This is a genomic window from Citrobacter amalonaticus (genome assembly GCF_018252635.1).
Classification (GTDB): Bacteria; Pseudomonadota; Gammaproteobacteria; order Enterobacterales; family Enterobacteriaceae; genus Citrobacter_A; species Citrobacter_A amalonaticus_E.
In genome coordinates this window covers 346,029-401,107 of record NZ_JAGTXM010000003.1, presented here as the reverse complement: position 1 = coordinate 401,107, position 55,079 = coordinate 346,029, and the positions used below count along the sequence as shown (strand labels likewise).

Below are 55,079 nucleotides of genomic sequence, written 5' to 3'. Positions count from 1 at the left end.
AACCGTCTACGGCGCTGATCGTCTGCATGCAGTACCTGCATCATTTACGGCTGGCCGATAACGACAATTGGCCCTCAGCGTTACGTCAGCAGGTTACAGAAAGTGCCAGGGAAGAAGGGGCGCTGATTAACAGCCTGCGCGTCGAGCCAGAACTGGGTTCGCCCGCTCGCGGCGGTTTGCCGCAGACGGTAGCGACCCGCACGCCGCATGGTTGGCGAATCAACGGTCATAAAATCTACACTACTGGCATCGAAGGGCTGAGCTGGCTGGCGCTGTGGGCGCGCAGTGACGATCCCACGCCGCAGGTTGGCGTCTGGCTGGTGCCGCGGGAGAGCGAGGGGATTCGCGTGGTGAAAAGCTGGGATCACGTTGGTATGCGGGCCAGTGGTAGCCACGAGGTGATCCTGACCGATGTGTGGGTTCCGCTGGAAAATGCCGTTGACACCTTTGCCTTCGACCAGCCGCCCGCGGCAAACGCTGAGCAGACGCGCCTGTTTGCCAATCGTCACACCGCACTGCTGGCGGCGATTTATGACGGCATTGCGCGTGCGGCCACGCAGTGGCTGATCGGCTGGCTGCGCCATCGCGTACCGGGCAGTCTCGGTCATCCGTTAGCGACATTACCTCGCGTGCAGGAGGCCGTGGGTCAAATCGACGAGTGGCTGCTGGTAAATCAGAGCCTGCTGCGTCAGGCCGCGACGCTGGCGTTAACCACGGAACAGGCCAATCTGGCTAAGGTCACTATCACGCAACATGCCGTACAGGTGGTGGAAAAAGCGTTGTTGCTCACCGGCAACCACGGACTAACGCGTGATAACCCGTTGGAGCGCCATTATCGCAATGTCCTTTGCGGCAGAGTGCATACCCCCCAACAAGACAGCGCCTGGATTGCTGCCGGTCGTCAGTCACTGACTCAACAGGAATATCATGAAAAAACGTTATAAATCTTGGTTTATCAGCGCGTTATTGCTGGCTTTTAGCTCGCAGGCGTGGGCAGCGGAACGCATTACATTGCGCATTGCCGATCAGAAAGGCGGTATGCGTTCGCAGCTTGAGGCAGCAAATGGCTTGCAGAACCTCACTTATGACATCAAATGGGCTGAATTCCCGGCGGCGGCTCCGCTCGCAGAAGCGCTTAATGCCGGGGCGGTGGATGTCGGTATCATCGGCGATGCGCCGCTGTTGTTTGCGCTTGCGAACGGCGCGCCGGTAAAAGCGGTAGCGGTGGATAAAAGTAATCCGGCAGGGACGGCGGTGCTGGTGGCAGACGGAGCAACGCTGGAAACAGCACAGGACCTGAAAGGTAAACGTATCGCCACCGGTAAAGGCTCGATTGGACATTTTGTCGCGTTGAAAGCGTTGCAACAGGCCGGATTAAAACCGGAGGATGTGCAGTGGGTTTTCCTCGGACCGGTGGATGCCAAAATTGCACTGGTCAGCGGCTCCGTGGACGCCTGGGCCACCTGGGAACCGTACACCACGCAAATGGTGAAAACAGCGCAGGGTAAAATACTGGTCAGCGGCGAAGGTCTGCTGCCGGGGAATACATTCCTCGCGGCCACGGACACCACGCTTGCCGATCCGGCAAAACGTGTGGCGTTGCAGGATTACCTCAACCGACTGGCGAAGGCAGAACGTTGGGCCTATGCCAACCTCGACAGTTACGGCAAAACGCTGGGAGAGATTATTAAATTTCCTCCTGAGATCGCCCGTGCACAGTTTGCCAATCGCCAGTCGCGCTGGCAGGTCGTCGATACGAAGACCGTCAGTCAGCAGCAGGCCACGGCAGATTTTTATCAGGCAAACGGATTAATTCGCCAGAAGCTGGACGTGCAGCCGACCTTTTATCATGACTTCACCGTACCGCCCGCCACGGAGACCTTCCCATGAGCCTGACCTCTCTTTTTTCACGCCGCCAGTTTTTACGCCTGAGCGGTAGTGCGCTGGCGCTGCCTGCGCTCGGTGGGTTTTCTCCGACGCTGTGGGCGCACGATCATATTCCGCCGTCTTCGCAGAATTTGGCCCTGCGTCTGCCGGAGCCGGTCAAAATCAAGCTTGCTGTGAATAAGAGTGCGGTCTGTCTGGCGCCTGTCACGGTGGCGGAGCAGCAAAAATTCTTCAGTAAATACAATCTGGATGTCGAGCTGGTGAACTTCGGCAACTCCACCGACGTCCTGCTGGAAGCCATCGCCACCGGTAAAGCTGATGCGGGAGTGGGGATGGCGTTGCGCTGGCTGAAGGCGCTGGAGCAAGGTTTCGATGTGAAGCTGACGGCAGGAACTCACGGTGGCTGCCTGAATCTGTTAACCGCGAAACAGTCTCCTTTCACCCAACTGGAGAAACTGAAAGGCCAGACCATCGGCGTGACGGACATGGCCGGGCCGGATAGAAACTTCTTCGCCATTTTGCTTAAGCGTCACGGTATCGATCCGATTGCTGACGTGCAGTGGAAAGTCTATCCCGCTGATCTGCTCAGCGTGGCGCTGGATAAGCAGGAGATCGCGGCGATCAGCGGCAGCGAGCCGTTCAGCTACCGTCTGCTGGAGACGGGTAAATACCAACTGCTCGCCAGCAACATGACCGGTGAATATGCCAATCTGAGCTGCTGTGTGCTTGGCGTTAGTGGTTCGCTCGCTCGGGATCATAAACCGGCTGCGGCGGCATTAACTCAGGCGATTCTGGAGGCGCACAGCTATGCCGCGCAGCATCCGGAAAGTGTGGCGGATGCCTTTATGGCTCATGCGTTAAACACTAACGTGGCGGAAGTTCAGGGCATTCTGCACGGGCAGGGGCATGGGCATCATGCGGTTGGCGAAGCGTTTGTTAACGAGATAGCCCAGTACGTGACGGATCTGAAGTTAGTCCAGGTGATTAAGCCGACCACCGATCCTCATCAGTTTGCGGAGAGTATTTATGTCGACGTATTTTCCTGAAACCGCACTGTCCACATCATCACCGCGACGCGTACTGTTCTGGCGTAACGGCCTGCTCGCCGCGCTGAGCTGGCTGGCGACGGCGGCTGTGACGTTCTGGTGGCCTAATCTGAACCGGGAATGGCCGTTCAGCCTGAGTTGGGCGGGGATCCAACTGGCACTGAGTGGTACGTTGTTGCTCTCTGCGCTGACTTTTCGCTACTGGTCTTCGCGGTCGCCACGGTTACAAAATGCCGGGAAATGGCTGGTGGTGCTGCCGCTGTTGTTCAGCGTCTGGGAACTGCTGACGGTTAAAACCGGTACGCTACCGGTGCCTTTTTTTGCGCCGCCGCAGGCGCTGATTGAAGTGCTGCATGATGACTGGCAGCGTCTGCTGGAAAGCCTCGCGCATTCCCTGTCGTTGCTGGGGCTGGGAGTGATCGTCGGTACCTCGCTGGGTTTTGTCACCGGCATTGCCATCGGCTGGTCACAGCGTATAGGTTACTGGATGCATCCGGTGCTGCGTCTGTTAGGGCCGGTTCCTTCGACGGCGCTGCTGCCGTTATGTATGTTTATTTTTCCCAGCAGTTTTGGCGCCAGTGTGTTTCTGATTGCCCTGAGTACCTGGTTTCCGGTGACGGTGCTTACCTGGTCCGGCGTCGCCAGTATCGACAAAGTCTGGTACGACGTGGCGCGTACGCTCGGCGCCAGCCAGCGTTTTCTCATCCTGCGGGTGGCGATTCCGGCGGCCTTGCCATATGTTTTTGTCGGCGTGTTTATGGGGCTTGGCGCGTCATTTTCGGTGCTGATTGTCGCTGAGATGGTAGGGGTAAAATCAGGGATCGGCTTTTATCTGCAATGGGCGCAGGGCTGGGCGGCCTATCCCAATATGTACGCCGCACTGCTGGTGATGGCATTTCTGTGTTCCGGTTTGATTAGCGGCCTGTTTCTGATCCGCGATCGTCTGTTGAGCTGGCAAAAAGGAGCGGTGCAATGGTGACGTCGGCTGCAAAATTCGACACGACGACGCACGGCCTGACGATTGATATTCAACATCTCAGCCACGCTTTTCACCTCGGTAAAAAGACGCTGCCAGTGCTGGATAATCTCTCACTGACCATTCTGCCAGGCGAAAGCGTTTCGTTGCTGGGGCCTTCTGGCTGCGGTAAATCGACATTGCTGCGTCTGTTGGCGGGGCTTGATCCGGTGCAGAGTGGTCAACTCCTTGCCGATGGGCGTACGATTCAGCAACCCGAACCCGAACGGATTCTGGTGTTTCAGGATCCGACGCTCTATCCATGGCGAACTGTTCGACAAAACGTTCTGCTTGGCCCGCAGGCGCAGGGAAAGTCGGGGCTGGGTGCGGCAGCGGATGCGCTGATTGCGCGCATGGGGCTTGGGGAATTTACGCATGCGTATCCGAAACAGCTCTCCGGTGGCATGGCGCAACGCGCGGCCCTGGCGCGGGCGCTGCTGAATCAGCCGCGTCTGCTTTTACTGGATGAACCGCTGGGCAAACTCGACTCATTGACGCGGATGAGCATGCAGCGTGAGTTGATTACGCTCTGGCAGAGTCAGGGCTATACCAGCGTGCTGGTCACCCACGATATTGAAGAGGCGCTGCTGCTGAGTGACCGAGTTATTGTGATGTCGCCGCGACCGGCGAAGATCCTCGCTGAATTCACCGTACCGCTGAGTTACCCCCGGCATCGTGATGCTCCACTTTTGTTACAACATCGGCAGGATATTTTGACGTTGCTGGGGCAGGAGCAGGACTGGTGACCGGGAGAACGACGTATTACGCTGGAGAATATAATCACCCTAAAAGACTGAAAATGTGAGGTCTGCTGCTTTAGCTCTGATTAACGAAATTTAATGATTTCTTTGAGGCTGAAATCGGTTTAAGGTCATAGAGTAGTCTTGTGTTTTACATGGTAAATTTTAAGGATAAAAGTATGCCTGCAGTCATTGATAAAGCATTAGATTTCATCAACGGTATGAACACCTCGGCCTCATCTCCAGAACCTATGGATGAAAGCACGGCGAAAGGAATTTTGAAATATTTGAAAGAACTGGGCTGCCCGGCAAGCGCGTCGGATATCGTTGCGCGTGGGGAGCGGGAGGGGTGGAACCCTGGATTTACGCAAAAACTGGTTAAGTGGGCTGAGAAGTTTGAAGCCGGTGAACGGGTTTTGATTAGAGACCCTGAATATTTTTCATTGTACATGCGCGAGCAGCTTCAGGAACGGGTCGAAGTTGAGCGTGCGTGAAGCCAACAACCTGCCTTGATGCTCTTGCCTGCCAGGGAAGAGCATCCCTTTCTCTGTATTACCGCTCGAGAGTAACTCATTGAATTTGGTGGCCCCTGCTGGACTTGAACCAGCGACAAGGTGGTTATGAGTTTTGGTAATATAAATCACTATTTTTGCCTTGTGAGGAAAAACAAGCAGTTAAACTTCAAGAAACTTTCCCATTATGACCAACTTTTACAACAATGCAGTCTAGGCAGTCCATATAAACAATGGCATACAGCGCATCCAACTGCCGGTTTTGCCACTTAGTAATGTGCTCTTTTACCGCACCGGTGACCTTAGATATCAGCGTGGGTGACACTTCTGCATCGTACAGCTATTTGACGGTGGTGACGATTTCACGAGTGGTCATGCCTTTGGAACAGAGGGGTAAAATCTGGCTGTCCATCTGGATAATGCGTGACTGATACATCTTAATCAGCTGCTGTTCGACGGTATTTTCACGATCACGTGGCGCGTTCAGTTCGATCTCGCCGTCATCGCACTACACCGTTTTGGTGAGTAGCCATTACGGGGGTCTGGCCTGTTTTAGGTGCATTTTTCTCATGCCCGAGATGGTCTGTCAGTTCCGCATTGAGCGCCGCTTCGACGGTCAATTTCATCAGCATACGGGAAAATTGATTGAAGTCGGCTCCAGTTTTAAGCCCTTAAGTCTCAAAAAACGTTAGCATGGTGGTTCTTGCTTTCCGGAGAACTGACTGGGATATACGCGAATGTGCTAATATACCGTACCCCTTTCAGACCGTCGCCCTGTTAATTTTTTATATTTCTCGAAAACTCAACACGGGATACCGATTGCACTTTCCAGGCTCCATTTTCTATGATCATACAATCAATGACGATGTGATCTTGCTTTTTCCCGAAGGCGATATACACGTTAAAGCATATCGGATCTTTGTCTCCGGCTATTGCATTCACATTGTTGGGCCAGTCATCGCCAACATACTGCGCTTTTAAAAAAATATCTGCGTTGTAAAAAACTTCATCGGCATAACGAGGATCTTGTGTCCGGCGAAGTTTTTTCATGGTTGATTCAGTGACGTATTTATCAATTTCTTGGCTATCAGTAATTGGAAAGGCGTCATTGTTGATTTGGTTGACATACCATCTGTTGAATTTAACAGCTTGTTGTACAGGATCGCTCTGGTTAGCCAATGCGAAGCTCGCGTATAGCAATAAAAGGGATAGGGCTTTTTTCATATTAGTAGTGCCGATAAATTGTGATTTTTGGCTGTATTTGGCGATATGTCGGCCCGGGATAAAGTGTTCTTTGTTTAAAATCTGAATACCATGTTCCCGAGCCATCGTAGATGCAGGCGTGCCCGTGTTGATCTTCACCTGGTAATGCATCTATAACCGCCACATCGCCTTCAATGAGTGTTCCATAAACTTTGACGAAACCCGCGCTCTCAAGAGAACGCCAAAAATCTTTGGCATCGGCACCATTAATTTTCAAACCCCCTGCCCGGATGGCTGCTGCAACAGCCCGGGCGCAATAACCGGTACTTTGCTGGTGTGCGTGTCTTCTGGCATATGACACTGCCTCATGTTTATCCCATGACATAACACCTCCTTGTTAATAATTTGGATAATTTACAAAGAAACATTACACCGAAGTGCTATTCACTTTTGTAATAAATAGTGAATTCAGGTTAACCAGTATCAATTTATTTTATATATTTTTTAACAGTATTATTTATTGTTATTTTTATCTATGTTTCATATGGAAGAAAAAATGCCGCGCTCACAGGCAACGGCTATCGAAGTGTTATGCCTATGATGCGGGAATTGACGCCGCTACGGTAATAGCGGCTCAAGTTGAGCCACTAAATTACTAAAGGTACTCCGGGGTATCGCCCATCCACGAGGCGGCGCACGCACGGAAAACGACTGGTTTTTGCATTTCATTGGTATCATCATCATCGACTTAACTTATTGTTATTTAATGTGGTGAATTTTCAATGATGGTGAGTTGTTTATTTTTTTGTTCATCATCCGACGCGCCGCCAGCCCATCGAGTCAGCCTGCTTTTTTAATTTCGCGGGTGTGAAAATTTGATGGGGTGGCCATCTGCTATGCTGGCGCGCCTGGCGATTCCATGCCCCCTTAATAGATTGAGTGCAATTATTTATATGAATTATTCATAGTAATAATTTATCGAGGTTACTGGGCTTATAAAAAATTACATTTTGTCAAATTCAGTAGCTGTAAGGTTTGGTTTGTTTTTCAACTAAATCGAATTAATAAAATGGTTATGTCGGCTTATTTATGGCTTAAAGACGACGGCGGCGCGGATATTAAAGGCGGTGTTGATGTAAGGGATCGCGAGGGAAGCATAGAGGTGCTCGGGTTCGCTCACGGCTTGTTCCTGCCTACCGACAATAATACGGGCAAGATCACCGGAATGCGGGTACTTAGATCCCCGGAGTACCACTGGAAAAAGCCAGAGCCGCGCCGAAGATAGAGCACAAAAATTCGGACTGTTCTTGACGGAATAAGAGGTATATGGCGACCCCCCCTTTCCCTCAGTCTGAAGAAAAGCCCCAACTGGCGAAAACAAAAAGGCCGCGCTTCATCGGTGACTAACCTCGCCAATGGTGAGATTATGGTGATAAATACCAGTCTTTAGAACGGGAAACAGGTACGTATCCAAAGCGCGCTTTTTTCTGCATACTTTGTGCGGAAGAAATGGTGATGGAAAAAGTTGTTTGAGTTTGTAGCAGAAAGTGCGGCGTAACCTATGACCGGTCATAAATTAACCATTAATCACTATAGTTACCGTTTCAAAATATCCTGGAGGATTTGGGGCTGGCGATCGGCTTTCCGCCAGCCCTTGCTATATCTGGTGGCCCCTGCTGGACTTGAACCAGCGACCAAGCGATTATGAGTTAGAATGCAACTTCTTACCTTAAAGTACTTATCTATAATTTTCATTAACTTAATTGATATTAAAGTACTGTATAAATAACCAGAAATACTCTAAAATACTCCTTTGCGGTATCCTATAGGTATCCTAGAGCAAAACAAGCGATTTTCAGGATACCCCGATCGCTTGGTGTGGAGTGTTTGTGGAAACATTCAAATTTACGAAAACTAAGCTCGAAAACCTCCCACCTGCCGAACGTGGCCAGGTTGAGTACGGCGATACCATCGTTAATGGCCTGCGCATCCGTATTGGTACCAGTGGTGTGAAAAGCTTCTGTATCTCACGTAAGAGAAATGGAAAATTCATCCGGGCCACGCTGGGCCGTTTTCCGGATCTTACTATTGATAATGCCAGGGCAAAGGCACTCGAAATGTTGGGTGACGTAGCGACCACCGGGAAAAATCCTAATGTGGAAAAGCGTGTCAATGAGAAGGCATCTGTCACGCTTGCTGATGCGCTGGATGCCTATATTAAGAACCGTGGCCACCGCCTTAAACCCACAACCGAAAAGCAATATCGCGCTATCTTGCAAAATTACTCCGGCGACTGGATGAAACAGTCCCTCGCTACTATTTCGCGTGATCGTGTTGAGCATCGTCACAAAGCAGTAACTGATGGTTCAGTCTGGTTTGGCGCTGATAAAGAAACGCTCAGGGCTGGGGTAGGAAGCGGTAGCAAAGCTCAGGCTGACCTGTGGGCCAGAGCTCTACGCGCCGTATATCGTTTCGCACATGATCATTATCGTGATGAAGAAGGGAGAACGCTGTTACCTGACCCGCCAACATTGGTGCTGAGTACAAAGCGTCAGTGGCATGGCACGATCAGAAAGACAGAGCGCATCCGCACCCATGACTTTGCTCGTTGGTTAAATGCCGTCGCTGTAGTTCGTGATAAGGCCGAAGAAGGACGAGACGATGTAGCTGCCGCAATATGTGACGCTGTAGAAATGTCGATGTTCACCGGGCTGCGTAAATCTGAAATATTTGAACTAACCTGGAATCGGGTGAATATTGGCGGTCGTTATTTCTGGATAGATACCACCAAGAATGGCGATCCGCTCGAGCTGCCTATCACTGAAACTCTGCTGAATCTGTTCCGGCGCCGACTGAAAATGAAAAACGGAAATGAGGCTTTAGTGTTTCCTGGAGTTAAAGGAGTCATTAAAGAATATCGCCATGTAATTGATCGAATCAGTGCCGCCACAGTCCCAGACCCCAATCCTGATTTGCTCCAGCCAATCCCATTCAAATGGCACGATGCCCGCCGTACTTTCGGTACTGTCGCCGAGCTGGTGGGCGTTGGTAGTTATATCCTCAAACGACTGATGAACCACCGAACGATGCGTAGTGCAGATGTTACTCAGGGCTATCTTCATTTTGGTGCTGATGAACTACTCGAGCCAGCTACCCGAATTGAACGGGCCATCCTAGAACATGCCGGGCTTGTGAAAAGCAAGAAAGCCATCGATGCACAATTATTGTCTGCGTTAGGCAATTTGACTGATGATGAGAAGCGTAAGATGCTTTTTGAAATACTAAGCCAAAATCATATGCAGGTTAAGAAATGAGTTATTTAAAACGAGTGGATGCCGAGCATGTGGCCAGTATGCTTGCATTTCAAAAATTGGCAAAAAGCTATTCTTCGGAAAATGCAGATGAGCATGTAAAATTTATTGAAAAAGAATTAGCTGGAAAAACTATCAGAGAAAAAAAGTGGATAGCGAGTAGCCTTTCCGAAATGCAGATGGAAGAGAAAACCAGACCATTATCGGATGATGAAAATGTGTTGGTTAAGGCTGTGAATGTTTTGGCTGTACTTGGATATACAGACCTCGCCAAAGAGTTAGGCGCTTTGGCTGATAGGTTTGGGCGATGCGTAGCGTTATCGGATATTTATATTAATCACATTATTGACGGTGCTGTTAAAAAAAATAGAAGTGATGCAGCTTCAGGGCACCGGCATCATTTGCATGATGAAATTGTGGCGATTATGAAAGTTACCTGGGAGAGTAATCCCGCTTTATCTAAAAAGAAAATGATCGCAAAGTTGATGAACCGTTATGAGGGACGAGTTGATGAAGGAACGGTAGATAGCTGGATAAAAAAAGAAAAGTTATTACCTCCTAAACCTAAGAAATACATTAATTCTGATTTGGTTTTTCCACCGGATTACGCATAGCGCTAGATTACAAAATAGGGAGGGGGAATAGCTGATACCCCTCCCCATAAGTAGCTTTCCATCCTGAATATTTGCTTCTCACCTTATTGGCGAAAAATCAAAACATTAGAGTGAACCAATAATACACGGAGCTACTTATGCATTTGGTTGAATCGAATTATTCTAAAAGACTCACTCGTAATGAGGCCGCAGCTCATCTTGGTGTGAACCCACAGACGCTGGCAAACTGGGCGCATACTGGCAAGGTAAAAATTCCCTTTCATAAGGTCGGTCGGAAGGTCATTTACTTCAAGTCTGATCTGGATGCTTATCTGGATTCCACCCGCAGAACGCAGACGGTTTAAGGGGCTGGATATGGCAAATAAAACAAAGGCGGCCATGCCGGGCCGCCAGTGTAATCAAACGAAAATAAATCATGGACAGATTACCAGGCTTACTGCTGGTGGTCAAAATCAGCCTTTTGGTTCGATGCCCTGTCGGCGCAATTCCGCTCTACCTAACTCCTTCAGCCAGTTACTGGTACTGGTGTTCTCAGCTTGTGCTAGCTCATCAAATTGCTTGCGTAATTCAGCAGGAATGCGGATTGGTAGCATTGGTGACTTGCCGCCACCCTTAGGCTGTTTATCTCGAGATATTGACATGTATATGCCTATAGGTTTATGGTTAACTCAAATAGGCATATACACTAACATGTGTGAGTCTATAAAAACAACGCCCCGTAGTGCTAGGAACACATACAGGGCGTCTGACCACAAACCGTTAATTGGAGTAACGACTATGGCTGGAACACAGCATACCCAAACTCACCCCAAATTTACATGGCTATTCCTCGGTATACCGAAGGGCCAGACTTGCACACCCGTAGTGATCCGCATCGCCGCCGACACGGAGAAAGAAGCCAGAGAATGGTATTCCCGCTGGGATCTGACTTTTGCCGCAAAGATTCGCTCTGAATGCTCTCTGTTCCAGTACGCCAGCGGTGCTTATGAATTGAATGTGATGGGAGGGGTTCATGGATAGTCAAATTCCGATGCTGAACGTCTCACTGCATGTCTCCCCTAATTTTTCCGGTCGTATTTTGCTTTATGTTGAAAACGGCTTAGTTAAAGGAGATACGGTATTACGTCCGGATGAAATTATCGGTACACCAGTACTCTTTGATCACATTCTCGAACGCGCCGGTTATCGCGTAACGCCAGTCAAAAAGGACTAACGCCATGAAAAAGAAAATTAACAGCTTAACTGCTGGTGGCCAGACTCGGCCTGAAATCCTTCCGGGCGATATTTTCAAGGATAACCGGGGCGAACGGGTAAAGGTGAAAATGGTTACTGATAACCGGATTACGTATATCAGGGAGGGTTATTCCGGAGAGTGTGTTTTCCCGGTCGAACGATTTGAAAGGGAGTTCAGTCCGGTAAAACGGCAGACGTTCAGCGAATGGTACAAGTCGAATAACACAGCAGAAAAAATTCAGTATTTGCGGGCTTTAATTGCTGCTAAGAGAGCGGGCAAATGAAACGTGCTCCGAACTTAAAATTTTTGCCAAAGGAAAAATTTACAGAGGCAATCATTTTTGCCGGGGCTGATGCTTACGCTCATGCAAAGGGATGGGAAGAGGGCCTGGGTAAGCAAATTGCAGAAGATACCACGCCTCCTATCTATCTGGGGCCAAAGCAACTGGCTGAGCTGGACAACCTGCAAATTATTGATAAGGGGCGGCATAGTGCTCGTGTATATCTGGCAGGGAACATTGAACCGAGACTGATAAACGCCATTGGCGAGAAGCTGGCGCGGGCAGGAGTGCAAGATGCCAAGCTATACAAGGGGATTCCCGACCACCAGCCGGAGAACTGGAAAGAGTATCTTTCACGTTTGCGCGAACGGATTGAGGATTCTGTACTAGAGGATTCTATGCGTCATAGTTTGCCGCTGAGCGTTGGATCTGATGGATATGACCAAGAACAAGATTACACGCTAAAAAGTTATCTCCCTGCAAACAGCCTGAGCAGTATTTACGGTCCCAGTGGATCTTACAAAAGTTTTCTAGCTGTATCCTGGGCCTGCCATGTTGCGGGAGGATTTAAATGGGCTGGAAAATCTGTCTCACCAGGTGCTGTGATGTACGTTGTTGGAGAAGGGGGGATCGGTGTTCCACGCCGTATTAAAGCATGGGAGAAATTGCATCATGTGAAGCTGAATAATCTTTTTCTGGTCAATCGTCCCGTCTTCCCGGTGCGTCGTGAGGAAACAGAAGAGATGATAAAAGCTGCAAAGGATGTGAAATCCCGAACGGGACAGCCGGTACGCCTGATCGTCGTAGATACGCTGGCCCGTTGTTTTGGCGGTAATGATGAGAATGATGCCCGGGATATGGGGGCGTTTATTGAAGGCTGCGACGTTATAAAGCGTGAAACCGGAGCCACATTACTAGTGGTCCACCATTCTGGGAAGGATGATACAAAGGGAGCCCGGGGCTCCAGCGCATTCAGGGCTGCACTTGATGCAGAGTTTAACATTCGGCGTGAGGGGGAAGGTGGGGCAATAATTCTTACCTGCACCAAGATGAAAGATACAGAAGAACCCAAACAAGCTGCTTTCGATTTGCGTACGGTAGAACTGTTCACCGACCGCGATGGTGAAATAGTCTCGTCGCTGGTTGTTCGTGATATACCACGTGAAGCAAGAGAGTTGGACCCTGAACTGGCGGAGATTAAGAATCTGACGGGCAATCATGCAGCACTCTGGCAGAGTATTCGTAGCAGAAAAGCAAAAGGAGAAACATGCAACAAAGCTGTTTTGCGTGATGATATGGAGGCCATGATGGGAGAGAAAGCTAGAAAATCCTTTCACAAATGGCTGGAGAAACTGATCCGCGATGGGCTAATAGAGGTCGATTATCAAGGCGTGATTACAATACTCTCAGGTGAATAATTGCGGCAGCAAATGCGGTTGGTGCGCTAGTTGTTTTAAATCTGCGCTGTTGCCGCACTTATTTCATATATACCTGGAAAAAGTGCGGCGGCAAGTTGGTATGCTCTCAACTCCGCATGAATACTGGGTTTATACCATTTCAACCAATCTCGCTTGCCGCACTCATATGCGGCAAAAGAAAATGCGGCGTGAAATGCGCAAAGAGCGGCAAGGGTGATATGGATTTTAGAACTTAAGCGAGCAAAGGTACTGTGTACACTTTGATTCAACTTGTTCGTACTACAGCATCGCTATTCACTCCTCACCACTCCAATTCACAATACTATGCTAATCCTACAGATCTTTTAAAGATCTTGTGTGTTGTGATCTTGCGCAATGAGAAATGTTGTGCCATTATTCTTGCATGTTGAGCTCTATAAGCTTAAGGAGGTTAGAATTATGGACTTATCCAAGGCTAACTTTTACAGTTTTATCGACCAGTATGCTGACATCACTGGTGCGTCACCAAGCACTGCTGGTAACGTTCGTAGCGTTTGCTACTTAGTCAAAGCTTTTATTTCTGACCATGTGCCTGCAGATGAGTGGGATACGACCGGTATCATTAACACTTACGTTATGGCCAATGGTATTGCTGAGGATACGCAAAAATCCTACATCAGCCGCTTTAACGGAGCTGTCGCAAAATTTATTGCGTATGAGAAAGGCGAAGATGTGACCGTGAAGCAGCGTAGATCGCCTGTGAAAAACAACCAATCATCGCCGGTCAGTTTGCAGAATACTTTAGTAAAAACCTTTGAACTGCCGATTCCTCTTCGTGACGAACTTACCGTAATCATCGGTAATCTTCCTCGTGATTTGACCAAAGACGAGGCGAGAAGGATCAGTACCATTATTGAGTCCTTTGCGGTTTCACAGCCAGCAAGCGACTAAACAAAAAAGCCCTGCTGGGGAGCAGGGCTTTAGGGGGAAGAAAATGGATTTTCTTCCAGAGTGCAGATTAACTGCGTCTCTTTAAGTATCAGAACTTAAGAATAGCGGTTAACCTGCGTAGTTACAAGGCTGGATGGGATTACAGCTTGTACATAAAAACAGGTAATGTTTATGGCTAACGGAATCTGTCCAAAATGTGGTAACGCTTGTGAGGTCATCTTCAGACCCTACAAACGCAACCCTGACGGGACCCTGAGTTATCCTAAACGGGCGAAGGTATTTGCTATCCCCGTGTGCAACTGCTAAGCGTTAGTTGCTTTGAAATCAACCCGACTTCGGTCGGGTTTTTTGTATTCAAAACATCCTTCTATCCGATAAATTGTCTAGCGGTTCTACTTACCTAAATAATCAAACAGTTATCAGCAATTGATGTAATAGACAGTATCGTATACTTTAAAGTTTTCTTTGTTTTTTTAATGCATTGAATTTATTGGTTAATTTGCAACATCAGAAAGGCTAGATGTTTAAGGGGTATTTATTTAATTTTATAGGTCTGGAGTCGAGATATGCCAATCACCAATGAAGAACGTATGGAACATATGGAAAAGTTTAATCTAACCAGTTTGGACACAATGTCTACTGCTGATTACCGGGAGGCATTAGAGCAAGAAGCTTTTTTTTGGGACGATCCGCACGGTTTCATTATGCATACTCTTTCTGGGGAACGTATCGTCACAAATACAGAACAACTCGATGCCTTACTTGAGCATTTGGAAGGATACAGGGCTCTGTTACCAGACCCCCCGATGTGTATGAGCGAGAAGTAAACAAAGGCCTAGGTAAACTCTAGGCCATGTTAATCACTTTGGTGCCAGCTTTAATCTACCACTTGGCTGAGTGATTGCGGATCTTCCTGGTGGTATTGCTATGACTCGGCCATCAGTACCTTGTCTTGAAGTATATCCAGCAGGAATAGCGACTACTCTACCATCAGTACCCTGGCGGCTTGTTGCACCTGGCGGAATAGCCACAACTCTACCATCGGTTCCTTGGCGACTTGTTCCACCTGGTGGAATAGCTGTAACTCGTCCATCGGTGCCTTGTCTGGATGTCCATCCGGAGCGAATCTCAATTACTCGGCCATCAGTACCCTGCCGAGAAGTTGAACCTGGGCGTAAAGGTACTACCCTTCCATCTGTTCCCTGACGAGATGTCCAACCATCAGGAATTGTTATTTTCTTACCATCTGTTCCAGTACGGCTAGTTGGCATAAAAACTCCTTTAAACTTTTTTAAGTACGGCCCTGCGGTATTCAGACTACTCCTAATTGATGTTTTTTGTAAATTTTTATTACTTCTTTTTACCCACTGCTACCCCAATCTCTTACTGGGGTTTTCTTTATATTTTTCATGTATATCTTGAAGAGTGGCACTCAGACGTGAGCCGCCACTGTCCACCCGGTTCTTCCGGCAGATCCGCGATTTTCTCTCCGGGTGGACATCCCTTAAAGCGCTGGTTTCACGTCTTAACATTCATTGTTACGGAAACCACTCCATGAAGAAATTACTCGAATTACGCCAGCAGAAAGCTGAACTCAAAACGCAGATGCGTAACCTGCTTGAAAAAGCCGACAGCGAAAAACGCAGTCTCACCGACGAGGAGGGCACGCAGTTTGATGAACTCCGCTCCCGCGCCCAGACACTCGATACTGACATCAGCCGCTACGAAGCCATTGCCAGCGAAGAACGCAACCAGCCGGGTCACCCGGTGAACGATAACGGCGTAAGCAACGACGAACTACGCACCTACATTCTGACCGGGGAAGCCCGCAGCCTGTCTACCGGCATTCCGGAAGATGGCGGCTATACCGTTATTCCCGAACTTAACAAACAGATTATGCAGCAGCTCAACGATGAGTCTGTTATGCGCAAAATCTGCACCGTGAAAAAAATCGGCAGTAACGAGTTTAAACAGCTTGTCTCTGTGGGCGGAGCGGGGGTGAACCACGGCGAGGAAGGAAAAGCTCGTGGTGAGACAACTACGCCGAAACTGGAAGAAGTCAGTATCCGACTCTTCCCGGTTTACACCTATCCGAAGACTACACAGGAAATCATCGATTTTTCTGGTGTGGATATCATGGGCTGGCTGTCCTCTGAAATTGGCGATGCTTTCGTTGATACCGAAGAAACGGATCTGGGATCCGGCGACGGCGTGAAAAAAGCGAAAGGTTTTCTCTCTTATCCCCGCAGCCAGGACGGAGACAAAACCCGCCCGTTCGGTACGCTTCAGTCCGTTACAGGTGCTGCACTAAATGCCGACTTACTGATTGATCTGAAATTTAAACTCCGGGCGAAATACCGAAAAAATGCTGTATGGGTGATGAACTCCAATATGGCGGCCTCCGTTCAGAAACTGAAAAACGGTAACGGGGATTACATCTGGCGCGACCGTTTACAGGCAGGTGATCCGGATACGCTGCTGGGCCTCCCTGTTGAATATCTCGAAACCATGCCGGACAACCTGATCGGTATTGGCGACTTTAAACGTGGTTATTTCATCATTGACCATGAGACAGGCACCCGCACCCGCCCGTATAACATCACCGAACCAGGCTTTATCAAAATTCATACGGATAAATACCTGGGCGGTGGTGTGGTTGATTCTGGTGCCATCAAGCTGCTCGAAATCTCTGCTTCCTCCACCAAATAACTCACAGGGGCTTCGGCCCCTTTCTGGTCTTATGGAGTCCGTTATGGATACCGTTAATTTTGAAATTCGCACCTCAGAACTTATCGCCAAAGAGCGCAGGCTGGTGGGTTATGCGGTGTGCTGGAACAGCCTGTCAGAAATCATCTGGGACGAATTCCGCGAACAGTTTACGCCGGGGGCATTTTCCGGCTATCTCACTTCCGGTAATGATGTGCGCTGTTTATTTGAACATGACTATACGCAACTGCTGGGGCGTACCAAATCCGGCACGCTGATACTGACGGAAGATGATACGGGTCTGCGATTTGAACTAACACCACCCAATACACAGTTAGGTAATGATGTGCTGGAGCTGGTGGAACGGGGCGATATAGAAGGCATGTCGTTTGGATTCCGGGCGTTGAAAGAAAACTGGGATATTACCCAGTCACCTTATCTGCGTACCGTCACCGCTGCTGAACTGCGTGAAATTACGATCACTTCTCTGCCTGCTTACCCGGAGTCCGGTGTGGAAATTGCACACCGCTCGCTTTATTCCCAGTATCCGGAGTTACGCCGCGCTGGCGATAACCGCCGACGCTGGGCCGAACTTGTGGAGATCTGATATGTGGACTCTCTGGCCTTTCAGCCGTAAGGCAGAACAACGCAGCATGGCCATCGATGAATGGCTGGCGATGGCGGGTATACCTAATACCGGATCCGGTGAATATGTATCTGCGGGGACGGCGGAATCTCTGCCGGCTGTCATGAACGCCGTATCGGTCATCAGTGAAGCAGTGGCAACCATGCCCTGTTATCTCTACCGGGTTACGAATGATAAAGGGCGTGAGGCGCGGGAGTGGCTGAGTAATCACCCGGTTGATTATCTGCTGAATGAGCAGCCGAACGACTGTCAGACACCGTACCAGTTTAAACGCACGATGATGCGGCACTGTCTGCTGAACGGTAACGCTTATGCAGTGATCCGCTGGGGCCGTGACGGACAGCCTGGATCATTGCATCCATATGCACCGGGGGCCGTAGTACCGGAGCGTCTGTCCGGACACCGTTACAAATACACTATTACTGAACCCTTTAGCGGAATCACCCGTACTTATCTTCAGGAAGAGATTCTGCATCTGCGTTATGCCACGGACGATGGTTTTCTGGGGCGCTCACCGATAACCATCTGCCGGGAAGCGCTGGGCCTTGGACTGGCCCAGCAGCGCCACGGCGCTAACATCATGAAAGAGGGCATGATGGCGGCGGGCATTGTCAAAGCAAAAGACTGGCTTGACGGCGTGAACGGTAAAAAAGCCCTGGATGCACTGGAGCGGTACAAGGGTGCACGAAATGCCGGGAAAACGCCCATTCTTGAAGGAGGAATGGATTACGAAAAATTGGGCATGAGTAATCAGGATGCTGAATGGTTGGCTTCCCGGCGTTTTTCCATTGAAGACATTGCCCGTATGTTTAATGTTTCTCCGATCTTTCTTCAGGAATACAGCAACAGTACCTACAGCAACTTCAGCGAAGCGAGCCGCGCATTTCTCACAATGACCATGCGTCCCTGGCTGGCGAATTTCGAACAACAAATCAAATCCGCTTTGCTGGTGGCCCGTCCTGTATCCGGTACCCGTTACCAGGTTGAGTTCGATTCTGCTGACCTTCTCCGCGCTACACCAACCGAACGCTACGCCACTTACGAACGCGGTATTAAAAACGGAATTATGAATCCGAATGAAGCCCGCGAACGTGAGGGGATGCCACCGCGTGAAGGTGGGGACGAATTCAGCCAGGCATGGAAGCAGCAGATCGAAGTAAATAACAATAAAAGTAAGGAGGGTAGCGAATGAGAGCCGGAGGATTAAAACATCGTATAACGCTGCAGCGCTATGAGCAAAGTCAGGGGCCATTGGGGGAACCGATAAAACGCTGGGTGGACTACGCCACGATCTGGGCTGAGGTAAAAGGTATCTCTGGCCGGGAGCTTCTGGCTACCGATTCGTTGTCCTCTGAGGCCACAGTCAGAATATGGATACGCTATCGCAGTGATGTTAAGCAGGGACACAGGGTGAAATATCTGTCACCCGCAGTCAGTGGTGATATTTACGGTATAGAGGCGGCCCTCCCGGATAACAACCGCACAAGTCTTGAACTCCTTTGTAAAGGAGGCGTGGCCAATGGCTGAATTAATAACTCTGGAAGAAGTAAAACTGCATTGCCGCATCGACGGGGATGATGAGAACGCCCTGATAAACGGGTATATCGTCGCCGCGCTGGAGATTTGCCAGAAACATATCGGCAGGCGTTTTGATGACGGTCTCGAGTTTAATCCTGCGCTGAAGGTCGGATGTCTGCTACTGGTCGGTCACTGGTATGAGCACCGGGAGATAGCGGCAGAAAAAACGTCCGAGCTTCCCTTTAGCACTTCGTCATTGTGGAACTACTACCGGGAACCTGGAGTGTATTAAATGCCATGGCAACCTTTACGACGCTGTACAGAGCCCGGATGTAATAAACGGGTAAAGTCCGGCAAATGTGATGAACACAAACGGAATGCACAACGGCAGAGTGATAGCCGACGAGGCACACGCACAGAACGCGGTTACTCCAACCGATGGGGAGAATACCGGCTCCTCTTTCTGAAGACTAATCCGCTGTGCGCCCACTGCCATAGTGCTGGCGTCTATAAGCAGGCAACTATCGTCGATCACATCATACCTATTGAGGGCGAAGGTGATGTGTTGTTCTGGCCAGCCAGTAACCACCAGCCGTTATGTGCTGCCTGTCATGGTCGCAAGACAGCCGCGACGGACCCGCTAACTAAGCATCAGCGTAAAGCCGGGTTGTTCCGGGAACAGGAAGAAGCAGCGCAGCGCCGCAATGACTGGGTCTATGAGGTTACTCATGAGTGAACAGGAACACATGAGTCAGCGTGAACGGGGTGGGGGAGGTTTCAAAGACAACCCCCTCCCGGCGAGGAACCACCCGCTCCCTCAAATTTTTATGCACAGTGATTTTTTTGAAAATAAAACGACAAGGAAAATAGTGATTTATGCCAAGACCACCGAAACCGCCCGCTTACCTTGATGAAATCGCGGCGCAGCAGTGGAAAGCAAAGGCGAAGCAACTGGCGGAACGTGGTGATCTGACGCCTGCCGACTGGAACAACCTTGAGCTTTATTGCGTCAACTATTCGATGTACCGCAAAGCCGTGGAAGACCTTGCCACACGGGGATTCAGCATTGTGAACAGCCAGGGCGGTGAGAGCCGGAACCCGGCACTGAGCGCAAAGGCTGATGCCGAAAAAATTCTCATAAAAATGTCGTCGTTGCTGGGCTTTGATCCGGTGAGCCGTCGCCGTAACCCGCCTGAATCTGAAGAGGAAGACGAACTTGACCGTATGGAATGATTACGCCAGCGCTATTAAATCTGGCGAAATTCCGGCCTGTAAGCGGGTAAAACAGGCCGTCGAAAGGTACTTTTCAGACCTGAATGATCTCCGTTATGAGTTTGATACGGCGACAGTAGAGCGGTTTATCGCGTTTTCGCGACTTTGCCCTCACGTCAAAGGTCCGTTGCGCGGCCAGCCAATCGCGTTGGAACCGTGGCAGCAGTTCGCCTTCGCTAATCTGCTGGGCTTTAAGGTCAGGGAGACAGGTCGCAGAAAGTACAGCAGCGCCTTTATCGAAGTGCCGCGCAAGAATGCCAAATCCACTGTGGCCGCCATGCTGGCTAACTGGTTCCTGGTAATGGAAAAAGGCCAGCAGGATATTTACACGGCGGCGGTGAGCCGGGATCAGGCCCGTATTGTGTTCGACGATGCCCGCCAGATGTGCCTGCTGTCAAAACCGCTGAAAAAGCGCGTCAATATTCAGGCGCACAAGATCATTTTCCCGAAGAGCAACAGCCTGTTAAAACCGCTGGCGGCAAAAGCGGCCACTATCGAAGGGACTAACCCAAGCCTGGCGATTGTCGATGAGTACCACCTTCACCCTGATAACGGAGTTTATTCCGCGCTTGAGCTGGGTATGGGCGCACGTCCTGAGGCGATTTTGTTCGCCATCACTACTGCCGGGAGTAACGTCGTTTCCGCCTGTAAACAGCATTACGATTACTGCTGTCAGATTCTGGCAGGGGAAGAGAGCAACGATTCGCTGTTTGTCCTGATCTACGAGTTGGACGACGAAAGCGAGGTTGAACAGCCGGAAATGTGGATCAAGGCGAACCCCAACCTGCATGTGTCCGTTGACGCCGCGAAACTGGAATCCACCATCCAGAAAGCGCGGGGCATACCGTCGCAGTGGGTGGAAATGCTGACTAAACGTTTCAATATCTGGTGTCAGGGATCCACGCCGTGGATGGGGGCCGGGGCATGGGATGCCTGTGCACTTGATTATTCTGAAGAAGACCTGGCCGGAATGGAGTGTTACGCCGGGTTTGATCTGTCCTCAACCAGCGATATCACCAGTATAAGTTACGCTTTCCCGTTCGACAGGGAGATCCGACTTCTTACCCGTCATTATCTGCCGGAAGCGCAGCTGCTTAACGTTGCTAACAAAAACCGCGCCATCTACCGCCAGTGGGTGAACGCGGGCTGGATTCGCACCACGCCCGGCGACTGTATCGACTATGACCGCATCCGTGATGATATCCTGCGCGACGCTGAAAAATTCAGTATCCGGCTGGTGGGCTTCGATACGTGGAACGCGACGCATCTGCGTACACAGCTACAGGGAGCGGGCATCGATGTGGAGCCGTTCCAGCAAACCTATCTGCGGTTCAGCCCGGTTGCTAAATCCTTTGAGGTGTTCGTTAACCGTAAAGTAGTGCGCCATCGTGGCGATCCGGTTCTGTCCTGGGCTATTGGTAACGTGGTGATGGAGTCCGACGCTAACGCCAACATAAAGCCCAACAAAAAGAAATCCGGTAACAAGATAGATCCTGCGGTTGCAGCGTTGATGGCTTTCGGTACCTTCCAGGCAGAGCATGGAGATTTTGTTTTCAACATGAGTGCTGACTATCAAAAGCTTCTATCCGAGTTCGATGGAATATAAAACTCATGTTTTACATATAGTTATCTTTATTTAGGTTATATCGCATTATTTTTGCTTCAAAGTGAGTAACTTTCTTATTAAAGTTGTTTCATTAATAAACTCTTACACACTTTGTACGATTTGGTTTTGTTCTGGCAGTGGCAACTAGGCTTAAGACCTTTACTAAAAACCGCCCGTGCTATTGACAAAAAACGTGCTCAGTCTTAACTTTTAAGTTAACATAATGGCCCATTATTTGAAGATCAATCACGCAGCTCTGCAGCGTCCTGAACCAGATCCTCATCAAGTCACTAGTGCAAGTACGTTGTATGCTAGGTGTGATGAGGAGAATAGCGATACATGCTTTTTGCTACAGCAAATTGCTGAAATGGAGATCCGGGATCAGAAAGATGCATTGAGTGCACTGGTAAAAATGATTCAGGTAGCATCCTCAGGAAAACCATTTAAGAATTATTACGATGCAAAACAATGCCATGACTGCCATACCTTCACTCATGATGGCAAAGAACATACTATCTGGAGAGTATGGAAGGGAAAGGCAGTTCGCATAACTTTCTATTACGGAGAAGATCGAGTCGTCCTCTTAACCTCAGCTTTTGTAAAAAGAGAAGATAAGCTAACAAAAAAACAAAAGCTCGACTTAGAGGCTGAAGTAAAAAGTTACCTTAATGATATTAAAAACAAACAGTTAGAACTATTTGAGATTGAATAATATGAAAACGTCCGAAGCGAAAAGCGTAAAAAAACCGATTGACTTTTCTGCTGTATGGGACTCATCAGATGTGGATTTTCGTTTTGAAATCAAGGCGCAAGAACTGGCTGTAGATCTTGTCAATGCCCTGATTCACTCTGGAAAAACGCAAGCTGAACTGGCTGAGAAGTTGGATTGGAAACCTAGCCGTGTGAGTAAGCTGCTCAACGGTTCTTCCAACATCACAATCAAAACCCTTTTTGTGCTCTTGGATGCCCTTGATTTGGATTTCGATGTTGTATTTAGAAAACCTAATCAAGAAAAACCGCTACAACCGTGGCAAAAAAGTTCTTATGTAGAATATTCTTCTAAAATTATCAGGAATATTAATGAGTTACATGAGAGGGCGTGTACGAATTTGAGTAAGAGTGAAGTGATTTTACAGACGGCTGTGTCTTTGAATAGGAAAGCATGGTCTGATTTCATTGGCACTAAGCAACAAGTTACTAAGACTGAGAAGCCTCGTGCCAGTAAAGAAGTTGAATACTACTATATGTTGGCTAGCTAATCATGGAAGGTATGAAATCACCAATTGCTATTAAACATTATCACTTTACTGAAATTTCTGTTAAAGCTAGAAATGTTGAGTACGACGATATTGTAGTTGAAGGACCTTATCCTTCTTTCGAAAATGTTAATATTAATACTGTTGTAACGTTGGCAGAGGCGCAAGAAGGAGATAGTTTTCTTCTCACCATGGAAGTGGGATGTGCACCAGAGGATGCTTCAACGTTTCCTTATGCGTTTAGATTTATAGTTGAAGGTATTTTTGAATCTGATTTTTCTGATGTTGAGGAAGAGAAGCAGAAGCTGATTGTATGTAATGGTGCATCTATGCTTTATGGTTGTGTTAGAGAACAGTTGATTTCTCTTACCTCCCGCCAGAAGTATGGCCCCTTACTGTTGCCTGCCACTTCCTTCCAGGGATTAAGAAAATCTGATAAGGCGAAGCCCCCTGCAAAAAAAAGCAGGAGTAAAGTAAAAAAAGCCACGTAAGTGGCTTTTTTTATCTTCTAAGTACGAGGGAATAGGAACTGGTAGTAATAACTGCTAATACTTTTTTTGGGTATCCTATTGGTATCCTAGAAAAGACTACGGGCCTACATTTTTACGTAAGCCCTTGATATTTGGTGGCCCCTGCTGGACTTGAACCAGCGACCAAGCGATTATGAGTCGCCTGCTCTAACCACTGAGCTAAGGGGCCGTGGCGGTGAATTATAAAGTAACTCCCGCGCGCAATCCAGCCATAACCGTACGTATGCTGTTTTATTAAACAACGTATTTTCAATCCGTTATACTTTTCTCATGACGTAGCGTTGTGAGGTATTCATGGTAAACGACATTTTAGCACCGGGGCTGCGGGTCGTGTTCTGCGGCATCAATCCGGGGCTCTCTTCTGCCGGAACGGGGTTTCCGTTTGCGCATCCGGCAAACCGTTTCTGGAAAGTAATCCATCAGGCCGGTTTTACCGATCGTCAGCTTAAACCGCAAGAGGCCGAGCACTTGCTGGATTTTCGCTGTGGCGTGACCAAACTGGTCGACAGACCGACGGTGCAGGCTAATGAAGTTTCGCGTAAAGAACTGCATGATGGTGGGCGTCAACTGATTGCCAAAATCGAAGATTATCAACCGCAGGCCCTGGCGATTCTGGGTAAGCAGGCGTTTGAACAAGGCTTCAGCCAGCGCGGCGTACAGTGGGGAAAGCAGAGCATAACGATTGGCGAAACCCAGGTGTGGGTATTGCCGAATACCAGCGGATTAAGTCGTATTACGCTGGATAAGCTGGTGGAAGCCTTCAGGGAACTGGATGAGGCGCTGATCGTGCGCGGGATGTAAAAAAAACGCCACCGGGAAGGTGGCGTTTGCTGTTTATGCGACGAGATTAATCATCCAGGAAGCTACGCAGTACTTCAGAACGGCTAGGGTGACGCAGTTTACGCAGCGCCTTCGCTTCGATCTGACGGATACGTTCACGGGTAACGTCGAACTGTTTACCCACTTCTTCCAGCGTGTGGTCGGTATTCATATCAATACCGAAACGCATCCGCAGGACTTTTGCTTCACGCGCGGTCAAACCGGCCAGCACGTCGTGCGTTGCCGCACGCAGGCTTTCGGTGGTCGCAGAATCCAGCGGCAGCTCGAGGGTGGTATCCTCAATGAAATCACCCAGATGCGAATCTTCATCGTCACCGATCGGGGTTTCCATGGAGATCGGCTCTTTGGCGATCTTCAGCACTTTACGGATCTTGTCTTCCGGCATCAGCATGCGTTCAGCCAGCTCTTCCGGCGTCGGTTCACGACCCATCTCTTGCAGCATCTGGCGGGAGATACGGTTGAGTTTGTTGATCGTCTCAATCATATGCACCGGAATACGAATAGTGCGCGCCTGATCCGCGATAGAGCGGGTGATCGCCTGGCGGATCCACCAGGTTGCGTAGGTGGAGAACTTGTAACCGCGACGGTATTCGAACTTATCGACCGCTTTCATCAGACCGATGTTGCCTTCCTGAATCAGATCCAGGAACTGCAGACCACGGTTGGTGTATTTCTTGGCGATAGAAATAACCAGACGTAAGTTGGCTTCAACCATCTCTTTTTTCGCACGACGCGCTTTCGCTTCGCCGATGGACATACGACGGTTGATGTCTTTAACCTGCTCGATAGTCAGGCCGGTCTCTTCTTCAATCTGTTTCAGCTTTTGCAGACCGCGGTGAACATCATCGGCTACATCATGCAGCTTTTCAGACCACGGTTTGTTCATTGCGATAGCCGCGTTGAACCAGGTTTCGCTGGTTTCGTTGCCGGTGAACAGGGTGATGAAGTTCTTCTTCGGCATTTTGCACTGCTCAACGCAGAGCTTCATGATCAGACGTTCCTGGGTACGAACCCTGTCCATCATGACGCGCATGCTGTTCACCAGGTAGTCGAACTGCTTCGGCACCAGACGGAACTGCTTGAACACTTCAGACAGCTTCAGGATCTCAGCCTGAGCATCGGCGTGGCTACGACCTTTCGCTTTGATGGTGTCACGCGTGACTTCGTACTGCGTACGCAGTTCGCCAAACTTCTCGCGCGCCAGCTCAGGGTCGATGCTGTTGTCGTCATCGCTGCTGTCGTCGTCGCCATCTTCTTCGTCTTCGTCCTCGTCGTCATCCAGGTCTTCCTGAGACAGCTCAGAACCGACGTGAGTGGCGGTAGGCGCCATATCTTCTTCCGCGTTTGGATCGACAAAACCGGTGATCAGATCGGACAGACGGGCTTCTTCAGCTTCAACGCGATCGTACTGCTCAAGCAGATAGGTAATGGCTTCTGGATATTCGGCAACGGAGCACTGAACCTGGTTGATCCCGTCTTCGATGCGTTTCGCAATATCGATTTCGCCTTCGCGGGTCAACAGTTCAACGGTACCCATTTCACGCATATACATGCGAACCGGGTCAGTAGTACGACCGATTTCAGACTCTACGCTGGAGAGAACTTGCGCAGCCGCTTCTTCCGCGTCTTCGTCGGTACTGGTGGTGTTTTCAGCAAGCAGCAGATCATCGGCATCCGGTGCTTCTTCCATCACCTGAATACCCATGTCGTTGATCATTTGGATGATATCTTCAATCTGATCTGAATCGACGATATCTTCCGGCAGATGGTCATTGACCTCGGCATAGGTCAGATAGCCTTGCTCCTTACCACGGGTGACAAGAAGCTTCAGCTGTGACTGCGGGTTTTGCTCCATAAGACGGTATCCACACTTAATTCGTTTGATTAGCGTCAGCAAGCCGTTGCTGCCAACATTTAAAGCGAGGGCGTACTTATATTTGTGCCGCTGCCTCTCAGTGCGGCTGTCGGGGGCTTCCCGATCGCTATTCGGCACTTAAGCCGTTAAATACTTCATCCTTCAAGTTGTCTCTGCGCTAGCGGCGTTCTCTTGCTGCCTTGATACAACTCGAATGATTTTGTCTGTTTCAATTATTTCTTCGCCAGTTCCTGGTTCAGCGTCCAGAGCTCCCGGCGTTCTTCGCTGCTTAAACCATGTGTGCGCTCGCGGGCAATCAGCTCTTCCTGGCGCAGCTCAAGCATCGAATCAAACATATGGTTGAGTGAGTCGGTGAAGGTTTTTTCAGCAATATCCTTATCTGCTATATCGTCCCACATCGACAGTTTTTCAAGGGTGGCCGCATCATTTGTGCCACGATAGTGTTCTAAAAGCTGTCCGGTAGTTAGCCCTGGCTGGGACAAACAAGTGTTGACCAGTTCGGCGAATAAGCCAAGTCCGGGCAGTTTATTCTGGTCCAGACCGCTTAACGGCGGCACCAGCGGCGCCAGTTCCGGATTTTGCACCAACAGTCCTATCAGTATACGCATGGTCGTACGTTTTAGCTGCGGAGCGGGTCGGGAAGCACCACTTTCAGACAATTTAGGCATCAATCGTTCAAGCTGGCTGTCATCCAGAATGCCAAGCTTGTTGCCCAGTTCCTGTCGCAGATAAATGCGCAGCGTTTCACCCGGAACCTGCGTGATCAGCGGCAGCGCCAGCGTACTCAACTGCGCGCGCCCATCAGGGGTGCTCAGGTCCACCTGCGGCAGCAGGCTATTAAACAGAAACGCGGAGAGCGGCAGCGCTTGCTCCATCCGGGCTTCGAATGCCTCTTTCCCCTCTTTACGCACCAGCGTATCGGGGTCTTCGCCGTCAGGTAAAAACATAAAGCGTAGCTGACGACCATCGGTCATATAAGGTAAAGCCGTTTCCAGCGCACGCCAGGCGGCGTCTCGTCCTGCCCGGTCACCGTCATAACAGCAAATGACGTTGTTCGTGGCGCGGAACAGGAGCTGAATATGGTCGGCGGTGGTTGAAGTGCCCAGCGACGCCACAGCATAGTTAATGCCATACTGCGCCAGCGCCACCACATCCATATAGCCTTCCACCACTAACAGACGTTGCGGATCGGCGTTATCCTGCTGCGCTTCATAAAGGCCATACAGCTGGCGGCCCTTATGGAAAATATCGGTTTCCGGGGAGTTAAGGTACTTCGGCAGGGCATCACCCAGCACACGACCACCAAAACCTATCACCCGACCACGCTTGTCGCGGATGGGGAACATCACCCGTTCGCGGAAGCGATCGTAACTGCGTCCCTGATCGTTAGTGACCAACATGCCCGCATCTACCAGTGACTGACGATTTTCACTATTGCCGCCAAACCGTTTCAGGACGTTATCCCAACCGGGGGGCGCAAAGCCAATAGCAAAACGCGCGATCACTTCACTACTGAGTCCTCGCTTTTCCAGATACTGGCGCGCGGGGGTAGCGGCGGGTTGCATCAGAGATTGCTGATAAAACGTGTTCAGGCCATCCATCAGTTGATAAAGGCTTTGCCGTTGATGGCGCTCTATCTGGCTGGGGCCTGTGCCTGCTTCAAACGGGACTTCGAGGTTGTGCATGGCCGCCAGTTCTTCGACGGTTTCCACGAACTCGAGCTTGTCGTAGTTCATCAGGAAGTCGATAACGTTGCCGTGCGCGCCGCATCCGAAGCAGTGATAAAACTGTTTTTCACCGTTTACGGTGAAAGAAGGGGTTTTTTCGTTATGGAACGGACAGCACGCGTGATAATTCTTGCCCTGCTTTTTCAGCTTTACCCGCGCGTCAATGAGATCGACGATGTCGGTTCGTGCCAGCAGGTCATTGATAAATACGCGTGGGATTCGTCCAGCCATATGCCCCGTTTATTTTTTATGACTCATATACACAAAATCATTCAGGATGCATCAAGGCGGCAAGAGAGCGAATCCTCAGGAGCGTACATCAGTACGTGACTGGGGTGAACGAACACAGCCAACGCAGAGGCAGCTTGAATGATGACGTATATAAACGAAAATAAGCCGCGCATTCCTTCCGGAAGCACGGCCTTACAACTACAACTCGGTCTGAATCGAGAGCCTCAGCCCCCGACAGAGATTAGTACAGACGAGTGCGGCGTGCGTTTTCGCGAGCCAGTTTCTTCGCGTGACGTTTCACAGCAGAAGCTTTAGCGCGTTTACGTTCGGTAGTCGGTTTTTCATAGAACTCACGACGACGAACTTCCGCCAGAACGCCTGCTTTCTCGCAGGAACGCTTGAAGCGACGCAGTGCTACGTCGAACGGCTCGTTTTCACGTACTTTAATTACCGGCATGTAACTCTCACCTTTAATAAATTCGGTTTGCCGCTGGCATCAGCGCCAGCTTATTTCAAAATGGTGCGGAATTTTACTGCAATTGCTGCTGCTTTGTAAAGCACCGATGCGATTTTGAAAGGGACTTTTATAAGGGGGGAGAGTATACACGAAATCGGGAGTGAGGGTATACATCTCCCCGCATTCGACCTACACTGCGCGGTAATAACGTGAGGTAGAAACAAGTCATGCGTGTACTGGGAATTGAAACATCCTGCGATGAAACCGGCATCGCCATTTACGACGACGAACAAGGTCTGTTAGCCAACCAATTGTATAGTCAGGTGAAATTACATGCTGACTATGGCGGGGTCGTGCCAGAACTGGCCTCCCGCGATCATGTCCGCAAAACGGTGCCGCTGATTCAGGCGGCGCTGAAAGAGGCGGGACTGAGTGCGAAAGAGATTGATGCAGTGGCGTATACCGCAGGACCGGGTCTGGTCGGCGCGCTGCTGGTCGGCGCAACCGTCGGTCGTTCTCTGGCGTTTGCCTGGAATGTACCCGCCATCCCCGTACACCATATGGAAGGGCATCTGCTGGCGCCAATGCTGGAAGATAACCCGCCGGAATTCCCCTTCGTGGCGCTGTTGGTGTCGGGAGGACATACCCAGCTTATTAGTGTGACGGGCATCGGACAGTATGAACTGCTGGGTGAGTCGATTGATGATGCCGCCGGTGAAGCGTTCGATAAAACCGCCAAGCTGCTGGGGCTTGACTATCCAGGTGGCCCGATGCTGTCGAAAATGGCGTCACAGGGCACCGCCGGGCGTTTTGTTTTCCCACGGCCCATGACCGATCGTCCAGGACTGGATTTCAGTTTCTCCGGGCTGAAAACCTTTGCGGCGAATACCATCCGCAATAACGGCGACGATGAGCAAACCCGTGCCGATATTGCACGGGCATTTGAAGACGCGGTGGTGGATACGCTGATGATCAAGTGTAAACGCGCGCTTGATCAGACCGGCTTTAAGCGTCTGGTGATGGCGGGCGGTGTCAGCGCCAACCGCACGCTTCGCGCGAAGCTGGCGGAGATGATGCAAAAACGCCGGGGCGAGGTGTTCTATGCTCGCCCGGAATTTTGCACCGATAACGGGGCGATGATTGCCTATGCCGGTATGGTGCGCTTTAAAGCGGGCGCCATGGCGGATCTCGGCGTGACCGTGCGTCCACGCTGGCCGCTGGCGGAACTGCCCGCGGCTTAAGTGCTGTTTGTCCTGCCCGGTGGCGCTACGCTTACCGGGCTTACGAATCTATTCTCTGCGTTTACCGCGTCGACAAGACCGTAGGCCGGGTCAGGCGAAGCCGCCACCCGGCAATACACCGTACTACACCCGCAACATGCCTCTGTCTTCCAGAAACGCAATAATCGTCGCCAGACCGTCACCCGATTTCAAATTGGTAAACGTCCACGGGCGCTCGCCGCGCATGCGCAATGTGTCGCGCTCCATCACCTCAAGCGATGCGCCGACATAGGGAGCGAGATCGGTTTTGTTGATCACCAGGAAATCCGATTTGGTGATCCCAGGCCCGCCTTTGCGCGGGATCTTTTCCCCTTCGGCCACATCGATCACGTAGATCGTCAGATCCGCCAGTTCCGGGCTGAAGGTGGCGCTCAGGTTGTCGCCGCCGCTCTCGACAAAAATCAGATCCAGATTGCCGAATTTTTCGCTTAATGCTTCCACCGCTGCCAGATTCATCGAGGCGTCTTCGCGGATGGCGGTGTGCGGACAGCCGCCGGTTTCTACACCGACAATACGTTCCGGCGCCAGTGCACCTGCTTCAGTGAGAATCCGCTGATCTTCTTTGGTGTAGATGTCGTTGGTCACTACTGCCAGTTGATACGTGTCGCGCATGGCTTTGCATAGTGATTCAAGCAGGGCGGTTTTCCCGGAACCAACCGGGCCGCCTACGCCAACGCGCAGGGGATGTTTGTACTCACTCATTGTCTCTCCTCAGGAGCGAAATAAACGGCAATATTGGGTTTCATGACGGGCAGAGGCGATGGCGGCAAGCGGTGTCGCAGAACCGATATTTTCATCCGGGCATTCGAGTGCCTGTGCCATGCCCTGTGTGTAACGATCGCAAAGTGAAATAATCAGCCGTTGCGCGGCCTGTTGACCAAACGGTACCAGTTTGACTCCGGCCATCACGGCGCTCTCGATCCAACTGTAGCCGAGCGTCAACGCCAGGTCGTGCAGCGGAATGCGATACTGCACGCCGAGCCAGGCCATACCGCAGAGCTGACTGTCAGCAAAAAGCGTGCGCCATGACTGCGGGTACTCTGGCTGCCAGTCGATCACCAGTCGGGTGAACGCCACGCCACGGCTACGCTCTTCTTCCCGCAGTTCGCGGGTTTCCCGGCAGGCCAGCAGATACGCGGACCAGCGGCGTGCGGCCTCAATATCGTTCTGCTCGCAGGCGCGATACAGACGGGCGAACAGCGGCAGATCGACGGTAAAAAAATTATTTTCCATCTGTTGGGTTTGCCAGTGCGCGAACGTCTCCACGCTGTTCGACCAGCCGGTTTCGACCGCCCATTCCAGCCCCTGGGACCAGGTAAACGAACCCACCGGCAGGCTGCTGCTGGCGAGCTGCAACAGGCGTAACTGTTGTCGGGCGTCACGCATCAGTGCGCATGGCTGTGATGATGACCGTGCGATTCACTGGCATACGCTCCGGCCTCCGGTTCAAACGGCAGATGCGCAAACGTCACCTGCAAATCGAACTGGCGCAGCATCGTGTCCAGTACGTGATCGTGGTGATAGCGCAGTTCGTCCGGGAGAATTTGCAGCGGGACGTGACGATTACCGAGGTGATAGCAGGCTTTTGCGAGCAGGAAGAGATCGGCGCAGTGCACCACCGATACCGCTTCGCTGGCGGCGATAATTTCCACCACCTCAGCGCCGTCCTCAGTGCTCAGGCAATCACCGCCGCGCAACAGCAGACCGCGGGGCAGCATCAGCCCTGCCTCACGCCCGTCATTAAGTTGCACTTTCGCCCGGCTCTTCACGCGGATATCAATCGGTAATGTCAGCGTGGCGGTGACATACGCTGGGGGGTCAACGCGTTGGGTCAATAACAGCATCTCGGCTCCTCAAAATAAAAAGTAACGTTGCGCCATCGGCAGGACGTCAGCGGGTTCGCTGGTAATGAGTTCACCGTCAATGCGGACCTCATAGGTTTGGGCATCTACGGTGATATGGGGTTGCAGGCTGTTGTGGATCATGTCGGCTTTTTTCACCGTCCGGCAGCCTTTCACCACGGCGGTTTGGCTTTGCAAATTGAGCTGCTGTGCGACGTCGTTTTCCATTGCCGCTTGCGACAGAAAGGTTAGTCGTGAATGATGACGGGCCGCGCCGAGCGCGCCAAACATCATGCGGTAATGTACGGGCTGCGGCGTGGGGATGGAGGCGTTGATATCACCCATCGGCGCGCAGGCGATCATGCCGCCTTTCACGATCGTTGCAGGCTTCACGCCAAAAAAGGCCGGTGACCAGAGCACCAGGTCCGCCAGCTTTCCGGCTTCAATGGAACCCACTTCGTGCGCGATGCCGTGAGTCAGCGCCGGGTTAATGGTGTACTTGGCGATGTAGCGTTTCACGCGCAGATTGTCGTTATCCCCCGTCTCTTCCGCTAACGGACCGCGCTGGACTTTCATCCGGTGCGCCACCTGCCAGGTGCGCAGGATCACTTCCCCCACGCGCCCCATGGCCTGGGAATCCGATGAGGTTAGCGAAAACGCGCCAATATCATGCAACACGTCTTCGGCGGCGATAGTCTCCCGACGAATCCGCGATTCGGCAAACGCCACATCCTCGGCGATATCCGGGTCCAGATGGTGGCAGACCATCAGCATGTCGAGATGCTCATCAATGGTGTTGACGGTATAAGGCAGCGTCGGATTGGTGGAGGAGGGAAGAATATTGGCATGCGCGCAGGCGGTGATGATATCCGGCGCATGTCCGCCACCGGCTCCTTCGGTATGAAAGGTGTGGATGGTGCGATCGCCAATCGCCGCCAGCGTATCTTCGACAAAGCCCGACTCGTTTAACGTGTCGCTGTGCAGCGCCACCTGAATATCCATCTCATCGGCCACGGTCAGCGCGCAGTCGATCGCCGCAGGCGTCGCGCCCCAGTCTTCATGGATTTTCAGGCCGATGGCGCCGGCGGCAACCTGCTCGCGCAGCGCATCGGGATGGGAGCCATTGCCTTTGCCCAGCAGGCCGATATTGACGGGCAGCGTATCCGCCGCCTGTAGCATCCGGGCGATATACCACGGCCCCGGCGTGCAGGTGGTGGCGTTGGTGCCGGCAGCCGGTCCGGTACCGCCGCCAATCATTGTTGTCACGCCGGAGACCAGCGCCTCTTCCGCCTGCTGCGGGCAGATCCAGTGAATATGGGTATCCACGCCGCCTGCGGTCACGATCTTGCCTTCGCCGGCGATCGCTTCGGTGGCAACGCCGATCGGAATCGTCACGTCAGGCTGAATATCCGGATTTCCGGCCTTGCCGATGGCAAAAATCCTGCCGTCTTTAATGCCGATATCCGCTTTGACGATCCCCCAGTGATCGACGATTAGCGCATTGGTAATGACCAGATCCACGCATTCCTGAGACGGCATCTGTCCCTGGCCCATGCCATCACGGATCACCTTGCCACCGCCGAATTTCACCTCTTCTCCATAGGTGGTGAGATCGTTTTCTACTTCGATCCACAGATCCGTGTCCGCCAGACGCACTTTATCGCCAGTGGTCGGGCCGAACATGTCGGCGTAAGCCTGCCGGGAAATCTCAGCCATGTTTCACCTCCAGCGTCCCCATGACGTCGCCGCGAAAGCCAAAAATACGCTGTGCGCCCGCGACACGAACCAGTTCGACTTCCCGCTTTTGTCCCGGCTCAAAACGTACCGCTGTCCCCGCCGGAATATTCAGCCGAAAACCCAACGCAGATTCGCGGGCAAAACGAAGCGCCGGATTGACCTCGTAAAAGTGGTAGTGCGATCCCACCTGGATAGGGCGATCGCCATGGTTCTCCACCACGATCGTGCGCGTTTCACGACCTGCGTTGATCGGGATATTGCCTGCCGCGATCCGATATTCACCTGGAATCATGGTTGCTCCTTAGACGATCGGACTGTGGACGGTAACCAGCTTTGAACCGTCCGGAAAGGTCGCTTCTACCTGGATATCCGGGATCATCTCAGGAACGCCTTCCATCACCTGCTCACGGTTCAGAACATGGCGACCCTCTTCCATCAACGAGGCAACGCTTTTGCCGTCGCGCGCCCCTTCCATGATGAAGGCGCTGATGAGCGCCACCGATTCCGGGTAGTTTAGTTTCAGACCGCGGGCCAGCCGGCGTTCAGCGACCAGCGCGGCGGTAAAGAGCAACAGCTTGTCTTTTTCTCTGGGAGTCAGTTCCATAGGGAGTCTCTTAGGTTTGCCAGATGCGCGGTGGGTGCGGTGGCTTTTGGGTTAACAGCGGGCGCAAAAACTGCCAGATTTGGCGCATGACGCGCTGAACGATCAGGTTGTCGTCAGCCAGAAAACGAACCGTCAGCAGCGAGTCGACGAGTGTTGCCCCGGCATAATCACCGAGCGGAGCAAGGCGTTCCCGAGCACCGTCTAGCATCTGTTCCGTGGCCGGATAGCAGAGCAGGGTGCCGCACCACGGCTGGCTGGCAATGGCCGAGAGATCCCCATCCCTCAGCGTCAGGCGTTCAATGAGCAGCGGCTGCCCGTCGCGCCAGATCTCCAGACGGTTATGCAGCGTGCCGTGGCTGAACGTCTCTTGCATAACCGGTAGCCCGAGGCAGAGCAGATCCCAGCCCAGAAGACGGCTTTCAGTAGCAAGATGAAAAACGGAGCGCAGAGCGGCGTTAGCGCCAGGGAACAGGATCGTATCCTGCGGCAGCCATTCCAGCGTCGCATTTGGAGCCAGCGTGAACGTCTGATGCAGACGCGCCTGTGGGCCTGCGCTACGATAAAACTTACCCGCACCGGGCATGGTGATTAATACGTGACTGTTTTCGTCCAGCGTGACGGAAATTTGAAGCTCATCGCCGCCGACAATCCCGCCGGGAGGATGGAGCAAATAGAGGTGGCAAACATCGTCGTGCGGATAAAATGGCCGTTGAACCGTCAGGGGACCGACGTGGTGTGCGCGGGTGAGCACTGTTTTATGCGCGGTATGGCTAAACCGCAGATCGAGTTCGGCCTGCCAGCCCCGTGTTGGTGTCTTGTGCGCAACGGTATTCAGAGCGTTTCCCTTCTCAGCGTGAGGGTGTTTGCATGGCAAAAAGTATGCCTCAGCGCGGCGGGAAAACGGTCATATGAGACGCTTATGGAAAAAAGGGGCGACAGCCCTGCCGCCCCAACGGGGTTAAAGCAAAACGAGAGGCATCCAGATAAGCCCGGTCGCCAGCAGCAGCACCAGGAAAATCAGGCCGAAAATTGCCCCCAGCCGCCAGTAATCGACGGTCGGCAGATAACCGCTGCCATAGTAGATAGGGCTTGGACCGGTCGCATACGGGGTGAGAATGCTGCCCAGACCAATAGCCGCACCCACCATCAGGCAGAATACCGGTAAGGGAATTTCTGGCATTGCCAGCGCAGCAGCGATCATCATCGGTGCCAGCGCGGACGTATACGCCGTAGCGCTGGCAAAGAAGTAACGCAACAGCCAGAACACCACGATCAGCGCGATCATCACCATTACCGGTGGGTAGCCGCTCAACCCGCTGGCCAGAAGTTTGCCAAACCAGGTGATAAAGCCGGTGTTGTTCAGTCCGGTTGCGAGGGTAATAAGCGAGGCCAGCCAGAAGAAGACGTTCCACGCTGATTTATTACTGACGATGTCATCCCAGGAGATGATGCGCAGCACCAGCATCAAAGCGACGACGCTATAACCGACCATGGCGGCATCGATGTAATCCCCACCGAAGATCCACAGCACCAGGGCACCAACCATCAGCACCAGCATCTTTTTCTCACGCGAGCAGAGCGGACCCATCTCCTTTAGTTCCGACTCCGCCCAGCGCGGCACCTGATCGCCCGACTTCAGCACAGGCGGATACAGCACATAGGCGAGCCACGGTACCAGCAGAACCAGCAAAACGCTCAGCGGCAGCATGCCTAAGAACCAGTCGCCCCAGCTCAGCGCCGTATGGGACGCGGTCTTCATCAGGCCAATCAACAGCAGGTTCGGTGCCATTGCCGTCAGAAAAATGGCGCTGGTCACGCAGTCGGCGGTGATCCCCATCCACATAATATAAGAGCCAATGGAGCGTGCGCTGGGATCGTTGGGTTTTGAGTTATAAAGCGGCGGCAGGTTGCGGATTATCGGGTAGATGATCCCTGCGCCGCGCGCTGAGTTAGACGGTGTAACAGGGGCGAGGATTAGCTCAGAGAACATCACCGCGTAGCCAAGAAATAGCGTGCGGTGCCCCATTTTTTTCACCAGCATCAGCGCAATGCGTCGACCAAGGCCGGTTTTTTCATAGCCCGTGCCAAACATAAAAGCGGCGAAAATCAGCCAGATCACCGAGTTAGAAAAACCAGAAACCGCCCACGAGAGTGCTTTGGAGGTAAATTTAAATCCGTCCTGGGCGAGTTGTTCCGGGCTGAACAAAAGCCACGGCGAGAGAACCGCGATAATTGATATCCCAATCATCGCCACAACTGCGCCGGGCACAGGTTCAAGAATGAGTCCCACGATGACGCCGGTAAAGACCGCAAAGTAGAGCCAGGTGTGGCTCTCAAGACCGGTGGGGACGGGCAAAACAGCAATAATGGCGATGACCACCAGCGGAGCCAGATATCGCCACCAACCAGATAAAGGTGCCATTGTCGTATCCCTGCGAAAGAGGGAGAGGCACAGGCCTCTCCGGAAGGGTTATTTGATGTAATGCACGTGTTCGCAGATTTCGTCGACAATGGGACCACGACGTTCAGCGAACTGTTTTTTGTTTTCGGCGATCAGGTTGTTGCCGTGAGTGTCGATAGAGACAATCAGCGGACCGAACTCTTTCACCCGGCAAACCCACAGTGATTCCGGCATCCCGAGCTCTATCCAGTGTACCTCTTCGATCTCTTCCACCTGGGTGGCTGCCAGTACCGCACAGCCTGCCGGAAAGATCACGTGCAGCGCCTTGAATTTCTGGCAACCTTCTTCTGTTAGCGGTCCCATGCCGCCTTTCCCCACCACCAGTTTGACGCCCGTCTGCTCAATGAACTCTTTTTCAAAGGCTTCCATACGCATGCTGGTGGTCGGGCCGACGGAGACCATCTCCCATTTTTCACCGTTCTTACGCACGATCGGCCCGGCATGGAAAATCGCTTTGCCGTTGAGGTCGTAGGGGATCGGGCGCTTCAGTTCGATCAGGCGGCGGTGGCAGACGTCGCGGCAGGTCACCAGCGTACCGGTCAGGTAGATCACATCGCCAACACGGATGTCTTCCAGGTCTTCGGCTTTGATCGGGGTTGTGAGGATCTTTTTCATAACGCGCTCCGGGTGTGAGACAGGTTTTCGAAGGAGAGGTCAGAATGGACCAGCAGCGTACCGCGACGATGCGCCCAGCAGCCAGTGGAGACGGCGACGCCAATGGTCGAGGGGTGACGTGCGGCGGATTCGATATGCACGCCCATCACGGAACTGTTGCCCGTCAGCCCCTGCGGTCCAATGCCCAGCCGGTTCAGCCCTTCTTCCAGACGCAGCTCGAGCTCTGCCGCTTTGGGATTGGGATGGCGGGTGCCGATTGGGCGCAGTATCGCTTTGCGCGACAACACGGCAGCCGTTTCAACAGAGGTGGCAATCCCCACGCCGACCAGCACCGGCGGGCAGGCGTTGACGGCCAGCGTCGAGATGTTTTCAAAGACGAATTTCACGACGCCTTCGTAGCCTTCAGAAGGCATTAGCACTTTGGAGCGCCCCGGCAGCGTGCAGCCGCCACCGGCCATATAGACTTCAATTTCCGCATCTTCGCCGTCAGGGATGATGTCCCAGGTCACCCACGGTACGCCGCTACCGGTGTTTTTACCGGTATTGACTTCGTCAAAAATCTCTACCGCATTGTGGCGCAGCGGCGCTTTCACCGTGGCGTCTTCCACCGCTTGCTTGAGAATGCTTTGTAACTCACCCAACAGCGGGAAACGGGAACCGACCTTCACGAAGAACATGATCTCACCGGTGTCCTGACAGGCTGGACGGTTGAGATCGATTGCCTTCTGCATGTTGTCGAACATTGTGTGGTAGATGATTTGCCCCATCTTTGAGGTTTCGGCATCCCGTAGCTGTTTTAATTTGTCCACTACATCGTCGGGCATGCGGGTGGAAATCATGGCGGTAAAATTGGCGACTATTTCCGTCAGTGTATTAACCGCAATTTGATTATTTTGATTGCTCATCATGTCAACTCCAGTTCTTTTATTTGTCTGGAAATAAATACTCCGCTACAAACTACCATTGAATGTGTGGTTTTATATTATTTGCCCCTGTGTATATGCAATTAACAGTTCGTGAATGATGCTAAAGAAAGATGATGAAAATTGAGCAAGGGCAGAGATTAACCTGAGATTGCGAATTACACTTCCGGTATCAATTTCATGGATAACCCCAAAATGCTAAAAAACTGGCCCTTAGCCAAAGACCTTCAGGTGCTGGTGGAAATTGTCCATACGGGCAGTTTTAGCGCCGCAGCAAGCGCGCTCGGACAAACCCCGGCCTTTGTGACGAAGCGGATTCAGATCCTGGAAACCACGCTTGGCACTACGCTGCTTAACCGCTCGGCGCGCGGGGTGGCGTTGACGGAAAGCGGTCAGCGTTGTTACGAACAGGCGCAGGTGATCCTGACGCAATATCAGCATTTGATTGACGACGTGACGCAAATCAAAACGCGCCCGGAAGGGATGATTCGTATTGGCTGTAGCTTTGGATTTGGCCGCAGCCACATTGCGCCAGCGATTACCGAACTGATGCGCAATTATCCTGAGTTACAGGTCCATTTTGAACTCTTCGATCGGCAAATTGATTTGGTTCAGGATAATATCGATCTGGATATTCGTATTAACGATGAAATTCCGGATTATTATATTGCGCATTTGTTAACAAAGAATAAAAGAATATTGTGTGCTGCCCCTGAATACTTACAAAAATATCCTGAACCCAAAACCCTGCAGGAATTAAGTCACCATGATTGTCTGGTGACAAAAGAGCGTGACATGACTCACGGAATATGGGAACTGGGAAATGGCACGACGAAAAAATCGGTCAAAGTGAGCGGGCATCTCTCTTCCAACAGCGGTGAGGTCGTTCTGCAATGGGCGCTGGAAGGCAAGGGCATCATGTTGCGTTCAGAGTGGGATGTGCAACCGTTTCTGGCGAGCGGCAAACTGGTGCGAGTGTTGCCGGAGTATGCGCAGAGCGCCAACATCTGGGCGGTATATCAGGAGCCGCTGTATCGCAGCGTGAAGCTCAGAGTCTGCGTGGAGTTTCTGGCGGCATGGTGCCAGCAGCGATTAGGCAAGCCGGACGAAGGTTATCAGGTGCTGTAGGCCGGGCTGGACAATGCCATTTCCGGCCAACTTTACTCGGGATCTTTCTCGCGTCTCTTGCGCAATTTGCTCCAGATTTTCGTTTCCTGGCGGCGCCACAGACGCTGGATGTTGTCATGATGGCGCAGCAAAATCAGGCACGACAGCATGGAGACCGGGAAGGTGAACTGCGGTTTGAACCACCAGACATAGAACGGGGCAATCAGCGCGCTGACGATCGCTCCCAGCGATGAATAGCCGCTTAACAGAACGGTGAGCAACCAGGTGCCCGCCATTACGCCGGTGAGATCCCAGCCGATAGGCGCGATAGCGCCAAAGGCTGTCGCCACGCCTTTCCCGCCTTTGAAACCGAAGAAGACGGGCCAGATATGCCCCAGACAGGCGGCGATGGCGATAAGCCCCAGCCAGAACGGGCTAACGCCCAACGCATATGCGCCCCAGACGGGCAACATTCCTTTCAGGACGTCAAAAATCAGGACCGCTGCGGCTGCTCCCTTGCCACCGATTCGTAACACGTTGGTCGCGCCAGGGTTGCCGGAACCGCTGCTACGCGGGTCGGGCAAGCCAGCAATGCGGCAGACCAGAATGGCACTGGAAATGGAGCCGCAGAGGTACGCGAAGAGGATCATTCCAGGCGCGATTGCACTCATAAGCTGTTCCGTTTTGAAAAGGTCGTGTAAAACGCTACTTCTGTGGATAATACGCATATTTCGCCGGAAGTGGTATCCGGGTTAGCCAAAAAGCAGGCAGGTCGTGATGGATATTGTATTTATAGAGCAACTTTCGGTAATCACCACTATTGGTGTTTACGACTGGGAACAGACGATTGAACAGAAGCTGGTGTTCGATATCGAAATGGCATGGGATAACCGAAAATCAGCAAAAAGTGACGATGTCGCCGACTGCCTGAGCTACGCGGATATCGCCGGGGTGGTCGTTAACCACGTTGAAGGTGGGCGCTTTGCGCTGGTGGAGCGTGTTGCCGAAGAGGTGGCAGAACTGCTGCTTACGCGCTTTAATTCACCGTGGGTGCGCATCAAGCTCAGTAAGCCCGGCGCGGTGGCACGCGCGGCCAATGTGGGCGTAATCATTGAGCGTAGCAATAATCTGAAAGAAAAATAATTATCTTCATATTTGTTAAACCAAACGGATATAAAAGAGTCTTAAAACGGGATCTTTTTGTGCAGTAGATTTTTCTATTTAGGGGTTTATTGATGAGCGATATGCACTCGCTGCTGATTGCGGCAATTTTGGGTGTGGTCGAAGGATTGACGGAGTTTTTGCCCGTTTCCAGCACCGGGCACATGATCATTGTGGGTCATCTGCTGGGATTTGAGGGTGACACGGCAAAGACGTTTGAGGTGGTGATCCAGTTGGGATCCATTCTCGCGGTGGTGGTCATGTTCTGGCGGCGTCTGTTTGGCCTGATCGGTATTCACTTTGGTCGTCCGCTACAGCGTGAAGGAGAAAGTAAAGGTCGTTTAACGCTGATCCACATTCTGTTGGGGATGATCCCGGCGGTGGTGCTGGGACTGGTCTTCCACGATACGATTAAATCGCTGTTTAACCCGGTGAATGTGATGTATGCGCTGGTGGTGGGCGGCTTACTGCTGATCGCCGCAGAGTGTCTGAAGCCGAAAGAACCGCGCGCACCGGGTCTGGATGATATGACTTACCGTCAGGCATTCATGATTGGCTGTTTTCAGTGTCTGGCGCTGTGGCCGGGTTTCTCCCGCTCCGGGGCGACCATTTCCGGCGGGATGCTGATGGGCGTGAGCCGTTACGCAGCGTCTGAGTTTTCGTTCCTGCTGGCCGTACCGATGATGATGGGCGCTACGGCATTGGATCTCTACAAAAGCTGGTCGTTCCTGACAGTGGCCGATATCCCCATGTTTGCCGTCGGTTTTGTCACCGCCTTCGTGGTCGCATTGGTTGCCATCAAAACCTTCCTCCAGTTGATTAAGCGGATCTCATTCATTCCGTTTGCGATCTATCGCTTTATCGTCGCCGCGGCGGTTTACGTGGTGTTTTTCTGACGGATCTTTAATGCCGGATGGCGGCGTAAACGCCTTATCCGGCCTACGCGTTGAGATACGATACCGTAGGCCGGATAAGCGCAGCGCCATCCGGCATTCACAGCTTTTAACTAACCGCCTTCGGGAAACGGGTCTCTTTCCAGCGGGTGAGCGCCGCAATCCGGCGTCGGGTCAACTCTTCGCGAATTTCAATGCCTTTAAATCCGGCCTCGACAACGTCTTTGGTGGAGACCGATTGCGCGACTTCCCACGCTTCGCGCAGTAAGCGCCCCTGCGGATAATCCGCGGCTTCAAACCCTGTCCGTCCGCGCACGTCGGCTTCGCTGGTGAGCGCAATCTGCTCTACGCGCTGGGGTTTACGCCAGGCGTCGATCGAATCAAACAGCTTCACGATGGTTTTAGGTTGCAGTATCGGGAAGGTGTGGATGAGATCGTGGAACTCCGCCACCAGTTTGGCTAAATCACGAATTTCATTCGGTACGCGCAGGCGCTGGCACAACTGCTCGACCAGCCTGACGCCAGCCGGGCCGTGTCCGTGGTGTCGCGGCCAGAGTTCCGGCGGCGTCAAACCTTTGCCGAGGTCGTGACACAGCGTAGCGAAACGCACATCAACCGCTGGGCTGAGCAGCGCCGCCATCGACAGCGTCATCAGAGTATGTATTCCGGTATCGATTTCCGGATGCCACTTCGCCGGGGCCGGGACGCCAAACAGCGCATCGACTTCCGGGAACAACACACGCAGCGCGCCGCAGTCGCGTAAGACCTGGAAATAGACCTGTGGGTTGCGCGTGGTTAACGCGTTCTCGGTCTCTTTCCAGACGCGTTCGGCCGTCAGATGCTCCAGCTCACCGGCGTGCGTCATTTCGCGCATCAGCGCCATGGTTTCATCAGCAATACGGAAGCTCAGATGCGCATAGCGAGCGGCAAAGCGCGCCACGCGCAGCACGCGCAGCGGGTCTTCACTAAAGGCGGGCGAGACATGGCGCAACAGGCGTTTATCCAGATCGCGACGTCCCTGATAGGGATCGACAATCTGACCGTCATCATCTTGCGCCAGGGCGTTAATAGTCAGGTCACGTCGCTGGAGATCGTCTTCGAGCGTGACGTCCGGCGCGGCATAACAGGTGAATCCGGTATACCCCGAGCCGGACTTACGCTCGGTACGCGCAAGGGCATACTCTTCGTGGGTTTGCGGATGGAGAAAAACAGGAAAATCGCGACCTACCTGCTGGTAGCCCGCGTCGAGCATTTGTTGCGGTGTGGCGCCAACCACCACCCAATCTTTATCTTTAACCGGTAGCCCTAACAGCGTATCCCGAACCGCACCACCGACCAGATAAATCTTCACGCCACACCACCTCTCCAGGGAAATACAATCCCTTAATCATATGACAGTGTGGCGGAGAAGGCGATTTAGTTCATCCAGCGGTCTTTGCGTTTCCGACTTGGGATCATGTGAGGCAGGATCAAACCAAGAAGCAGGCCGAGTCCCAGCACGCCGCCGCCATACATAAACCACTGCATGATGATGGTACGTTGCTTATCATCAAGCTGCAGATTTGCGGCGCTGACCTTCTTCTGCGCCACAATCAGCTCGTTCTTCAGCTTTTGGTTCTCTTCTTTCAGCCCGTTGATCACGCTGTCGCTCTGCGACACCTTCTGCTGCATGTCAGCCGTGCGTTGATTCCAGGTGGTGTCGATATTGTTGAGCTTTTCGGTCAGCGTTTTGACCTGATTTTCCAGATCCGGCACGCGGGTGCGCAGGCTTGGCGTACTGTTCAGCTCTTTCATTGGGATCCAGGCTGTCCGCCCGGTGCTGTCTTTGACCTGCGCGTAGTTCGTGTTGGCGTCAGTTTGTAACAGCGTGACTTCTTCGCCCGCGTTGACCGTGCCAACGAGGCGATAATTATCCCCCGGACCACTGCGGACCCAGGTGTTCAGTTCATCAGAGACATAGCGCTTTTCTTCGGCGTGTGACACGGCAGTAGCGCTAAGTGCGAGTAACATAAATCCAATCAGGCGTAATTTTGGCATCAGGCTGTCGTTATTGTCATAGAAAGTGGAACGATAGTAGTGGTATCAGTGTCTCTACGCAAAGCATTCGACATCAATCGGAATCATCTGTGTCCGGTTTACCGCTACTTCAAAACTTTTACGCCCGTCAAATTGCTCGTTGCATGGCAATTTGGCGCAAAATACTATCTACTGACAAAAAAGATCACCGTAAGTTCGTCGTGATTCTCCCTTATGTGACATAACCGGTAAGTACAAGGCCATGGCTCAGGAAATTGAATTAAAATTTATCGTTAATCACGACGCGGTGAACGCGCTGCGTGACCATCTGAATACGCTCGGAGGCGAGCATCATGCGCCCAGCCCGCTGTTGAATGTTTACTACGAGACCGGGGATAAGTGGTTGCGTGGTCACGACATGGGACTGCGTATTCGGGGGGAGAACGGTCGCTATGAGATGACCATGAAAATTGCCGGGCGGGTGACCGGCGGTTTACACCAGCGACCGGAATACAATGTCTCCCTGAACGAACCCACGCTGGATTTAACGCAATTTCCCTCGGAAGTGTGGCCAAACGGTGAGCTGCCTGCCGATCTGATCTCCCGCGTGCAGCCGTTGTTCAGTACCGACTTTGAACGAGAGAAATGGTTGCTTACGGTGGACGGCAGCCAGATTGAGATCGCTCTCGATTTAGGCGAGGTAAAAGCGGGTGAGCTGGCTGAGCCAATTTGCGAGCTGGAGCTTGAACTGTTGAGTGGTGATACCCGGGCGGTCCTGAAGCTGGCAAATCAGTTGGTGAACCAGGCGGGTCTGCGCCAGGGCAGCCTGAGTAAAGCGGCGCGTGGATATCATCTGGCGCAGGGGAATCCTCCACGCGAGATCAAACCGACAGCGGTGCTGAAAGCGCCCGCGAAAGCCAGCGTGGAACACGGGCTGGAAGCCGCTCTGGAGCTGGCGCTGGCACAATGGCAGTACCACGAAGAACTCTGGGTTCGTGGTAATAAGGCAGCGAAGGCGGATGTGCTGTCCGCGATGGGCCTGGTGCGTCATACCCTGATGCTGTTTGGCGGTATTGTTCCACGTAAAGCGAGCGCTCACTTACGTGATCTGCTAAGCCAGTCGGAAGCGACCATCGCGTCGGCGGTCTCTGCCGAGACGGCGGTTTACACCATCCAAACGGCAATGGCGAAACTGGCGCTGACCGAGTGGCTGGTGACCAAAGCCTGGCAGCCGTTTCTGGACGCAAAGGCGCAGGCCAAAATGGCGGATTCTTTCAAGCGCTTCGCTGATATCCATCTTTCGCGTACCGCTGCTGAGCTTAAAAGCGTCTTTGGGCAACCTCTGGGCGACCGGTATCGCGATCAGTTACCACGTTTACGCCGAGATATCGACACCGTTTTGCTGCTGGCAGGATATTACGATGCGACGGTGGTTCAGGCCTGGCTTGAGAACTGGCAAGGGCTGCTTCATGCCATTGCCACCGGTCAACATATTGAAATTGAACATTTCCGCAATGAGGCGAACAATCAGGAACCGTTCTGGTTGCACAGCGGAAAACGATAACTGGAGTGCCTGATGGCGCTGCGCTTGTCAGGCCTACGGAACGACATATTTTGTAGACCGGATAAGGCGGAATGCTGCCACCCGGCAACGTTACAAGGAATCTTTTAATGAAGCCGCTCTCTTCACTGTTACAGCAGTACTGGCAAACCATTGCAGAGCAGTTGCCTGAATCCGCATCGGGTGTACAAGCGAAGTCAGTACTTACATTCAGTGATTTTGTGCAGGACAGCGTGATTGCACATCCGCACTGGCTGGCGGAGCTGGAAAGTGCACCGCCGCAGGCTGATGAATGGCAACAGTACGGTGAGTGGTTACAGGCAGCGCTGGCAACGGTAAACGATGAAGCGGCGCTGATGCATGAACTGCGTCTTTTTCGCCGTCGCGTGATGGTGCGGATTGCCTGGGCGCAGGCGCTGTCGCTGGTGGACGATACAGACATTCTGCACCAGTTAAGCCATCTGGCCGAAACCCTGATTGTTAGCGCGCGCGACTGGCTGTACGACGCCTGCTGTCGCGAATGGGGCACACCGTGCAGTCAGGAGGGGATCCCGCAGCCGCTACTGATTTTAGGCATGGGCAAACTGGGCGGTGGCGAGCTGAATTTTTCCTCGGATATCGATCTGATCTTTGCCTGGCCTGAGCACGGCTCAACCCAGGGCGGACGCCGTGAACTGGATAATGCGCAGTTTTTTACCCGCATGGGACAGCGGCTGATCAAGGTGCTGGATCAGCCTACCCAGGATGGCTTTGTCTATCGGGTGGACATGCGTCTGCGCCCGTTTGGCGACAGCGGTCCGCTGGTGCTGAGTTTTGCGGCGCTGGAAGATTATTACCAGGAGCAGGGGCGTGACTGGGAGCGCTACGCGATGGTCAAGGCGCGGATTATGGGCGATACCGACGGGCGTTATGTCGATGAACTTCGCGCCATGCTGCGTCCGTTCGTTTTCCGCCGTTACATCGACTTCAGCGTGATCCAGTCGCTACGCAATATGAAGGGGATGATTGCGCGTGAAGTCCGTCGTCGGGGGCTGAAAGATAACATCAAGCTCGGCGCGGGTGGCATTCGCGAAATCGAGTTTATCGTGCAGGTGTTCCAGTTGATTCGTGGCGGGCGCGAGCCGTCGCTGCAATCCCGTTCACTGCTACCGACCCTAAGCGCAATCGCCGCTCTGCATTTGCTGCCGGAAAACGATGCCGACCAGTTGCGGCAGGCTTACCTCTTCCTGCGTCGTCTGGAAAACCTGCTGCAAAGCATTAATGATGAACAAACCCAGACGCTGCCGGGCGATGAACTTAACCGGGCGCGGTTGGCCTGGGGAATGAATGCGGATAACTGGTCGCAACTGACGCAGACGCTTGAGGGGCACATGGCGAACGTCCGGCGCGTGTTTAACGAACTGATCGGCGATGACGAAACCGAGACGCAGGAAGATGCGCTCTCGGAACAGTGGCGCGAGTTGTGGCAGGACGCCTTACAGGAAGAGGATATGCCACCGGTGCTGGCGCATCTCATGGATGACGATCGCCTGCGCGTGCTGGCGCTGATTGCCGATTTCCGTAAAGAAGTGGATAAACGCACCATTGGTCCGCGTGGACGTCAGGTGCTTGACCATCTGATGCCGCACCTGCTCAGCGATGTCTGCACGCGCCAGGACGCTTCTCTCCCGCTGTCGCGCATTACGCCGCTGCTGGTTGGCATCGTCACGCGTACCACCTATCTGGAGCTGTTGAGTGAATTCCCAGGCGCGCTGAAGCATCTGATTACGCTCTGTGCGGCGTCACCGATGGTCGCCAGTCAACTGGCGCGCTACCCGCTGCTGCTCGATGAACTGCTCGACCCGAATACGCTCTATCAACCGACGGCGACCGATGCTTACCGTGATGAGCTGCGCCAGTATCTGCTGCGCGTACCGGAAGACGATGAAGAACAACAGCTGGAAGCCCTGCGACAGTTCAAACAAACGCAGCTGCTGCGTATTGCCGCTGCGGATATCGCCGGCACGCTGCCGGTGATGAAGGTGAGTGACCATCTGACCTGGCTGGCGGAAGCGATGATTGATGCCGTTGTGCAGCAGGCGTGGCTGCAAATGGTGGCGCGCTATGGGCAGCCAACGCATCTTGCCGAGCGGGAAGGGCGCGGCTTTGCAGTGGTGGGCTACGGCAAACTGGGCGGCTGGGAATTGGGCTACAGCTCCGATCTCGACTTGATTTTCCTGCATGACTGCCCCGTTGATGTGATGACCGACGGCGAACGAGAAATTGACGGGCGTCAATTTTATCTGCGGCTGGCGCAGCGCATTATGCATCTGTTCAGCACCCGTACCTCCTCAGGCATCCTGTATGAAGTTGACGCCCGGTTGCGCCCGTCAGGGGCGGCGGGGATGCTGGTGACCTCCGCAGAGTCCTTTGCGGATTATCAGAAAAATGAGGCCTGGACGTGGGAGCATCAGGCGCTGGTGCGCGCACGAGTGGTGTACGGCGACCCGCAGCTGACCTCGCAGTTTGATACGGTGCGTCGGGATATCATGACGCTGCCTCGCGATGGCAAAACGTTGCAGACCGAGGTACGTGAGATGCGTGCAAAAATGCGCGCGCATTTGGGCAATAAGCATCGCGATCGCTTTGATATTAAAGCCGATGAAGGCGGTATTACGGATATCGAATTTATCACGCAATATCTGGTGCTTCGCTATGCCCATGACAAACCCAAACTAACCCGCTGGTCGGATAATGTGCGTATTCTGGAACTGTTAGCGCAAAACGACATTATGGACGAGCAGGAGGCGATGGCGCTGACCCACGCCTATACCACGCTGCGCGATGAACTGCATCACCTGGCGTTACAGGAACAGCCGGGCCATGTGCCGCAAACGTGTTTTGAGGCGGAACGTGCACAGGTCGGGGCAAGCTGGCAGAAGTGGCTGGTTGACTGATGAAGTGTGCTATTATCGCGCGCAAATTTTGAATCTCTCAGGAGACAGGAATGAAAGTAACGCTGCCAGAGTTTGAACGTGCAGGAGTCTTGGTTGTCGGTGATGTGATGCTGGATCGCTACTGGTACGGGCCTACCAGCCGTATTTCACCTGAAGCGCCGGTACCGGTGGTAAAAGTCGATACCATCGAAGAACGTCCGGGTGGTGCGGCAAACGTGGCGATGAACATTGCCTCTCTGGGCGCAAATTCGCGCCTGGTCGGACTGACCGGTATCGACGATGCCGCGCGCGCACTCAGCAAAACGCTGGCGGACGTGAACGTGAAATGCGACTTTGTTTCTGTCCCGACTCATCCCACTATCACCAAACTGCGCGTGCTTTCACGTAACCAGCAACTGATCCGTCTGGACTTCGAAGAAGGCTTTGAAGGCGTGGATCCGCAGCCGCTGCATGAGCGTATCAATCAGGCACTGAGCTCGATCGGAGCGCTGGTGCTGTCTGACTACGCCAAAGGTGCGCTGGCCAGCGTTCAGCAAATGATTGCGCTGGCGCGTAAGGCCGGAGTGCCGGTGCTGATCGATCCGAAAGGAACCGATTTTTCCCGCTATCGCGGTGCGACACTGTTGACGCCGAATCTCTCTGAGTTCGAAGCGGTGGCAGGAAAATGCAAAAGCGAAGAAGAGATTGTGGAACGCGGCATGAAGCTGATTGCCGATTTTGAGCTTTCCGCTTTGCTGGTCACCCGTTCCGAGCAGGGAATGACGCTGCTGCAACCGGGGAAAGCCCCGCTGCATATGCCGACGCAGGCGCAGGAAGTGTATGACGTAACCGGTGCGGGCGACACGGTCATTGGCGTGCTGGCGGCGACGCTGGCAGCCGGTAATTCGCTGGAAGAAGCCTGCTTCTTTGCCAATGCGGCGGCGGGCGTGGTGGTCGGTAAGCTGGGGACCTCCACTGTGTCGCCTATCGAACTGGAAAACGCGGTACGCGGTCGTGCGGAAACCGGCTTTGGCGTGATGACCGAAGAAGAGTTAAAACAGGCTGTCGCCAGCGCACGCAAGCGCGGCGAGAAAGTCGTCATGACTAACGGGGTATTTGACATTCTGCACGCCGGTCACGTCTCCTATCTCGCAAACGCGCGTAAGCTGGGCGATCGCTTAATCGTTGCGGTCAACAGCGATGCGTCGACGAAACGACTCAAAGGGGAAACGCGTCCGGTGAACCCGCTCGAACAGCGGATGATCGTGCTGGGCGCGCTGGAATCCGTTGACTGGGTCGTCTCTTTTGAAGAGGACACGCCGCAGCGTCTGATTGCAGGTGTATTACCGGATTTGCTGGTGAAAGGTGGTGACTATAAGCCGGAAGAGATTGCCGGTAGTGAAGAGGTGTGGGCCAACGGCGGCGAAGTGCTGGTGCTCAACTTTGAAGACGGTTGCTCCACCACCAATATCATCAAGAAAATCCAGAAAGACAGCGATAAATAACCGCTGGCGGTGATGCCTGGAAATCGGGCATCACCTGTGTTCCTAAAGTGTGAACTCAGGCAACTGATTTGCGCACAATATGTACAAACCTGCTACGCGTCCCGGTAAATACTGGTATCAGAAAAAAGCATATGACCTTAACAGAGATTCACCGACTGGAGGATATGCTAATGAACAACAGTGTTTATTCGATGAACAATTTCGATTTCCTGGCGCGGAGTTTTGCCAGAATGCAGGCTGAAGGTCGCCCTGTTGATATCCAGGCCGTTACCGGCAATATGGACGAGGAGCACCGCAGCTGGTTTTGCAAACGCTACGCGCACTACTGCCAGCAGGCAATGAATGCCAGAAAGTTAGAAGTGGAACATTGATATGTCAACGGGCCTTGCGGCCCGTTGCTGTTTTTACGCTTGTGGTTCTACTGGTGGGATGGCAGGTGCTGGTTTGACTTCTTCGGTGCCCTGACGCGCTTCCAGCTCGCTCAAGCGTTGCTCCAGCAGCGCCAGCTTTTCACGGGTGCGCAGCAGCACCTGGGTCTGAACATCAAACTCTTCACGGCTCACCAGATCGAGACGCGTCAGCTGAGATTGCAGCGTTTGACGGATCTTCTTCTCGACATCGTCCCCGAACTCCCGGATCCCTTTCGGCATCGACTCGTGAACCTGGCGAGCGATCTGCTCAATTTTTTTCGGGTCAATCATAGTGGTTTCCCTGAACTGGTAAGTGTTAACGCCTATTGTAGTGCGATCTGTGTAAGGCATAAACCAGAATTGTGTGATGTTAATGCGGGTAAAGGCGTTGATGAAGGTAATCAATAGCGTTATAGTTAACTCGCTTATTCTCAGGGCGGGGCGAAATTCCCCACCGGCGGTAAATCAACTCAGGTTGAAAGCCCGCGAGCGCTTTGGGTGCAAACCCAAAGGTCAGCAGATCCGGTGTAATTCCGGGGCCGACGGTTAGAGTCCGGATGGGAGAGAGTAACGATCCAGTCGGGCATGGACCCGCTCACGTTATTTTTTTGCCGCTTGTCGGTACTCCTAAGACTGCCCTGATTCTGGTAACCATAATTTTAGTGAGGTTTTTTTACCATGAATCAGACGCTACTTTCCTCTTTTGGTACGCCTTTTGAACGTGTCGAACACGCTCTGTCTGCGCTGCGCGAAGGCCGCGGTGTGATGGTGCTGGACGACGAAGATCGTGAAAACGAAGGCGATATGATTTTCCCGGCAGAAACTATGACCGTTGAGCAGATGGCGCTGACCATCCGTCACGGTAGTGGTATTGTGTGCCTGTGCATCACCGAAGATCGTCGTAAACAACTCGATCTGCCGATGATGGTGGAAAATAACACCAGCGCTTATGGCACCGGTTTTACCGTGACCATTGAAGCGGCGGTAGGTGTCACGACCGGCGTTTCCGCTGCCGATCGCGTGACCACCGTTCGTGCGGCGATCGCCGATGGTGCAAAACCTTCCGATCTGAACCGTCCGGGACACGTTTTCCCGTTGCGCGCTCAGCCGGGCGGAGTATTGACCCGCGGTGGTCACACCGAAGCGACCATCGACCTGGTGACGCTGGCGGGCTTCAAACCGGCAGGTGTCCTGTGTGAACTGACTAATGATGATGGCAGCATGGCGCGCGCGCCAGAGTGCATCGAATTTGCGGGCAAACACAATATGGCTGTAGTAACGATCGAAGACCTGGTGGCTTACCGTCAGGCGCACGAACGTAAAGCCAGCTAATCCTGCCTTGCCGGATAGTGGTGCAAGCACCTTATCCGGCAAATTCTGCTTTTTCAAACATCCTGTCGGTTAATAAACGTCCGATCTTTTCCTCTATGATCGAAATCATCTTTTCGATTTCATACTGTGCCAGTATATAATCCTACCTACTAATAGGTATGTTAAATTTTAACGCTAAATATCTGTTAATGTTAAATTTAAAGGGTAAAAGGATGTTTATTGCCTGGTACTGGATTGTTTTAATTGTTCTGGTGGTTGTGGGGTATATTTGCCATATGAAACGTTACTGTAAGGCGTTTCGGCAGGATCGTGATGCGCTACTGGAAATCCGCAATAAATTACTTCGTCGTGATGATGAAGAACGCGTCATGACGAAAGAGCAGGAATAACCCCTTCCTGCCCTCTCCCTTACCCGATACCCATCGCCTGAAGTACGACCAGACTCAGGCCCATCACCGACATTCCGCACAGAACGCCGTAGCTTGGGTTGTTATTGGGATCGATCTCTTTTGCCAGCGGCATTAGTTCATCCACTGACAACGCAACCATAATGCCAGCGACTGCGGCCATAATCGCGGCCATGACGACAGGTGACACCAGGCTACCCAGAATCAGCCATGCCAGCACGCCACCCAGTATCTCCGCCATCCCGGAAATGCCAGCCCAGAAAATCGCGGTACGTTTAGAACCGGTGGCCGCATAGACCGGCCCGGCGACGGCTAGACCTTCCGGGATATTATGCAGGGCAACCGCCAGCGCGATGCCGAATCCCAACTCCAGGTTGCTGCTTGCGGTGACGTAGGTGGCAATCCCTTCCGGGAAGTTGTGCAAACTGATCCCCAGCGTAAGCAGAATGGCGGTACGCTTGATCGAACCGGGAATCGGCTGCGCTCTTTTTTGCATCAGATCCTGCGGGTGGGCGTGTGGAAGCAGACGATCCAGACCAAAGTACCCCAGTAAGCCGATGATAAACATGCCGTAGCCCAAAACGGGCGGCATTCCCTTTGTACCTAGCGCGGCGGGCAGCATCTCCATCAAAGAGATCAGCAGCATAATTCCGGCAGCAAACCCGAGTGAAAACGCCAGCAGGCGATTGGAAGGTTTTTGCCCCAGTACGCCAAGAAACGCGCCAATAAACGTGGCGGCACCCGCCAGTAAGGTCAGAATTAAAGGTACTGACATCAATGACTCCTTATACATCTCGCTGACCTTCAAAATAACTGATGATGATCATCATGGTTATCAGAGTTCTTCATTTACCGAAAGAGGGTATGGTAAGACCATCAAAATGACTCCCTGAGTAAGGATATCATCATGTCTTCAATTCGTATGCCAGCATTGTTTTTGGGACACGGCAGCCCAATGAACGTTCTGGAAGATAACCTGTATACCCGTGCCTGGCAGCGGCTTGGGGAGACATTGCCGCGTCCAAAAGCGGTTGTGGTGGTGTCTGCTCACTGGTACACCCGTGGTACTGGCGTCACTGCAATGGAAGCGCCAAAGACCATTCATGACTTTGGCGGTTTCCCGCAGGCGCTGTACGACACGCATTATCCCGCGCCAGGCTCCCCTGAACTGGCCCAGCATCTGGTTGATTTGCTTGCACCGGTGCCGGTTGCGCTCGACAAAGAGGCCTGGGGCTTTGATCATGGCTCCTGGGGAGTGCTGATCAAGATGTACCCGAACGCCGATATTCCAATGGTACAGTTGAGCATTGACAGCACCAAACCGGCGGCCTGGCATTTTGAAATCGGGCGCAAACTGGCGGCATTGCGTGATGAAGGCATCATGCTGGTGGCCAGTGGTAACGTGGTGCATAACCTGCGCACAGCGCGCTGGCACGGCGATAATACCCCGTATCCCTGGGCGACATCGTTCAATGATTTTGTCAAAGCGAACCTGAGCTGGCAGGGACCGGTTGAGCAGCATCCGCTGGTGAATTATCTCGATCACGAAGGCGGTTCATTGTCGAACCCTACGCCGGATCACTATCTGCCGCTGTTATACGTGTTGGGCGCGTGGGATGGCAAAGAACCAGTGACAATCCCGGTCGACGGGATTGAGATGGGAAGTCTGAGTATGTTATCAGTGCAGGTAGGATGATGAATGCCCGATGGCGCTACGCTAATCGGGCCTACAATTCGTGTCCTGGGCCAGGTAAGGCGGAGTCGCCACCTGGCACAAGGAACTATTCAATAAAAATATGCGGGTAGAAGCGGGACAGATCCTGGGTGATCAGCGCCCTGTCTTCGCGAATGCCAATCCCGGCAGGCTGATCGTTGATCAACCAACTGCCGATCAACATATAGCTATCACCAAACTTCGGCAACTGATGGAACTGCTGAACGATCATGCCTTCTTCACCGTACGGACCTTCCACTGCTTCGATCGTTTTACCGTTCTCGATAATGGAGACGTTTGCGCCTTCACGCGAGAAGATCGGTTTCACGACGAATTTTTCCATCTGCGGATAATCGTCTTCGGCGAAATAGGCGGGAAGCAGATTCGGATGGTTAGGGAACATCTCCCACAGCAGCGGCAGCAGCGCCTTGTTAGAGATAATGCTCTTCCAGGCTGGCTCCAGCCAGCGCACGCCAGCGTCTTCGAGTTTAGTGGAGAACATCTCGCGCAGCATAAACTCCCACGGATAGAGCTTAAACAGGTTGGCAATGACCTGATCCTGTAGATCGGTGAACTGACCTTTTTCACCGAGTCCAATATCATCGATATAGAGGAATTCGGTGGCGATCTCCGCCTCTGCCGCGCAATCCTGCAGATACTGAATGGTGCCGCGATCTTCAACAGTATCGCGACAGCAGGTTAAATGCAGAAGCTGGAAGCCGTACTGCTCACGCAGCTCGGCAAAACGCTCGATGAGCTTTTCCTGCAGGCTATTAAACTGGTCACTGCCTTCCGGCAGATTGCCCGCGTTGATCTGATCTTCCAGCCAGATCCACTGGAAAAACGCCGCTTCGTACAGTGAGGTCGGGGTATCAGCGTTGTTCTCCAGCAGCTTCGGTTCACCGGTGCCATCCCACGCCAGGTCAAGACGTGAATAGAGCGACGGTTGGTGCGTCTGCCAGGACTGACGCACAAAGCCCCAGGTGTGTTTAGGAATACGGAATTTGGTCATCAGCTCGTCGCTGGCGATCACTTTCTCGACTACCTTGAGACACATCTGGTGTAGCTCAGCGGTCACATCTTCCAGCTTTTCAACCTGGGCCAGCGTTAGCTTGTAATAGGCATCCTCACACCAGTACGGTTCGCCGTACATGGTGTGAAAATTAAAACCGTATTCCGTGGCTTTATCGCGCCAGTCCGGACGCTCGGTAATACTGACTCTTTCCATGCGTATCAGCCACCCATTGAACGCGTGGAGGTACCGCTTGCGCTACGCTGCATGGCACTCTGTTTGGCAACCGATTCGCCAAAGCCGCCGCGCGTTACGGTAGAAGTGGTTGCTGGTTTCGGCGCCATGGCGGTTTTAGGAACCGTCATCGTACGGCCAGGTTGCGCTGCACCGTAGTTTTTCCCGCTCGCATCGGTGTATTTACCGTAGGCCGGGCTGGCCGGGTTTTTCGAGCTGAACAGCGGTTGCTGCGCAAAGCCCGCGCCGCCGCCCATCATGCGGCCCATCATATAACCGGCCATCAGCGGCATCCAGAAACTGCCGCTGGACTGCTGGGCCTGAGCTTCTGGCGCCATGCCTGCCTGAGCAGGAGTTTGCTGGCACTGGCCTTCACCGAACTCGGCGACGCAATCTTCGCGAGTGGCATATTTCGGCGCGGTACGTTCCGCTTCTTTCAGCGCGTTATTGAACGCCGTGGTGCATTCCGCGCTTTTACCCGGATTGGCTGCCGAGC

60 protein-coding genes, 2 tRNA genes, 2 pseudogenes and 1 riboswitch (2 of these 65 cut by a window edge) are annotated in these 55,079 nt (G+C 52.6%); of the genes and pseudogenes, 39 read left to right on the top strand and 25 right to left on the bottom strand.

All coding sequences use genetic code 11. The features are described from left to right. The 6 genes from KE671_RS11685 to KE671_RS11660 all read left to right on the top strand — a co-directional run. Positions 1-944, top strand: partial view of an acyl-CoA dehydrogenase family protein gene (locus KE671_RS11685; protein WP_206163095.1) — the 3' portion only. It extends 211 nt beyond the left edge of the window; the window shows 944 of its 1,155 coding nt (coding positions 212-1,155); the start codon falls outside the window, past its left edge; the stop codon is at positions 942-944. Beyond that, positions 928-1,890 carry an ABC transporter substrate-binding protein gene (locus KE671_RS11680; RefSeq protein WP_206163094.1) on the top strand — a complete coding sequence of 321 codons (963 nt, stop codon included), beginning with the start codon at positions 928-930 and terminating at the stop codon, positions 1,888-1,890. The genes KE671_RS11685 and KE671_RS11680 overlap by 17 nt, the downstream gene beginning before the upstream one ends. Next, complete coding sequence (locus KE671_RS11675) at positions 1,887-2,933, top strand: ABC transporter substrate-binding protein (RefSeq protein ID WP_206163093.1); 1,047 nt, start codon at positions 1,887-1,889, stop codon at positions 2,931-2,933. Before KE671_RS11680 ends, KE671_RS11675 begins: the two co-directional genes overlap by 4 nt. Further along, positions 2,914-3,912 carry an ABC transporter permease gene (locus KE671_RS11670; protein WP_206163092.1) on the top strand — a complete coding sequence of 333 codons (999 nt, stop codon included), beginning with the start codon at positions 2,914-2,916 and terminating at the stop codon, positions 3,910-3,912. Before KE671_RS11675 ends, KE671_RS11670 begins: the two co-directional genes overlap by 20 nt. Next, complete coding sequence (locus KE671_RS11665) at positions 3,906-4,694, top strand: ABC transporter ATP-binding protein (protein WP_206163091.1); 789 nt, start codon at positions 3,906-3,908, stop codon at positions 4,692-4,694. Before KE671_RS11670 ends, KE671_RS11665 begins: the two co-directional genes overlap by 7 nt. A 149-nt stretch (positions 4,695-4,843) precedes the next feature. Beyond that, positions 4,844-5,182, top strand: a complete 339-nt coding sequence (locus KE671_RS11660) for a DUF1889 family protein (protein WP_206163090.1) — start codon at positions 4,844-4,846, stop codon at positions 5,180-5,182. Between the two features lie 193 nt (positions 5,183-5,375). On the opposite strand, the pseudogene KE671_RS11655 reads toward KE671_RS11660, so the two are convergent. From KE671_RS11655 to KE671_RS11645, 3 genes and pseudogenes are all read right to left on the bottom strand, one after another. Further along, positions 5,376-5,871: pseudogene (locus KE671_RS11655) on the bottom strand (transposase); the annotation flags it as partial. A 106-nt stretch (positions 5,872-5,977) separates the two neighbouring features. Next, the gene (locus KE671_RS11650) at positions 5,978-6,424 is read right to left on the bottom strand and encodes a DUF3828 domain-containing protein (protein ID WP_206163089.1); all 447 of its coding nucleotides are present in this window, start codon (positions 6,422-6,424) and stop codon (positions 5,978-5,980) included. A 1-nt stretch (position 6,425) separates the two neighbouring features. Further along, the gene (locus KE671_RS11645; protein ID WP_206163088.1) at positions 6,426-6,788 is read right to left on the bottom strand and encodes a CHAP domain-containing protein; all 363 of its coding nucleotides are present in this window, start codon (positions 6,786-6,788) and stop codon (positions 6,426-6,428) included. 684 nt (positions 6,789-7,472) lie between these two features. Here KE671_RS11645 and KE671_RS11640 point away from each other — a divergent pair. Next, positions 7,473-7,637 (top strand): annotated as a pseudogene (locus tag KE671_RS11640) (type VI secretion system tube protein Hcp); the annotation flags it as partial. A gap of 430 nt (positions 7,638-8,067) precedes the next feature. Here the strand turns inward: KE671_RS11640 and KE671_RS11635 are convergent. Beyond that, a tRNA-Met gene (locus tag KE671_RS11635) sits at positions 8,068-8,139 on the bottom strand. A 153-nt stretch (positions 8,140-8,292) separates the two neighbouring features. On the opposite strand from KE671_RS11635, the gene KE671_RS11630 reads away from it, so the two are divergent. The 20 genes from KE671_RS11630 (at position 8,293) to KE671_RS11535 (ending at position 23,685) form a co-directional block, all read left to right on the top strand. Further along, positions 8,293-9,717, top strand: a complete 1,425-nt coding sequence (locus KE671_RS11630; protein WP_206163087.1) for an integrase family protein — start codon at positions 8,293-8,295, stop codon at positions 9,715-9,717. Beyond that, positions 9,714-10,328: a hypothetical protein gene (locus tag KE671_RS11625; protein WP_206163086.1), complete on the top strand. Its 615-nt coding sequence runs from the start codon at positions 9,714-9,716 to the stop codon at positions 10,326-10,328. The genes KE671_RS11630 and KE671_RS11625 overlap by 4 nt, the downstream gene beginning before the upstream one ends. Positions 10,329-10,465: 137 nt before the next feature. Further along, positions 10,466-10,672 (top strand): helix-turn-helix domain-containing protein, encoded by a 207-nt coding sequence (locus tag KE671_RS11620; protein WP_064542224.1) that lies wholly within the window; start codon positions 10,466-10,468, stop codon positions 10,670-10,672. Positions 10,673-10,682: 10 nt separating this feature from the next. Further along, complete coding sequence (locus KE671_RS23065; RefSeq protein WP_432759332.1) at positions 10,683-11,348, top strand: host cell division inhibitor Icd-like protein; 666 nt, start codon at positions 10,683-10,685, stop codon at positions 11,346-11,348. Continuing rightward, the gene (locus tag KE671_RS11610; RefSeq protein WP_206163085.1) at positions 11,341-11,541 is read left to right on the top strand and encodes a hypothetical protein; all 201 of its coding nucleotides are present in this window, start codon (positions 11,341-11,343) and stop codon (positions 11,539-11,541) included. The genes KE671_RS23065 and KE671_RS11610 overlap by 8 nt, the downstream gene beginning before the upstream one ends. A 4-nt stretch (positions 11,542-11,545) precedes the next feature. Further along, on the top strand, positions 11,546-11,845 hold the full coding sequence (locus tag KE671_RS11605) for a DUF4222 domain-containing protein (RefSeq protein ID WP_206163084.1): 300 nt from the start codon (positions 11,546-11,548) through the stop codon (positions 11,843-11,845). Next, a complete protein-coding gene (locus KE671_RS11600; protein WP_071692239.1) occupies positions 11,842-13,260 on the top strand; it encodes a helicase RepA family protein in 1,419 nt (472 codons plus the stop codon). The genes KE671_RS11605 and KE671_RS11600 overlap by 4 nt, the downstream gene beginning before the upstream one ends. 438 nt (positions 13,261-13,698) lie before the next feature. Further along, positions 13,699-14,190 (top strand): hypothetical protein, encoded by a 492-nt coding sequence (locus KE671_RS11595; protein ID WP_206163083.1) that lies wholly within the window; start codon positions 13,699-13,701, stop codon positions 14,188-14,190. Between the two features lie 566 nt (positions 14,191-14,756). Continuing rightward, the gene (locus KE671_RS11590; RefSeq protein ID WP_071692241.1) at positions 14,757-15,017 is read left to right on the top strand and encodes a hypothetical protein; all 261 of its coding nucleotides are present in this window, start codon (positions 14,757-14,759) and stop codon (positions 15,015-15,017) included. 727 nt (positions 15,018-15,744) lie between these two features. After that, on the top strand, positions 15,745-16,899 hold the full coding sequence (locus KE671_RS11585; RefSeq protein ID WP_206163082.1) for a phage major capsid protein: 1,155 nt from the start codon (positions 15,745-15,747) through the stop codon (positions 16,897-16,899). 43 nt (positions 16,900-16,942) lie between these two features. Then, positions 16,943-17,503: an HK97 family phage prohead protease gene (locus KE671_RS11580; RefSeq protein ID WP_206163081.1), complete on the top strand. Its 561-nt coding sequence runs from the start codon at positions 16,943-16,945 to the stop codon at positions 17,501-17,503. A gap of 1 nt (position 17,504) precedes the next feature. Further along, positions 17,505-18,734, top strand: a complete 1,230-nt coding sequence (locus tag KE671_RS11575) for a phage portal protein (protein ID WP_206163080.1) — start codon at positions 17,505-17,507, stop codon at positions 18,732-18,734. Beyond that, positions 18,731-19,069 (top strand): phage head closure protein, encoded by a 339-nt coding sequence (locus KE671_RS11570; RefSeq protein ID WP_206163079.1) that lies wholly within the window; start codon positions 18,731-18,733, stop codon positions 19,067-19,069. The genes KE671_RS11575 and KE671_RS11570 overlap by 4 nt, the downstream gene beginning before the upstream one ends. Then, complete coding sequence (locus KE671_RS11565) at positions 19,062-19,352, top strand: head-tail connector protein (RefSeq protein ID WP_001650759.1); 291 nt, start codon at positions 19,062-19,064, stop codon at positions 19,350-19,352. The genes KE671_RS11570 and KE671_RS11565 overlap by 8 nt, the downstream gene beginning before the upstream one ends. Continuing rightward, a complete protein-coding gene (locus tag KE671_RS11560) occupies positions 19,353-19,796 on the top strand; it encodes an HNH endonuclease signature motif containing protein (protein WP_206163078.1) in 444 nt (147 codons plus the stop codon). It abuts the gene before it with no gap. 140 nt (positions 19,797-19,936) lie between these two features. Continuing rightward, entirely contained in the window at positions 19,937-20,293 is a 357-nt protein-coding gene (locus KE671_RS11555) for a phage terminase small subunit P27 family (protein ID WP_206163077.1), read from the top strand. Further along, complete coding sequence (locus KE671_RS11550) at positions 20,277-21,938, top strand: terminase large subunit (RefSeq protein ID WP_206163076.1); 1,662 nt, start codon at positions 20,277-20,279, stop codon at positions 21,936-21,938. The genes KE671_RS11555 and KE671_RS11550 overlap by 17 nt, the downstream gene beginning before the upstream one ends. A gap of 223 nt (positions 21,939-22,161) precedes the next feature. Beyond that, complete coding sequence (locus KE671_RS11545; RefSeq protein ID WP_206163075.1) at positions 22,162-22,650, top strand: hypothetical protein; 489 nt, start codon at positions 22,162-22,164, stop codon at positions 22,648-22,650. 1 nt (position 22,651) lies between these two features. Continuing rightward, a complete protein-coding gene (locus KE671_RS11540; protein ID WP_206163074.1) occupies positions 22,652-23,197 on the top strand; it encodes a helix-turn-helix domain-containing protein in 546 nt (181 codons plus the stop codon). A gap of 11 nt (positions 23,198-23,208) precedes the next feature. Further along, on the top strand, positions 23,209-23,685 hold the full coding sequence (locus KE671_RS11535) for a hypothetical protein (RefSeq protein WP_206163073.1): 477 nt from the start codon (positions 23,209-23,211) through the stop codon (positions 23,683-23,685). 132 nt (positions 23,686-23,817) lie between these two features. Here the strand turns inward: KE671_RS11535 and KE671_RS11530 are convergent. Further along, a tRNA-Ile gene (locus tag KE671_RS11530) sits at positions 23,818-23,893 on the bottom strand. A 125-nt stretch (positions 23,894-24,018) separates the two neighbouring features. Between KE671_RS11530 and mug the strand changes: the two genes are divergently transcribed. Next, positions 24,019-24,525: a G/U mismatch-specific DNA glycosylase gene (gene mug, locus KE671_RS11525; RefSeq protein ID WP_206163072.1), complete on the top strand. Its 507-nt coding sequence runs from the start codon at positions 24,019-24,021 to the stop codon at positions 24,523-24,525. 46 nt (positions 24,526-24,571) lie between these two features. Here the strand turns inward: mug and rpoD are convergent, their stop codons facing one another. The 3 genes from rpoD to rpsU all read right to left on the bottom strand — a co-directional run bounded on the left by rpoD (position 24,572) and on the right by rpsU (position 28,855). Continuing rightward, positions 24,572-26,419 (bottom strand): RNA polymerase sigma factor RpoD, encoded by a 1,848-nt coding sequence (gene rpoD, locus KE671_RS11520; RefSeq protein ID WP_206163071.1) that lies wholly within the window; start codon positions 26,417-26,419, stop codon positions 24,572-24,574. Positions 26,420-26,652: 233 nt separating this feature from the next. After that, positions 26,653-28,398, bottom strand: a complete 1,746-nt coding sequence (gene dnaG, locus KE671_RS11515; protein WP_206163070.1) for a DNA primase — start codon at positions 28,396-28,398, stop codon at positions 26,653-26,655. A 241-nt stretch (positions 28,399-28,639) separates the two neighbouring features. Then, positions 28,640-28,855, bottom strand: coding sequence for a 30S ribosomal protein S21 (gene rpsU / locus KE671_RS11510; protein WP_001144069.1), 216 nt, complete (start codon positions 28,853-28,855; stop codon positions 28,640-28,642). A gap of 227 nt (positions 28,856-29,082) precedes the next feature. Between rpsU and tsaD the strand changes: the two genes are divergently transcribed. Continuing rightward, a complete protein-coding gene (gene tsaD / locus KE671_RS11505; protein WP_206163069.1) occupies positions 29,083-30,096 on the top strand; it encodes a tRNA (adenosine(37)-N6)-threonylcarbamoyltransferase complex transferase subunit TsaD in 1,014 nt (337 codons plus the stop codon). 123 nt (positions 30,097-30,219) lie between these two features. Here the strand turns inward: tsaD and ureG are convergent, their stop codons facing one another. The 10 genes from ureG to ttdA all read right to left on the bottom strand — a co-directional run bounded on the left by ureG (position 30,220) and on the right by ttdA (position 38,301). After that, a complete protein-coding gene (gene ureG / locus KE671_RS11500; RefSeq protein WP_206163068.1) occupies positions 30,220-30,837 on the bottom strand; it encodes an urease accessory protein UreG in 618 nt (205 codons plus the stop codon). Positions 30,838-30,846: 9 nt separating this feature from the next. After that, complete coding sequence (locus KE671_RS11495) at positions 30,847-31,521, bottom strand: urease accessory protein UreF (RefSeq protein WP_206163067.1); 675 nt, start codon at positions 31,519-31,521, stop codon at positions 30,847-30,849. Next, entirely contained in the window at positions 31,521-31,979 is a 459-nt protein-coding gene (gene ureE, locus KE671_RS11490; RefSeq protein ID WP_206163066.1) for an urease accessory protein UreE, read from the bottom strand. The genes KE671_RS11495 and ureE overlap by 1 nt, the downstream gene beginning before the upstream one ends. Positions 31,980-31,988: 9 nt before the next feature. Continuing rightward, positions 31,989-33,692, bottom strand: a complete 1,704-nt coding sequence (gene ureC, locus KE671_RS11485; RefSeq protein ID WP_206163065.1) for an urease subunit alpha — start codon at positions 33,690-33,692, stop codon at positions 31,989-31,991. Beyond that, the gene (locus KE671_RS11480; RefSeq protein ID WP_206163064.1) at positions 33,685-34,005 is read right to left on the bottom strand and encodes an urease subunit beta; all 321 of its coding nucleotides are present in this window, start codon (positions 34,003-34,005) and stop codon (positions 33,685-33,687) included. The genes ureC and KE671_RS11480 overlap by 8 nt, the downstream gene beginning before the upstream one ends. 9 nt (positions 34,006-34,014) lie before the next feature. Then, the gene (locus KE671_RS11475) at positions 34,015-34,317 is read right to left on the bottom strand and encodes an urease subunit gamma (protein WP_061076260.1); all 303 of its coding nucleotides are present in this window, start codon (positions 34,315-34,317) and stop codon (positions 34,015-34,017) included. 10 nt (positions 34,318-34,327) lie between these two features. Next, on the bottom strand, positions 34,328-35,152 hold the full coding sequence (locus KE671_RS11470) for an urease accessory protein UreD (RefSeq protein ID WP_206163241.1): 825 nt from the start codon (positions 35,150-35,152) through the stop codon (positions 34,328-34,330). A gap of 123 nt (positions 35,153-35,275) precedes the next feature. Then, the gene (locus KE671_RS11465) at positions 35,276-36,739 is read right to left on the bottom strand and encodes an anion permease (RefSeq protein ID WP_206163063.1); all 1,464 of its coding nucleotides are present in this window, start codon (positions 36,737-36,739) and stop codon (positions 35,276-35,278) included. Positions 36,740-36,787: 48 nt separating this feature from the next. Continuing rightward, positions 36,788-37,393, bottom strand: coding sequence for a L(+)-tartrate dehydratase subunit beta (ttdB, locus tag KE671_RS11460; protein ID WP_206163062.1), 606 nt, complete (start codon positions 37,391-37,393; stop codon positions 36,788-36,790). After that, entirely contained in the window at positions 37,390-38,301 is a 912-nt protein-coding gene (ttdA, locus tag KE671_RS11455) for a L(+)-tartrate dehydratase subunit alpha (RefSeq protein WP_206163061.1), read from the bottom strand. Before ttdA ends, ttdB begins: the two co-directional genes overlap by 4 nt. A gap of 210 nt (positions 38,302-38,511) precedes the next feature. Here ttdA and ttdR point away from each other — a divergent pair, with 210 nt between their 5' ends. Further along, positions 38,512-39,444 carry an L-tartrate utilization transcriptional activator TtdR gene (gene ttdR, locus KE671_RS11450; protein ID WP_206163240.1) on the top strand — a complete coding sequence of 311 codons (933 nt, stop codon included), beginning with the start codon at positions 38,512-38,514 and terminating at the stop codon, positions 39,442-39,444. A gap of 32 nt (positions 39,445-39,476) precedes the next feature. Here the strand turns inward: ttdR and plsY are convergent, their stop codons facing one another. Continuing rightward, positions 39,477-40,094 carry a glycerol-3-phosphate 1-O-acyltransferase PlsY gene (gene plsY, locus KE671_RS11445; RefSeq protein WP_206163060.1) on the bottom strand — a complete coding sequence of 206 codons (618 nt, stop codon included), beginning with the start codon at positions 40,092-40,094 and terminating at the stop codon, positions 39,477-39,479. A 106-nt stretch (positions 40,095-40,200) separates the two neighbouring features. On the opposite strand from plsY, the gene folB reads away from it, so the two are divergent. Together folB and bacA are read left to right on the top strand one after the other, a co-directional pair. After that, positions 40,201-40,566, top strand: a complete 366-nt coding sequence (folB, locus tag KE671_RS11440) for a bifunctional dihydroneopterin aldolase/7,8-dihydroneopterin epimerase (protein WP_206163059.1) — start codon at positions 40,201-40,203, stop codon at positions 40,564-40,566. A gap of 92 nt (positions 40,567-40,658) precedes the next feature. Next, a complete protein-coding gene (gene bacA / locus KE671_RS11435) occupies positions 40,659-41,480 on the top strand; it encodes an undecaprenyl-diphosphate phosphatase (protein WP_042324294.1) in 822 nt (273 codons plus the stop codon). Between the two features lie 106 nt (positions 41,481-41,586). Here bacA and KE671_RS11430 read toward each other — a convergent pair whose 3' ends face one another. Next, complete coding sequence (locus tag KE671_RS11430) at positions 41,587-42,828, bottom strand: multifunctional CCA addition/repair protein (RefSeq protein ID WP_206163058.1); 1,242 nt, start codon at positions 42,826-42,828, stop codon at positions 41,587-41,589. A 65-nt stretch (positions 42,829-42,893) separates the two neighbouring features. Beyond that, positions 42,894-43,514, bottom strand: coding sequence for a TIGR04211 family SH3 domain-containing protein (locus KE671_RS11425; RefSeq protein ID WP_206163057.1), 621 nt, complete (start codon positions 43,512-43,514; stop codon positions 42,894-42,896). A 241-nt stretch (positions 43,515-43,755) separates the two neighbouring features. Here KE671_RS11425 and KE671_RS11420 point away from each other — a divergent pair, with 241 nt between their 5' ends. The 4 genes from KE671_RS11420 to glgS all read left to right on the top strand — a co-directional run bounded on the left by KE671_RS11420 (position 43,756) and on the right by glgS (position 49,845). Next, positions 43,756-45,057, top strand: coding sequence for an inorganic triphosphatase (locus KE671_RS11420; RefSeq protein WP_206163056.1), 1,302 nt, complete (start codon positions 43,756-43,758; stop codon positions 45,055-45,057). Positions 45,058-45,164: 107 nt separating this feature from the next. Then, positions 45,165-47,990, top strand: coding sequence for a bifunctional [glutamate--ammonia ligase]-adenylyl-L-tyrosine phosphorylase/[glutamate--ammonia-ligase] adenylyltransferase (glnE, locus tag KE671_RS11415; RefSeq protein WP_206163055.1), 2,826 nt, complete (start codon positions 45,165-45,167; stop codon positions 47,988-47,990). A gap of 50 nt (positions 47,991-48,040) precedes the next feature. Continuing rightward, on the top strand, positions 48,041-49,474 hold the full coding sequence (gene hldE, locus KE671_RS11410) for a bifunctional D-glycero-beta-D-manno-heptose-7-phosphate kinase/D-glycero-beta-D-manno-heptose 1-phosphate adenylyltransferase HldE (protein WP_206163054.1): 1,434 nt from the start codon (positions 48,041-48,043) through the stop codon (positions 49,472-49,474). 164 nt (positions 49,475-49,638) lie between these two features. Then, positions 49,639-49,845: a cell surface composition regulator GlgS gene (glgS, locus tag KE671_RS11405; protein WP_080343280.1), complete on the top strand. Its 207-nt coding sequence runs from the start codon at positions 49,639-49,641 to the stop codon at positions 49,843-49,845. A 33-nt stretch (positions 49,846-49,878) separates the two neighbouring features. Here the strand turns inward: glgS and ubiK are convergent, their stop codons facing one another. Beyond that, the gene (ubiK, locus tag KE671_RS11400; protein ID WP_206163053.1) at positions 49,879-50,175 is read right to left on the bottom strand and encodes a ubiquinone biosynthesis accessory factor UbiK; all 297 of its coding nucleotides are present in this window, start codon (positions 50,173-50,175) and stop codon (positions 49,879-49,881) included. Between the two features lie 132 nt (positions 50,176-50,307). Further along, a riboswitch (FMN riboswitch) is annotated at positions 50,308-50,457 on the top strand. 105 nt (positions 50,458-50,562) lie between these two features. Here ubiK and ribB point away from each other — a divergent pair. Then, a complete protein-coding gene (gene ribB, locus KE671_RS11395) occupies positions 50,563-51,216 on the top strand; it encodes a 3,4-dihydroxy-2-butanone-4-phosphate synthase (protein ID WP_206163052.1) in 654 nt (217 codons plus the stop codon). A gap of 212 nt (positions 51,217-51,428) precedes the next feature. Next, positions 51,429-51,605, top strand: coding sequence for a hypothetical protein (locus KE671_RS11390; protein WP_102602814.1), 177 nt, complete (start codon positions 51,429-51,431; stop codon positions 51,603-51,605). Between the two features lie 19 nt (positions 51,606-51,624). Here the strand turns inward: KE671_RS11390 and zupT are convergent, their stop codons facing one another. After that, entirely contained in the window at positions 51,625-52,398 is a 774-nt protein-coding gene (gene zupT, locus KE671_RS11385) for a zinc transporter ZupT (protein ID WP_206163051.1), read from the bottom strand. A gap of 132 nt (positions 52,399-52,530) precedes the next feature. Here zupT and ygiD point away from each other — a divergent pair, with 132 nt between their 5' ends. Continuing rightward, positions 52,531-53,319, top strand: coding sequence for a 4,5-DOPA dioxygenase extradiol (gene ygiD, locus KE671_RS11380; RefSeq protein ID WP_206163050.1), 789 nt, complete (start codon positions 52,531-52,533; stop codon positions 53,317-53,319). 85 nt (positions 53,320-53,404) lie between these two features. Here ygiD and KE671_RS11375 read toward each other — a convergent pair whose 3' ends face one another. Then, on the bottom strand, positions 53,405-54,565 hold the full coding sequence (locus tag KE671_RS11375) for a glutathionylspermidine synthase family protein (RefSeq protein ID WP_206163049.1): 1,161 nt from the start codon (positions 54,563-54,565) through the stop codon (positions 53,405-53,407). Between the two features lie 5 nt (positions 54,566-54,570). After that, on the bottom strand, positions 54,571-55,079 hold the 3' portion of the coding sequence (locus KE671_RS11370) for a DUF1190 family protein (protein WP_206163048.1). It continues 157 nt past the right edge of the window; 509 of the gene's 666 nt are visible here — the last part of the coding sequence; its start codon lies off the right edge, out of view; its stop codon occupies positions 54,571-54,573.

What these genes read in the sequence shown, in the direction of transcription:
- KE671_RS11545 (WP_206163075.1), top strand. Translation starts at nt 22,162, where the DNA reads ATGGCCCATTATTTGAAGATCAATCACGCAGCTCTGCAGCGTCCTGAA.
- KE671_RS23065 (WP_432759332.1), top strand. Translation starts at nt 10,683, where the DNA reads ATGGCAAATAAAACAAAGGCGGCCATGCCGGGCCGCCAGTGTAATCAA.
- KE671_RS11475 (WP_061076260.1), bottom strand. Translation starts at nt 34,317, where the DNA reads ATGGAACTGACTCCCAGAGAAAAAGACAAGCTGTTGCTCTTTACCGCC.
- KE671_RS11575 (WP_206163080.1), top strand. Translation starts at nt 17,505, where the DNA reads ATGTGGACTCTCTGGCCTTTCAGCCGTAAGGCAGAACAACGCAGCATG.
- glnE (WP_206163055.1), top strand. Translation starts at nt 45,165, where the DNA reads ATGAAGCCGCTCTCTTCACTGTTACAGCAGTACTGGCAAACCATTGCA.
- KE671_RS11390 (WP_102602814.1), top strand. Translation starts at nt 51,429, where the DNA reads ATGTTTATTGCCTGGTACTGGATTGTTTTAATTGTTCTGGTGGTTGTG.
- hldE (WP_206163054.1), top strand. Translation starts at nt 48,041, where the DNA reads ATGAAAGTAACGCTGCCAGAGTTTGAACGTGCAGGAGTCTTGGTTGTC.
- KE671_RS11480 (WP_206163064.1), bottom strand. Translation starts at nt 34,005, where the DNA reads ATGATTCCAGGTGAATATCGGATCGCGGCAGGCAATATCCCGATCAAC.
- tsaD (WP_206163069.1), top strand. Translation starts at nt 29,083, where the DNA reads ATGCGTGTACTGGGAATTGAAACATCCTGCGATGAAACCGGCATCGCC.
- ubiK (WP_206163053.1), bottom strand. Translation starts at nt 50,175, where the DNA reads ATGATTGACCCGAAAAAAATTGAGCAGATCGCTCGCCAGGTTCACGAG.
- folB (WP_206163059.1), top strand. Translation starts at nt 40,201, where the DNA reads ATGGATATTGTATTTATAGAGCAACTTTCGGTAATCACCACTATTGGT.
- KE671_RS11625 (WP_206163086.1), top strand. Translation starts at nt 9,714, where the DNA reads ATGAGTTATTTAAAACGAGTGGATGCCGAGCATGTGGCCAGTATGCTT.
- KE671_RS11660 (WP_206163090.1), top strand. Translation starts at nt 4,844, where the DNA reads ATGGTAAATTTTAAGGATAAAAGTATGCCTGCAGTCATTGATAAAGCA.
- KE671_RS11375 (WP_206163049.1), bottom strand. Translation starts at nt 54,565, where the DNA reads ATGGAAAGAGTCAGTATTACCGAGCGTCCGGACTGGCGCGATAAAGCC.
- KE671_RS11600 (WP_071692239.1), top strand. Translation starts at nt 11,842, where the DNA reads ATGAAACGTGCTCCGAACTTAAAATTTTTGCCAAAGGAAAAATTTACA.
- KE671_RS11580 (WP_206163081.1), top strand. Translation starts at nt 16,943, where the DNA reads ATGGATACCGTTAATTTTGAAATTCGCACCTCAGAACTTATCGCCAAA.
- ureC (WP_206163065.1), bottom strand. Translation starts at nt 33,692, where the DNA reads ATGGCTGAGATTTCCCGGCAGGCTTACGCCGACATGTTCGGCCCGACC.
- KE671_RS11650 (WP_206163089.1), bottom strand. Translation starts at nt 6,424, where the DNA reads ATGAAAAAAGCCCTATCCCTTTTATTGCTATACGCGAGCTTCGCATTG.
- KE671_RS11605 (WP_206163084.1), top strand. Translation starts at nt 11,546, where the DNA reads ATGAAAAAGAAAATTAACAGCTTAACTGCTGGTGGCCAGACTCGGCCT.
- plsY (WP_206163060.1), bottom strand. Translation starts at nt 40,094, where the DNA reads ATGAGTGCAATCGCGCCTGGAATGATCCTCTTCGCGTACCTCTGCGGC.
- rpsU (WP_001144069.1), bottom strand. Translation starts at nt 28,855, where the DNA reads ATGCCGGTAATTAAAGTACGTGAAAACGAGCCGTTCGACGTAGCACTG.
- ureE (WP_206163066.1), bottom strand. Translation starts at nt 31,979, where the DNA reads ATGCTGTTATTGACCCAACGCGTTGACCCCCCAGCGTATGTCACCGCC.
- ygiD (WP_206163050.1), top strand. Translation starts at nt 52,531, where the DNA reads ATGTCTTCAATTCGTATGCCAGCATTGTTTTTGGGACACGGCAGCCCA.
- KE671_RS11555 (WP_206163077.1), top strand. Translation starts at nt 19,937, where the DNA reads ATGCCAAGACCACCGAAACCGCCCGCTTACCTTGATGAAATCGCGGCG.
- ribB (WP_206163052.1), top strand. Translation starts at nt 50,563, where the DNA reads ATGAATCAGACGCTACTTTCCTCTTTTGGTACGCCTTTTGAACGTGTC.
- KE671_RS11610 (WP_206163085.1), top strand. Translation starts at nt 11,341, where the DNA reads ATGGATAGTCAAATTCCGATGCTGAACGTCTCACTGCATGTCTCCCCT.
- KE671_RS11465 (WP_206163063.1), bottom strand. Translation starts at nt 36,739, where the DNA reads ATGGCACCTTTATCTGGTTGGTGGCGATATCTGGCTCCGCTGGTGGTC.
- KE671_RS11570 (WP_206163079.1), top strand. Translation starts at nt 18,731, where the DNA reads ATGAGAGCCGGAGGATTAAAACATCGTATAACGCTGCAGCGCTATGAG.
- ttdR (WP_206163240.1), top strand. Translation starts at nt 38,512, where the DNA reads ATGCTAAAAAACTGGCCCTTAGCCAAAGACCTTCAGGTGCTGGTGGAA.
- KE671_RS11595 (WP_206163083.1), top strand. Translation starts at nt 13,699, where the DNA reads ATGGACTTATCCAAGGCTAACTTTTACAGTTTTATCGACCAGTATGCT.
- ttdB (WP_206163062.1), bottom strand. Translation starts at nt 37,393, where the DNA reads ATGAAAAAGATCCTCACAACCCCGATCAAAGCCGAAGACCTGGAAGAC.
- KE671_RS11420 (WP_206163056.1), top strand. Translation starts at nt 43,756, where the DNA reads ATGGCTCAGGAAATTGAATTAAAATTTATCGTTAATCACGACGCGGTG.
- glgS (WP_080343280.1), top strand. Translation starts at nt 49,639, where the DNA reads ATGCTAATGAACAACAGTGTTTATTCGATGAACAATTTCGATTTCCTG.
- KE671_RS11560 (WP_206163078.1), top strand. Translation starts at nt 19,353, where the DNA reads ATGCCATGGCAACCTTTACGACGCTGTACAGAGCCCGGATGTAATAAA.
- KE671_RS11540 (WP_206163074.1), top strand. Translation starts at nt 22,652, where the DNA reads ATGAAAACGTCCGAAGCGAAAAGCGTAAAAAAACCGATTGACTTTTCT.
- KE671_RS11425 (WP_206163057.1), bottom strand. Translation starts at nt 43,514, where the DNA reads ATGCCAAAATTACGCCTGATTGGATTTATGTTACTCGCACTTAGCGCT.
- zupT (WP_206163051.1), bottom strand. Translation starts at nt 52,398, where the DNA reads ATGTCAGTACCTTTAATTCTGACCTTACTGGCGGGTGCCGCCACGTTT.
- bacA (WP_042324294.1), top strand. Translation starts at nt 40,659, where the DNA reads ATGAGCGATATGCACTCGCTGCTGATTGCGGCAATTTTGGGTGTGGTC.
- ttdA (WP_206163061.1), bottom strand. Translation starts at nt 38,301, where the DNA reads ATGATGAGCAATCAAAATAATCAAATTGCGGTTAATACACTGACGGAA.
- KE671_RS11665 (WP_206163091.1), top strand. Translation starts at nt 3,906, where the DNA reads ATGGTGACGTCGGCTGCAAAATTCGACACGACGACGCACGGCCTGACG.
- KE671_RS11565 (WP_001650759.1), top strand. Translation starts at nt 19,062, where the DNA reads ATGGCTGAATTAATAACTCTGGAAGAAGTAAAACTGCATTGCCGCATC.
- KE671_RS11645 (WP_206163088.1), bottom strand. Translation starts at nt 6,788, where the DNA reads ATGTCATGGGATAAACATGAGGCAGTGTCATATGCCAGAAGACACGCA.
- KE671_RS11535 (WP_206163073.1), top strand. Translation starts at nt 23,209, where the DNA reads ATGAAATCACCAATTGCTATTAAACATTATCACTTTACTGAAATTTCT.
- KE671_RS11675 (WP_206163093.1), top strand. Translation starts at nt 1,887, where the DNA reads ATGAGCCTGACCTCTCTTTTTTCACGCCGCCAGTTTTTACGCCTGAGC.
- KE671_RS11495 (WP_206163067.1), bottom strand. Translation starts at nt 31,521, where the DNA reads ATGCGTGACGCCCGACAACAGTTACGCCTGTTGCAGCTCGCCAGCAGC.
- mug (WP_206163072.1), top strand. Translation starts at nt 24,019, where the DNA reads ATGGTAAACGACATTTTAGCACCGGGGCTGCGGGTCGTGTTCTGCGGC.
- dnaG (WP_206163070.1), bottom strand. Translation starts at nt 28,398, where the DNA reads ATGGCTGGACGAATCCCACGCGTATTTATCAATGACCTGCTGGCACGA.
- ureG (WP_206163068.1), bottom strand. Translation starts at nt 30,837, where the DNA reads ATGAGTGAGTACAAACATCCCCTGCGCGTTGGCGTAGGCGGCCCGGTT.
- KE671_RS11585 (WP_206163082.1), top strand. Translation starts at nt 15,745, where the DNA reads ATGAAGAAATTACTCGAATTACGCCAGCAGAAAGCTGAACTCAAAACG.
- KE671_RS11620 (WP_064542224.1), top strand. Translation starts at nt 10,466, where the DNA reads ATGCATTTGGTTGAATCGAATTATTCTAAAAGACTCACTCGTAATGAG.
- rpoD (WP_206163071.1), bottom strand. Translation starts at nt 26,419, where the DNA reads ATGGAGCAAAACCCGCAGTCACAGCTGAAGCTTCTTGTCACCCGTGGT.
- KE671_RS11680 (WP_206163094.1), top strand. Translation starts at nt 928, where the DNA reads ATGAAAAAACGTTATAAATCTTGGTTTATCAGCGCGTTATTGCTGGCT.
- KE671_RS11670 (WP_206163092.1), top strand. Translation starts at nt 2,914, where the DNA reads ATGTCGACGTATTTTCCTGAAACCGCACTGTCCACATCATCACCGCGA.
- KE671_RS11590 (WP_071692241.1), top strand. Translation starts at nt 14,757, where the DNA reads ATGCCAATCACCAATGAAGAACGTATGGAACATATGGAAAAGTTTAAT.